Source organism: Pseudomonas sp. NBRC 111130 (assembly GCF_001320485.1).
Classification (GTDB): Bacteria; Pseudomonadota; Gammaproteobacteria; order Pseudomonadales; family Pseudomonadaceae; genus Aquipseudomonas; species Aquipseudomonas vlassakiae.
Window position 1 is genome coordinate 57,502 of sequence record NZ_BCBG01000011.1, and the last position, 57,671, is coordinate 115,172.

Here is a 57,671-nt window from a genome sequence, read left to right on the forward strand (position 1 = left end):
TGAACAGGATGCTCGGGTGCTGGCGCGGGTCCTTCGACTTGACCTGGATGCGGCCACGGCTTGGCGAGCGCATCGAGCCCATGTGTGCCTGGAACCCGTGCTCTTTCACGCCATTGGAGCCGTTGTAGTTAATGGCGACCGGCAGGAAGTGGTACTGGATGTTCGGCCATTCGAACTCCGGACGGGTGCGGATGAAACCACCCGCCTCGAACTGGTTGCTGGCGCCGATACCGGTACCGTTGAACATCCACTCGGCGCCGATGGCCGGCTGGTTCCACCACAGCAGCGACGGGTACAGCGACACCGGCTGGGTGCAAGCGTACTGCAGGTACAGCTCAAGGTGGTCCTGCAGGTTTTCGCCGACGCCCGGCAGGTCGTGTACCACCGGGATGTCGAGGCTTTCCAGCAGGGCGCGCGGGCCAACGCCGGAACGCTGCAGCAACTGCGGCGAAGCAATGGCGCCGGAGCTTACGATCACTTCCTTGCGGGCGCGGGCTTCGACGCGCTCTTCGCTGTCGCCGACCAGGTAAGTCACGCCAATGGCGCGCTTGCCGTCGAACAGTACGCGGTCAGTCAGGGCGTGAGTGACGATGGTCAGGTTCGGGCGCTTCTTGGCCTGGTCCAGGTAGCCACGGGCGGTGCTCGAACGGCGGCCCTGCTTGGTTACGGTGCGGTCCATCGGACCGAAGCCTTCCTGCTGGTAGCCGTTGAGGTCTTCGGTGCGCGGGTAGCCGGCTTGCACGCCGGCTTCGACCATGGCGTGGAACAGCGGGTTGTTACCGGCCTTTGGCGTGGTCACGCTGACCGGGCCTTCGCCGCCGTGATAGTCGTTCGGGCCGATGTCGCGGGTTTCGGCTTTGCGGAAGTACGGGAGGCAGTCGAGGTAGGTCCAGTCTTCCAGGCCTGGCAGTTTCGCCCAGCCGTCGAAGTCCATGGCGTTGCCACGGATGTAGCACATGCCGTTGATCAGCGACGAGCCACCCAGGCCCTTGCCACGGCCACATTCCATGCGGCGGCCGTTCATGTGCGGCTCCGGGTCGGTCTCGTAGGCCCAGTTGTAGCGGCGGCCCTGCAGCGGGAAGGCCAGGGCGGCGGGCATCTGGGTGCGGAAGTCGAAGCGGTAGTCGGGGCCACCGGCTTCCAGCAGCAGTACGGTGACGCCGGCGTCCTCGGTCAGGCGAGTCGCCAGGGTGTTACCGGCGGAGCCTGCTCCGACGATGATGTAATCGAATTCTTGGGACATGAAAGTACCCTCGTGTTGGCGGTGATCAGGGAGCGGAAACGCCCGTGCGGTGGCAACGGGCGTGGCGGGACAGGGCCTTAGAAGACCGAGTTGTAGCCGCCCAGCTCGACCTGGACCGACTTGATGCGCGTGTATTGAGCCAGCGAGCTGACGCCGTTCTCACGGCCGACGCCCGACTGCTTGTAGCCGCCAACCGGCATTTCGGCTGGCGATTCGCCCCAGGCATTGATCCAGCAGATACCGGCTTCCAGCTGGTGGATGATGCGGTGGGCGCGGGAGATGTCGTTGGTGCAGACACCGGCGGCCAGGCCGTAGTCGGTGTCGTTGGCGCGGCGGATGACTTCTTCTTCGGTTTCGTAGGTGAGGATACTCATCACCGGGCCGAAGATCTCTTCCTTGACGATGGTCATGTCGTCGGTGCAATCGGTGAACACGGTCGGGGCCACGAAGGCGCCTTTGGCGAAATCACCGGCAGTCAGACGCTCGCCGCCGCACAGCACGCGGGCACCTTCTTCTTTACCTTTGGCGATGTAGCCAAGCACGCTTTCCATGTGCTGGAAGCTGACCAGCGGGCCGAAGTTGGTGTTCTCGTCTTCCGGGTTGCCAACGCGGATGCGGGCAACGCGCTCGGCGATCTTGGCTTCGAAGGCCGCTTTCATTGCCGCCGGGATGAACACGCGGGTGCCGTTGGTGCAGACCTGACCGGAGCTGTAGAAGTTGGCCATCATGGCGATGTCGGCGGCCTTGTCCAGGTCGGCGTCGGCGCAGATGATCAGTGGCGACTTGCCGCCCAGTTCCATGGTGACTTCCTTGAGCGACGAGCTCGAGGCGCTGGCCATGACCTTCTTGCCGGTGGTGGTGCCGCCGGTGAAGGAGACTTTTTCGATGCGTGGGTGCTCGGTCAGCCAGGTGCCGACTTCGCGGCCGCTGCCGGTCAGGACGTTGAACACGCCATTCGGCAGGCCGGCTTCGGTGTAGATCTCGGCCAGTTTCAGGGTGGTCAGCGAAGTGACTTCCGACGGCTTGAAGATCATCGCGTTGCCAGCGGCCAGGGCCGGGGCGGATTTCCACAGGGCGATCTGGATCGGGTAGTTCCACGCGCCGATGCCGACGGTTACGCCCAGCGGCTCGCGGCGGGTGTAGACGAAGGACGATTCGCGCAGGGGGATCTGCTCGCCTTCGATGGCCGGTACCAGGCCCGCGTAGTACTCCAGCACGTCGGCGCCGGTGACGATGTCGACGTAGCGGGTTTCCGAGTACGACTTGCCGGTGTCCAGGGTTTCCAGCATGGCCAGTTCATCGTTGCGCTCGCGCAGGATGTCGACGGCACGGCGCAGGATGCGCGAACGCTGCATGGCGGTCATCGCGGCCCAGACCTTCTGGCCGCGCTCGGCGCTTTCCACAGCCTTCTCGACGTCGGCCTCGGTGGCACGTTGCACGTGGGCGAGGACTTCGCCGGTAGCCGGGTTGATGGCTTCGAAGGTGGCATCGCTGCCAGCGTCGACGTAAGCACCATCAATGTAGAGTTTTTGCGTTCCGAAACGGGCCATAGTGTCCTCGCAAGTGCAGTGTGTGGTTGGCTGCGCGTCACGCTCCTGCCGGGTGGGCAAGGGTGCGCGCTTGATCAGCGGCCTGGTCGTCTGTGTCCAGGGTGTGCTGTTTAGCCAGTTGTAGATCCATGTATTCGTATGCAATCCGTATCGCCTGGTGGGTGTCGAATGCATCTCCCGACAGGGCACCACGCAGCCACAGGCCGTCGATCAGGGCTGCCAGGCCGCGGGCTGCCTTGCGCGCATGGTAGAGCGGCAGGGCGCGGCGGAACTGGCAGCACAGGTTGGAATACAGGCGGTGATCGTTGATCCGCTGCAACCTGTGCAAATCGGGCTGGTGCATGCTGGAAGCCCAGAAGGCCAACCAGGTTTTCATTGCCGGGCCGTTCACCTGGCTGGCATCGAAGTTGCCCTCGATGATCACTTTCAGGTGGGCGCGCGGGCTGTCGTCCGTCAGGGCCTGGCGACGTGCTCTAACGCCTTCGTTGAGCATGTTCATGATGTAACCCATCGTCGCTGCGATCAGGCCGTTCTTGTCCCGAAAGTAGTGACTGATGATGCCGTTCGACACACCGGCCAAACGGGCAATCAGCGCAATGCTGGCGTCACCCAGTCCGACCTGATCGACCGCCTGCAATGTGGCTTCGATCAACTGCTGGCGGCGGATGGGTTGCATACCGACCTTGGGCATCTTGCTATCTCCTCAGGCCTGCGAGCAGACGACAGGCGGCTGACTCGGCGAAGGCCAGTCTATTTTGTTTTGATTGAACGTTCAATCAATAAAGAATAAGCTCTGCGACAATTTGTGCCATTGACAGTCTTTCAGGCGGTCGAGAAGGCACGGATTGACACCCCAGGAAATCGCGTAACCCCCGGAATACAAGGCGTTGACGGGCATGAGCGAGGCGAAATGCAGATTCTGCCGTACGGTCACTGGCCTGCGACAGGCCCTTGGAGCGGGCGGGGTGATCTGTGACGAATGCGCGCACCCAAGTGGAGGGCGTGGCATTTTCAGCAGGCCACCTGTCTGTTTTTTGCAACGTATCGATTCGGGATCGCGGTTTCCAGGGTGCTTTTATAACACCTGATGCAGTGGCGGAATTCCACCAATTGCTCGGGAAAGACTGATTAGCCTCCAAAGCCGTACTGCCCGGAGCATTCGTGCAATGAGTTCTGCCTCACTTACCAAGCCCCCCGCCGAGAGGGTCCGGGTCAACCGCGTGGTCTTCTTCACCTCCGCGCTGATGATCCTCGTTCTGACTGCCTTGTTGATCGCTGTACCTGAAACTGCCGGCCAGGTGCTGGGCGTAGCCCAGAAATGGCTGACGCGCACCTTCGGCTGGTATTACATGCTGGTGATCGGCGGTTATCTGCTGTTCGTCGTCTACCTGGCCTTCTCCGACTACGGCAAGCTCAAGCTTGGCGGCAAGGACGACCAGCCTGACTTCAGCTACGGTGCCTGGGCCGGCATGCTGTTCTCCTCTGGTATCGGCATTTCGCTGCTGTACTTCGGCGCGTCCGAGCCGCTGGACCACTATTTCAACCCGCCAGAAGGCACCTCTGCCAGCCTTGAGGCCGCGCGCCAGGGCCTGCAACTGACCTTCCTGCACTGGGGCCTGCATGGCTGGGCGATCTACGCCCTGGTCGGCCTGGCCGTGGGTTACTTCGCCTACCGCCACAATCAACCGTTGGCCCTGCGCTCGGCGCTTTACCCGCTGGTGGGTGAGCGCTGGGTCAAAGGCGCTGCGGGCAATGCCGTGGACATCTTCGGCATGTTCGTCACCCTGCTGGGCCTGGTGACCAACTTAGGCATCGGTTCGATGCAGGTGTCCTCCGGCCTGGAATACCTGTTCGGCATGGACCACAGCAAGACCAACCTGCTGGTGGTGATTCTGGTGATGGCCGGCGTGGCCACCGTGGCGGCTGTATCGGGTGTGGAGAACGGCATTCGTCGCCTGTCCAACCTGAACATCATGCTGTTCAGTGGTCTGCTGATCTTCGTGCTGCTGGGCGGCGAAACCCTGCACCTGCTCAATGGCTTCGTGCAGAACATCGGCGACTATCTCAACGGTATCGTGCTCAAGACCTTCGACCTCTACGTGTACGAAGGCGAAGCCGGCAAGTCCGAGCGCTGGCTGGGCCTGTGGACCGTGTTCTACTGGGCCTGGTGGATCTCCTGGGGCCCGTTCGTCGGCATGTTCATTGCCCGTATCTCCAAGGGCCGTACCGTGCGCCAGCTGGTCAGCGGCGTGCTGTTGATCCCGCTGGGCTTCACCCTGGCCTGGCTGTCGATCTTCGGCAACACCGCGCTGGATTTGGTAATCAACCAGGGCGCGGTCGAGCTGGGCAAGACCGCGCTTGAACAGCCGTCTATGTCGATCTACCAGCTGCTGGAATACTTCCCGGCGGCCAAGATCGTGATCGGTGTGGCGGTATTCGTTGGCTTCGTGCTGTTCCTCACCCCGGCCGACTCCGGCGCGGTGATGATGGCCAACCTGTCGTGCAAAGGCGGCAAGGTCGACGAAGACGCCCCGCACTGGATGGTGGTGTTCTGGTCGGTGGTCATCACCCTGGTCACCATCGGCTTGCTGTTCGCCGGTAACTTCGAAGCCATGCAGACCATGGTGGTGCTGGCCGGCCTGCCGTTCTCGGTAGTGCTGGTGCTGTTCATGTTCGGCCTGTACAAGGCCATGAAGCAGGACGTGGCCGTCGAGCAGGAGCGTGCCGAGCTGGCCGCCCGTGGCCGCCGCGGCTTCTCCGAGCGCCTGACCCAGCTGGAACTGCAGCCCACCCAGGCCGTGGTCCAGCGCTTCATGGACAAGCACGTCAGCCCGGCGCTGAAAGATGCCGCCGCGCAGTTGCAGACCTTGGGCTTCGAGGTGGAAACCCGGGTTGGTCAGTCACGCAACACGATGGGCTTGCGGGTGATGATGGACGAGGGCAACCCGTTCGTTTACGAAGTGAGCCTGGACGGCTACATGGCAGCGCCGAGCGAGGCGCCGGTGCAAGGCGAGCCGGAAGTGCGCCAGCGCTTCTACCGTGCCGAGGTGTACCTGCACGATGGCAGCCAGGAGTACGACCTTATGGGCTTTACGCCGGAGCAGATCGTGCGCGATGTGCTGGACCAGTTCGAAAGCCACCGCCAACTGCTGGGGCGTGTCTACAGCTGATGTCAGTACGTTGAAAAGAAGGCCTTGCCCAACGGAGCAAGGCCTTTTTTTTGAAGCAATATGTAGTGCGGGACCCGGGCGTGATTGCCGCAGCCTAGCGCTTTTCAGAGCGGAGGTACCCAGCATGATCCGATCCCAGCTTCCAGTCTTCGATTTCAGGCAGGCCGTTGCCAGCCAGTTTGGCGACAGACCGACCCTGCGCCAGGTTGCCAGTGAACAACTGCTGCGCTTGTTGTTGGCAGAGCTGCCGTGGTTGGCCGCTGTCACCCCCGCTCTGACAACGGCTGACCCGCTGATGCTGGACAGCCCGGACCCTTCGAGCACCTATTGGACCACCGCTCCCCTGGTGGATCGGGTACTGGAAGCCTTGCTCGATCCGCAGCTGCTGAGCATCGAGCCACTGGCTGATGGCCGCTATTACAATCTCGGGCTTACCGGCATTCATCGTTTCGCCGGTTCGACGACAGAATTCGATACTCGCCAGCTGTCAGGCTTGTCTCCCGCACTCAATCAGTTGCTGGAGCAGCTTCCACAGCACTTCTGCGAGGCCCAGGTCGCCTATTGGCGGGCCAAGGGCAGCGCCGGAGTCAGTCGCGACAGTTGGTTGCAGTTGCTGCTCAGGATCGCTCTGCTACGCGGCCTGCCCTGGCAAGGTCTGGCTCCACAGGAGCAAGCGTGTATCCGTGGCCTGCTTCATGGCGGTGATGATCAACCTCCGGTGTACTTCGTCCAGACACATCTGATCAGTGCGTCGCAGCAGCATCATCAGATGCAGTGCCAGATGCTGGTATGTGGCGAATGGGATGAGCGCGAAGTCGTACTGTGGTGCGCCCCTTCGGGCGCAGTGCGCAGCTTCGACTCGTTGAGCGCGTTTGGCCTCGGATTGCGTGACGAACTGGCGCAAGGCTACGCCTTCGAACAGATGACCTGGCAACGCTATCCGGTCAAGGGAAACATATTTTCCCAGCAGGTTTCACTTTTGCTCGAGACGCTGCTGCAAAGGGTTGAGCACGCCCGCTATGGCGACATCAAGGATGTACCGGCCCTTGAGCAGCGTTTTGCCCAGCTAAGCGACCCTTCGTCCTGGTTCGAGGTTTATCAGGATGAAACCCCTGCCGTGAAGGCACCTCCGGGCTGCCTGGCAAGCGCTGCCCAGGACAGCTTTGCCTGTAGCGCCGCATTGCTGCAGATTGCGCTTCATCAGCTCGACTCGGGCGGCATCGCAGCACTGGACGGCATTCAGTCGTTGACCGATTACGCTCGCCAACGGCTAATCACGCAAATTTGCCAGGACCATGGGGCTGACAGCTCTCCGGATGACCTGATGCTTGACCTTTACCTGGCCCGTGGCATGCCGGGAGGATCGGCAACAGGTACTGGTGGCGGCGAACCACTGGTCTTCGCTGGCAGCAAGACGCTTACTGAATTTGCCATCGGTAACCTCGCTTCCCTCAAGGGGGCAAGCATCGAGCGAATCTACCTGCGCAGCGGGGGTGACACGCCATCATGGTTTGATGCCGATACGGCCAGAGCACTCGTTACCAAGGTAGATATCGGAAGGCATTATCCCGCCTATGTCGCCGCGCAACTGGACGACCCGGCCAAACGCGCAGACCGGGTCAGACGGTTGGGTGGTGAATGGCGTGCAGCTCTGCTCGCCGCTGCGATGAATGCAAAGCTTGATGGCAAGATTCGTGAGCCTGGGCTGCAATGTGTTGTGGATTTCTGTGCCGGTCATGTTGACCCGCTCACGCCGCGAATGATGTTGATTCCGTTGGCCTTCAAGCGCAGCGCAACGTCTTTGAAAACGGACCCAGTCCGCTGCATGTACATTCTGTATTGTGCAGAACCTTCACTGGCGCTGCTTTACCGCCCCTTGTTCGCACGCGACACGCTTCGTGAATATGCGAGTTTGTCGGACCTGCTCGAACATGTGCGCGAGTCGAAGCTGCTGCAGGACAGTATTCTCGACTGGATGGAGCCGAGCGTCAGGGCCATATACGACCATGGTGGTTTCAGCGAACCTCACATCAGTAGCATTGGCGTAGATCCCTTCGTTCAGCCTGTTCGACCAGAGCCCGCACAGCTGGCCATCACCTACTGGCATGGCGGCATTGACGAGAAAGTTTACGCGGCGAATCGAGATCTGCTGGTCAGCCTCGCCGATCAACAGACGGTATCCAATGCCGAAAACCGCTGGCAAACCCTGTGCGAGGGCGCATGGCTGTTGTTCGATGTCGTGACGTTGGTGATCCGTGGGCCGGTGGCATCAGTGGGCTGGCTGGTGCAATTGCTGGTGTCCTTGCAGCACGACCTGGAAGCGCTGGAGCGTGGCGATGAGTTTGACCGTGCAGCTGCAACGGCCGACCTGATATTGAACCTGAGCATGGTATTGCTGCATGCCAGGCAACCTGCCCAGAACACTCCCGAGCATGAGTTGCCCGGTGCGGCAGCAGTCGAAGGGCCTGAGGCGCAGCGCGGAGCTTTTGCCGAAATCGCTGTCGCTCCTGCGCAGGAGGCGGTGGTTGCTGGTGAAACGCTGCCTGTTCGCTGGCTCGATTTTTCCTGGCGGGGCCAGAGCGGCTTCAACTGGTTACCGCGCGCGCAGCGGGAAGCACTCCAGGCCATGCGTTCAAGTGTGCTGCTCAACGGCTTGAAACCGTCGAGCAATGCTGCCACGGCGGGATTGTACCGCATCGATGACGACTATTACGTCGCCTTGGCCGGGGATGCCTATCGGGTGGAACGACTGCCAGATGGCGTGCGGGTGGTCGATTCCAACGGTAACCCAGGGCCTTGGCTGGATTTTGTCGATGGCGTCTGGCGGGTGGACACGGCACTGCGCCTGAGCGGCGGTATGAAGCAAAACTCCGCGCGCGTTCGGCTGGCAACCCGTTTTCGCGAATTGCATCAACAGATCAACCAACTGGACCAACAGGTCAATCTCGCAAGAGCGCAATTTGGCAGGATGGCCATGAGTTCACTGGAGGCGAAGAAGAAGCTGCAAGGCCTCAAGGACCTCAGGGCCAAGGCAGCGGAACAACAGTCCGCATTGCCTGAGGGAGAAGAAGCTACGAAGTTGCAAGCCCTGCTTCAGCGCTACGATCAACGCATAACCGAGTTGGAGCGGGATGACTTCAGGCAGAGAGACCAATCCATACAGCAGCTGGAAACCGCAGTCAGCGCCGAAAAGGCAATACTGGCGCTGCTGGCGACCATCAGGGAACCGAAATTTACCAGTGAACGGCTGAAAGGCGGTTGGGATGCGGTGCTCACCCAGCACGAAGTAACTGTGCGGGAGGGGTTTATCCGTAATAGCGACTTCATCGTAAATGAGCTTTGGGGCCTTGCCGACTATCCCGAACTGGTCGCGATTCAAAAAGCGCTGGATGGGCGCCCCATTGCTGAAGTCGCTGGGTTGTATCAGCAGTTGCGTAGCAAACTGGAATACGTTGTCGGCCTGCAGGATCGCATCCTCGCAGGGTACGAAAATCTTGACCAGTTGCTGGCTGACACTGCAGACGAATTCGCGATTACCGGTTCGCCGGGTGAACCGGTGCGTACTGTTGCGCAACTGATTGCCCTGCGCAGATTCAACACGGTCCAGCTGCGTTTCCACCAGGTATTGAACCTGGCTGACCTGGCGTTGCACCTCGACAATGACGGCGGGCAGAGCGCACTTGCCGGCTACCGGGAGGAGCTGACCGGGCTGAGTCTGCGCAATGCCGCTGAAGCTCACGGCGAGCTGGACTTTTCCAATCTGTCGGCAGCGGACAGGATAGTCATCCTGCAGGAAGCCTGGGATGAATACAGTGCTGCGCTGCTCAACAGCGACCGTATTCGCAAGGAAGGCGGGGCATTGATCGAGCCGGCGATGATCGATCGATACCAGGAACATGTCGGCAAGCTCAAACTGGATGCGGGTAGCCGTCTGGTCGGGGCAATTCGCGAGCAGGATGATGCCAGTGTACCTGCCAAGCGTTCGCCGTATCCGGTTTCCGGCGAACCGCAGCGGCTGGTGCGTAATGCTCAGGGCCAGCTATTGATCGGGACCGAGATCGAAGTGCAGGGCCAGCGCTTGCTTGAGGTGCGGGAGGCGGTCAGCGAAGCAGTGCTGGCCACCTTCGAGCAGGTGGATGGCGAATGGCGCCAGCGTGAAGGCAAGCGGCCCTCGTTGTCTGACGAAGCTCCCCCAAGCGATCTTGCCATGTGGATACAGTCCCTGCGGGACGAGAACAACGCGCTGCGGGAAAAAGCCGAGTCCTATGTGCTGCACGATATCAAGGGTGCCTTGCTGGCCCGGTTATTCGACCAGCAATTGGACAAACTGGCTCAGGCGGCGAGCATGGTGCGTGAGGCGGGTGGCAACGACACGCTGCTCAGGGCCTTGGAGCGAGAGGCGGACGCTTTGCGTGCAGAGAAAAAGCTGCAACTCACCACCCTTTACACGGACACCAACTACCCTTCCGCCGAGGCCCTGCGCTTCCTCCATGCAGAGGGCCTGATCACGGTTGAATACAACGAGCGGCGGACCATGCAGGACGGTACTGCTTTTGACGAATACCGGGTACTGCGTCTGCCAGGCAAACGCAACCTTTGGGCTGCGCATTTCCATTTCCAGTCACCTGACGATTTCGCCGAAGACTTTGTCGCCGGTCACCTGAAGACCTGGAGTCAGCGTCGTATGAGTAACCGCCTCGCTGCAGTTGCAGGACAGCGGCTCCACCGCGGCAAGCTGACGCTGGAGCAAGCCAGGGGAATCATCCCGTTCCATTGATCCACCCGGCAACACGGCGGGCGCTAGCCTGCTGTACCTGGCAGTCACGTGCGGGTACAGCAGGCTCGGGCGGCCTGTCACGGTGCAGCGGATTGCAGCAGATCAGTGTGAAATTCAGAACGCTGCCCAATCAGATCGATGGCAACGCTGCATAACTTCAAGGGCAAGGCCGAGACCGGGATATTGCGACTTTGTGCGCGCAGCAGGCGATAGCCGGATGGATCGTCGCAGTCTGTTGTTGCCGGTGCACCACGCTTTACCCGGTAGAAGACAACATCCGGATCTCGCAGCCAATTGATGCGAATGCTGCCGTCGGGCAAGTGTTCTATCGCCACGCGGGCCTGAGGCTTGCCAGGTGGCAGCAGGTCAACTTTGATGCTCAGGCTGTTGGCCATGAGTGCGCGGGAAGGCAGCTGGTCTGGCGACTGTATGCCGATCAGGCACAGGTAGTGGGTACCGGGCTCAGGACCGATCGGGTCGTTGATCAGATTTTCGCTTGAAGCAATGGTGCCGCTGTAGCCAGCCGGGTCTTCGCAAGCAAGCGCGTCGGTGCTGGTTTTGTAGCGGTAGCGCGGCGTATCGATCAGGAACTGAAAGCCCCAACGCGCAGGTTCAGAAGGAGCGTCAGCCAGGCTTCGCGCTTTGGTCAGCTTTTTGAAGCTGCCGCCCTGCGGCTCGAGTTGAAAGCCCGGCAGCAATTGGCAATCTTCCAGATCAAGGTCTGCACGACCTGCACTGAAGCAGCCAACAAGGCGATGGACCGGGATTGCACCGACTTCATTGTCATGCATGCTGTTGGCGAGGCTGACCAGGCGGTTGCTCCCGCTGTCCACGACCGGGCTCCCGGACGCCCCCTCATCCAGGCCTTGGCAATCATTTCGCCTGGCATTGCGCCACACCCAGTTGCCGACACTGGATGTTCCGTGGAAGCGCTCCGTGCAGGTGGACAAGCGCAGGCCTTTGCCGATTGAGCTGGGTTCGCCGATTACCTGAACCGCGCTGCCCGATGCGGCGGAGCGGCCCAGCTTGAGCGGCTTGATGCCTTGTGCCAGCAGCTCCTCAAGGGTGGCATCCACCTCCAGAAGCGCCAGGTCGGCACCTTGCAGGCTGCTCCATACCGTGCGTTTCAAGGGCACGGTGTGGCGCTGGTCTTGTGTATCGACAAAATAGTTGAAGGCAATGCTGCCGGTAATCGGCTGGTCAACAATGACCTTGCCATTGACCCCGCCAGCGCAGTGCCCGGCTGTCAGTATGTAGGCCGGCCCACTTGTACCGTGGGTGTCATCACGGCTGTCCAGCAAGGTGCCGATGCAATGTCGGTTTTTCCAGATCAGCCGGCCAACGCCTGTCCATTGCGAGTTCTGGCCAGCGCTGTTGTACAGGGTAAGTGGTGCCGAGGGAGGAGGCGTGATGTCGTTGGCATTGGCCAGGTGGCTGGAGAGTGTCAGGCCTAGCGTAGCCAGGAGTGAGGGGATATGCATGTCGTACCTCCATGGAATGGAGGACGAAGGGTGAAGGTGCTACCGATGTGCTTGGCGGTACATAGATGAAGGGCCTGCTCAGCGGTTGCTGTAGCGGCCATGCTTGCCATGTGCCGGCATGGCCTGGTTGCTCCGCTCGGCGATCATCTGCGGTAGCTTGATCAGGATGACACCTTGGCCTTTGAGCCGTGGTAGTTCGCGTGCCAGCACTTCGAGTGTTTGTGGGTAAGGGTGGCCGATCAGCACTGCCGAGCCTTGCTTGCGGGCCAGGGCGATGCCTTGCTGAAGCTGACCGGTAATTGCCTCGGTGGTGCGCACATCGTCGAGGAATACATCCCGCGAAACATGCGCCAGCCCCTGTGCCTGGGCTTCGGCAGCCGCCACGGTGGCGGCGCTGGTGCGGCTGTCGACGAAGAACAGGTGACGACGCTGTAATTCGCCCATCAGCCAGGCCATCGGCTCACGCTGGGCGGTCATGCGGCTGCCCATGTGGTTGTTGATACCGGCGGCATACGGCACCTTGGCCAGGGCTGCATCGAGGCGTCGGGCCAGTTCGTCCTGGGGGATGCCGGGGTGCCAGGCATAGGGGCCGGTGGCCGGGTCCATGGGCATGTGCAGGATCACCGTCTTGCCGGCCTTGTGGGCCTGGCGGGCGAAATCGGTGGCGTGTGGGGTGTCGGGCATGATCGCCATGGTCACTGGCCCAGGCAGGGCGAGTGTGCGGCTGTCACGCTCGGCGCTTTGGCCCAGGTCGTCGATTATGATGCTCATATAGGCCTTGCCGGCCGGTGCCGCTTGTGCGACTCCGGCCATCAGGCAGACCAACAGACACAGCAGATAACGCATGGGCTGGGTCAGTCGCCTTTGGTGATGTTCAGGCCCTTGAGCAGGCTCAGGGCCTGGCTCAGCTGGTAGTCGCTGTCCTGCGGGCGTTCCTGGCGCTTGGTGCTGCCGGTCGGGCGGTCGGCGCCACCGTTGCCGTTGCCCAGGTGGCCCTGCAGGTCGGCTTCCTTGAAGGTGTCGTTGTCGTTGGCGTCGGCAGTCAACTTGGCTGGGCGCACTTCAATGTCGGGGACGATGCCCTGGGCCTGGATCGAGCGGCCGTTGGGCGTGTAGTACAACGCAGTGGTGAGCTTCAGGGCGCGGTCATTGGCCAGCGGCAGCACGGTCTGTACCGAGCCCTTGCCAAAGCTGTCGGTACCCATCAGCACGGCGCGTTTCTGGTCCTGCAGGGCGCCGGCGACGATTTCCGAGGCCGAAGCGCTGCCGCCGTTGATCAATACCACCAGTGGCACCCCTTCGCTGGCGTCGGCCGGGTCGGCTGAGAAGCGCAGTTCGGAATTGGCGATGCGGCCCTTGGTGTAGACGATCAGGCCCTTGGTCAGGAAGTGGTCGGCCACTTCCACTGCCGATTGCAGCACGCCGCCGGGGTTGTTGCGCAGGTCAAGGATCACCCCGCGCAGTTTCTTGCCGTTGTCCTTGCGCAGCTTGGCCAGGGCCTTGCCGACCTCGTCACCGGTCTTGACCTGGAACTGGGTGATGCGGATGTAGCCATAGCCGCTTTCCAGAAGCTGGCTCTTCACGCTCTTGACCTGGATTACCGCGCGGGCAAGGGTTACGTCGAACGGGCTGCCCCCGTCGCGCACCAGGGTCAGGGTGATCTTCTCGCCAACCTTGCCACGCATCTTGTCGACCGCTTCGGTCATGGTCTGGCCGCGGGTCGGGGCGCCGTTGATCTTGACGATCAGGTCTCCGGCCTGCACGCCGGCTCGCGATGCCGGGGTGTCATCGATAGGCGATACTACCTTGATATTGCCGTCCTCCTGGCCCACTTCGATGCCGAGGCCACCGAATTCGCCACTGGTGCTTTCCTGCAGCTCCTGGAAGTCCTCAGGCCCGAGGTAGGCCGAGTGGGGGTCAAGGTTGCTGAGCATGCCCTTGATGGCGTTCTCCAGCAGGGTCTTGTCGTCCACAGGTTCGACATAGGCCGCCTTGATACGGTCCATGACCTCGGCAAAGGTGCGCAGCTCTTCCAGCGGCAGCGGTGCCTTGGCGGTCACCTCGGTGGCGGGCACTGCGGCAGTCTTGGCTGGCGAGGCCTTCACCGGCTCCGCGGCGCTGGCCAGGGGCGCACCGATCGCCAGGGCGATGGTCAGGGCCAGCTGGGTGAGGCGAGGCGAGTGCAGCATGTCGAACGAACTCCTGATCCTGTAAGCGCTCCCTGCGGAGCATCGGCGCAGCGCATGGCGCCATGCCGTATGTAATGTGTCAGCCGCGGCACCACTGCGAAGGGTCGGTTGGCCGGCCCTGCTGGCGAATGGCGAAGTACAAGCCTGCGCTGTCCTGGCCACCGCTGTCGCCAACGGTGGAAATGGCTTCGCCGGCCTTGACGATGTCGCCGGCGCTCTTGAGCAGGCTCTGGTTGTGGCCATACAGGCTCAGGTAACCATTACCATGGTCGAGAATGACCAGAAGTCCAGCGCCACGCAACCAGTCGGCAAACACCACGCGCCCGCCGTGCACTGCGTGTACCTGGGTACCTGGGCTGGCGCTGATCATCACGCCGTCCCACTTGGCCCGGGCATCGCTGCCGCGCGCATCACCGAAGCGTGCCAGCAATCGACCATTGACCGGCCAGGGAAGTTTTCCCCGGGCTGCAGAAAATGCGCCGCCGTAGCTGGCGCCGTCACTGGAAACCAGTGGGCCGAGGGTGGTGCGGGCCTTTTTCGGCGGCTCGCTATCTTCCCTGTCCGCACGGGCGGCCAGGGCCTCCTGTTGGCGGCGTTTCTCGGCTTCCTGCTGGGCGAGCAGGGCTTTCTTGCGCGCTTCTTCGGCTTCGCGGGCCTGGCGCGCCAAGGTTTCCTCGATGGTCTTGAGCACCTTGGCCAGGTCCGCCTGGTCCTGTTGGCGCGCCTGCAGCTTCTGGTCGCCATCTTTCACGTCGCTGTTGAGCTTGGCCAGTACCTGCTGGCGTTTGCTGCGTTCGGCATCCAGCGCCTGGCGGCGCGTGTCGAGGTCGGCGCGCTGCGCCAGCAGTTGTTCCTGCTGACGGGAAATGTCCTGCTCGACGTTGGCCAGTTGGCGCAACGTTTCATTGAAGGCCTTGAGCTGGTCGAGGCGCGCCTTGCTCAGGTAGTCGTAATAGGTGAGGGTGCGGGCGAACTTCTCAGGGTTCTGCTGATTGAGCAGCAGCTTGAGGTATTCCTCGCGGCCGTTGTTCTGGTAGGCCGAACGGGCCTGAATGGCAATCAGCCGCTGTTGCTCAACGCGGGCGCTCTGGAGTTTTTTTTTCTCGGTATCAAGGCGCTCCAGCTCGCCCTCGGTCTTTTTTAGTTCTTGTTGCAGGGCCTCCACCTGCTTCTCCAGGTTGCCGATGTCGGTCTCGGTGGCCTTGAGGTCTTTTTGCACACCGGCTTTTTCTTCCTGGAGCTTGCTCAGCGTCTTCTTGAGCTCGGCAATGTCCTGGCGGGTGGCGTCCAGTTGCTGCTGGGTCTGCGCGCGCTCATCGGCGAATGCCGGGCTGAGCAGGCAGGACAGGGCTAATAGGATCAGGGCGCGTAGCATGGGGTTTGGCGTACCGGGGATGGAGACTGGCCTAGTATGCCCGTGCGGGCAGGCAAAAAAAACGCCTCGCTGCCGGGGCAGCGGGGCGTTTGTCCGGAATTCATGTGCAAAGGGGCCGCCAGGCGGCCCCTGGACAGTGAATCAGGCGTCGACCAGGATTGAAGTGCCGGTCATTTCTGCCGGTTTTTCCAGGCCCAGCAGTTTCAGCATGGTCGGCGCCACGTCGGCCAGTACGCCGCCTTCGCGGACCCGCACCTTGCGCTTGCCGACGTAGATGAACGGCACCGGCTCGCTGGTGTGGGCTGTGTGCGCCTGGCCGGTGCACGCGTCCTCCATCTGCTCGACGTTGCCGTGGTCGGCGGTGATCAGGGCCTCGCCTCCGACCTTGTCCAGCGCCTCGACGATGCGCCCGACACAGGTATCCAGGGCCTCGACGGCTTTCACCGCAGCCTCGAACACGCCGGTGTGGCCGACCATGTCGCCGTTGGCGTAGTTGGCCACGATCACGTCAAAGCGCTGCTGCTCGATGGCTTCGACGATGCGGTCGGTCACTTCAGGTGCGTTCATCTCGGGCTGCAGGTCGTAGGTGGCGACCTTCGGCGACGGGATAAGGATGCGCTCTTCGCCTTCGAACGGCTCTTCGCGGCCACCGGAGAAGAAGAAGGTAACGTGTGCATACTTCTCGGTTTCAGCGATGCGCAGCTGGGTCTTGCCGTTCTTTGCCAGGTACTCGCCCAGCACGTTGTCCAGGCTGGACGGCGCATAGGCGGCTGGCGCGGCGATTTTTGCCGAATACTGGGTCAGGCCGATGTAGGCCGCCATTTTCGGCAGGCGTGCACGCGGGAACTCGTTGAAGTCCGGCTCGACGAAGGCACGCGACAGCTCGCGGGCGCGGTCGGCGCGGAAGTTCATGAAGATTACCGCATCGCCGTCTTCAACCTTCACCGCCTCGCCAATGCGCGTGGCCTTGACGAACTCGTCGTTCTCGTCGCGGGCATAGGCTGCTTCCAGGCCCGCCAGCGCGGTATCGGCGGTGTATTCGGCAACGCTGTCGACGATCAGGTTGTAAGCGGCGCTCACGCGGTCCCAGCGGTTGTCGCGGTCCATCGCGAAGTAGCGACCGATCAGGCTCGCGATACGGCCCTTGCCGAGCTTGGCGAAGGTCGCGTCGAGCAGTTCGATCGACGACTGGGCGCTGCGTGGCGGGGTGTCGCGGCCATCGAGGAAGGCGTGCAGGTAGATTTTCTCGGCGCCACGCTGCGCGGCCAGTTCGGCCATGGCGACGAGGTGGTCCTGGTGGCTGTGCACGCCACCGTCGGACAGCAGGCCGAGGATGTGCACGGCCTTGCCGGCGCCAGCAGCCTTGTCCACCGCCCCGGTGAGCACCGGGTTCTCGAAGAACTCGCCATCGCGGATGGCCTTGGTGACCCGAGTGAAGTCCTGGTAGACGACGCGGCCGGCGCCAAGGTTCATGTGCCCGACCTCAGAGTTGCCCATCTGCCCGTCCGGCAGGCCGACATCCATCCCCGACCCGGAAATCAGGCCATGCGGCTGGGTGGCGCGCAGGCGGTCATAGACCGGTGTGTTGGCGGCATAGATGGCGTTGTATTCGGGGCTTTCGCTGTGGCCGAATCCATCCAGGATGATCAGGACCAGAGGTTTGGGCGTGCTCGTCATCAATCAAACTCACGGTTGTTCAAAGATGATAAAGACACGCATTTTAGGGCAAATGCGCCATCAACGGCGAATAATCGTCCTGTCACCCGACCGGCGCGGGCAGCCCGGTAACATGAAGGTACCTTTACCTCCGGCCCATCGGGCTTTGGTGGCACTGGGGGGGTGTGTATACTGGCCGGCATTTTCAATCGCCTGGAACACCGCTGATGGTTGCTCACCTGATTCAATTCGCGACAGATCACTACATCCTGGTGGCGATCTTCGTGGTTCTGCTGGTTGCACTGCTCGTCAATGAACTGCGCCGTGGCGGCCAGAGCCTGAGCAACGGCCAGCTGACCGCGCTGGTCAATGCCGACAAGGCACTGGTCATCGACATCCGCCCGTCCAAGGAATATTCCGCCGGCCACATCGTCGGTGCGTTGAACATCCCGCAGGACAAGCTCGCCAACCGCATGACCGAGCTCGAAAAGCACAAAGAGAAGACCCTGATCGTCGTCGACGCGATGGGCCAGCAGTCCGGCGCGGTCTGCGGCGAGCTGCTCAAGGCTGGTTACACTGCCGCCAAGCTGAGCGGTGGCGTTTCCAGCTGGAAAGCCGATAACCTGCCTTTGGTGAAGTGATATGAAGCCCGTCATCGTCTATTCCAGCGACTACTGCCCCTACTGCATGCGCGCCAAGCACCTGCTCCAGAGCAAAGGCGTTGCCTTCGAAGAGATCAAGGTCGATGGCAAGCCCCAGGTGCGCGCCGAGATGAGCCAGAAGGCTGGCCGTACGTCGGTGCCGCAGATCTGGATCGGCAGCACCCACGTCGGTGGATGCGATGACCTCTACGCCCTGGAGCGCGCCGGCAAGCTCGACGCGCTGCTGGCAGTCTGATTTGCACTGCATTCAAAAACATTAGGATTAAGGATCTGCCATGACTGACCAACAGACCAACGGCGCTGCTGCAGAAGACAACAGCCCTCAGTTCTCCATGCAGCGCATCTACGTGCGCGACCTGTCGTTCGAAGCCCCGAAAAGCCCGCAGATCTTCCGTCAGCAGTGGGAGCCGAGCGTTGCGCTGGACCTGAATACCAAGCAGAAAGCCCTGGAAGGCGACTTCCACGAAGTGGTGCTTACCCTGTCGGTGACCGTCAAGAACGGCGACGAAGTAGCCTTCATCGCTGAAGTTCAGCAGGCTGGCATCTTCCTGATCAAGAACCTCGACGCTTCGTCGATGAGCCACACGCTCGGCGCTTTCTGCCCGAACATTTTGTTCCCGTATGCCCGTGAGACCCTGGACAGCCTGGTGACCCGCGGTTCGTTCCCGGCCCTGATGCTGTCGCCGGTCAACTTCGACGCCCTGTACGCGCAAGAGCTGCAGCGCATGCAGGAAGCTGGTGAAACGCCGACCGTGCAGTAATTCTGCCGGTATCGAAAAAGCGCCTCTCGGGGCGCTTTTTTGTTGCCTGTGCTGCCCTCTTCGCGGGCACGCCCACTCCCACAGGAACTGCACAGTCATCAGGCTTTGTGAGGTCCCTGTGGGAGCGGGCGTGCCCGCAAAGCGCCGGTACAGGCTAAAGATCAGCTCCCGGCAAAGCCGTTCTGCCGCCAGGCTTCATAAACGGTCACTGCCACGGTATTGGACAGGTTCAGGCTGCGGCACCCTGGCCGCATCGGCAGGCGCAGGCGTTGCTCGGCCGGCAGGCTGTCCAGCACTTCGGCCGGCAGGCCGCGGCTCTCTGGCCCGAACAGGAACGCATCACCGGGCTGATAAGCCACTTCATGGAACGGGTGCGAGCCCTTGGTGGTAAAGGCGAACAGCCGTGGATTGCCCAGGCTTTCCAGGCATCCGGCCAGGCTTTCGTGGCGCTTGAGCGTGGCATACTCGTGGTAATCCAGCCCGGCGCGGCGCAGGCGCTTGTCGTCCAGTTCGAAGCTGATCGGCTCGATCAGGTGCAGGGCGCAACCGCTGTTGGCGCAGAGGCGGATGATGTTGCCGGTATTCGGCGGAATTTCTGGTTGAAAAAGGATGACGTGAAACATGCACGGCTCCAAACGTGAAGATGACGAGCATTCTACCCCTGAACCCGACCTGCGTTCGAAGGCCTGGCCGCGCATGCTGCTTTCCCTGGCGCTGTTCGGGTTTTTGCTGGGGCTGATGATTGGCCGTCTGACTGCCCCTGAAGAACGGGTGCTGGAGCAGGTCGAGGTGGTGCAGGATGGCCTGAACCTGTGGTTCAACGAAGCGCCCAAGCTGCATGGCGAAAACGTCGAAGGCACTGTGGCACTGCTGTTCGAGGCCGAGGGCAAGGCACAGCGTGGTCAGCTGGACCTGCAAGGCAAACCGGTCGGCTGGCGGTTGCAGAAGAGCGACAAGGGGTTGTTGCTGACGGTGATCGCCGCGCGTCCCCTGCACGGCGAATGGGCCGGTGCAGAGGACGCTGGGCGCTGGCGGGTGCAAGTGAAACTGCACGAATAAAAGAGGGGATATCTCGGCCTGCCTGTACCAAGGTCCCCAAAAGGGCTTACAGCGAATTAAAGAGGGGATGGCCCGGCCTGCCTGTACCGAGGTCCCCGAAAGCGGCGTTACTGCGAATAAAAGAGGGGTCACCCGGCCTGCCTGTACCAGGGCCCCCGAAACTGGATATGTATTAGCTTTTGCAGGGGGCGTGCCAGTTTTGCAAAGCCCGTCAATACTGGGCTTTCAGGGTGATTTGGCCGGGTTTTGAGGGGATTTGTGCCTTCGTGAGGTGCATCGGGCACAGGATCGGTGCATCGGGGCTGAAATGGCTGGGGCCGCAAAGCGGCCCCAGGGATGTTACAGGTGTACCGCTATATCAGTGGTCCTCACCCTCATCATCATCCCCGCCATCCACATTCATCCCCAGCTCCTTGATCTTGCGGGTCAGGGTATTGCGCCCCCAGCCCAGCAGCACCGCCGCATCACGCCGGCGCCCGGCGGTGTGCTTGAGCGCCGTCTCGATCATGATCCGTTCGAAGCTCGGCACGGCGCTGTCGAGCAGGTTCGACTGCCCGCGCGCCAGGGCCTGGTCAGCCCACTGGCGCAGGGCCTGCTCCCAGTTGGTCACCGGTGCTGCGTCCTGTGGCAGGTTCAGCAGCTCCGGCGGCAGGTCGCCGATCAGCACCTCGCGGCTGGAGGCCATCACCGTGATCCAGCGGCAGGTGTTCTCCAGCTGGCGCACGTTGCCTGGCCACGGCAGGTTGCGGATGAACTCCTCGGTTTCCGGCTTGAGCAGCTTCGGCTCGACGGCCAGCTCCTGGGCGGCACGGCCGAGGAAGTGACGGGCCAGCGCCGGGATGTCCTCGCGGCGGTCGGCCAGGCGTGGAATATGAATGCGGATCACGTTCAGGCGGTGGAACAAGTCCTCACGGAACTTGCCGGCCGTTACCAGCGACTCCAGGTTCTGGTGGGTCGCTGCAATGATGCGCACATCGACCTTCACCGGCACGTGGCCGCCAACTCGATAGAACTCGCCATCGGCCAGAACCCGTAGCAGGCGGGTCTGGGTATCGGCGGGCATGTCACCGATCTCATCGAGGAACAACGTACCGCCGTCGGCCTGTTCGAAGCGACCGCGGCGCAGGTTGGCGGCGCCGGTAAAGGCGCCTTTCTCGTGGCCGAACAGCTCTGATTCCATCAGGTCCTTGGGAATGGCGGCCATGTTCAGGGCGATGAACGGCGATGCAGCGCGCGGGCTGTGACGGTGCAGGGCATGCGCCACCAGCTCTTTACCGGTGCCGGATTCGCCGTTGATCAATACGGTGATGTTGGAGTGGCTCAGGCGGCCGATGGCGCGGAACACTTCCTGCATCGCCGGCGCTTCGCCGATGATTTCCGGAGTGCGGGCCAAGGCCTGGGGAACATCGAGGCCCTGTTGTTCCTGGGCGTGCTGGTTGGCGCGCTTGACCAGCGACACCGCCTCATCGACGTCGAACGGCTTGGGCAGGTATTCGAAAGCACCGCCCTGGTAGGACGCCACGGCGCTGTCCAGGTCGGAATGCGCGGTCATGATGATGACCGGCAGGCGCGGATGCTGTTCGCGAATCTGCGCCAGCAGGTCGAGGCCGCTGGCGCCAGGCATGCGAATATCGGAAATGATCACATCCGGCTGCTGGCGGGCCAGGCGGCCCATGACGCCATCGGCGCTGTCGAAGCTCTGGGTGGTCATGCCTTCCTGTTGCAGGGCTTTTTCCAGGACCCAGCGGATGGAGCGATCATCATCGACGATCCATACGGTTTCACTTCGGCTCATGAGGCGGTGGCTCCTTGTTCCAGGGGCAGGAAGATCGAGAAGGCGGTGTGCCCTGCGTGGCTTTCACACTCGATCAGGCCCTGGTGCTGGCTGATGATGTTCTGGGTGATGGCCAGGCCGAGCCCGGTACCGTCCGGGCGCCCGCTGACCATGGGATAAAAAAGGGTGTCTTGCAGTTCAGTGGGGATGCCCGGGCCGTTGTCGATGATTTCGATACGTGCCGCCAGGCGATGGCGCACATGACCGATGGTGAACTGGCGCACGGCGCGGCTGCGTAGGGTGATGCGGCCCAGGCGCAGCTCGTTCTGCGAGCTGATCGCCTGCATCGCATTGCGCACGATGTTCAGTACGGCCTGGATCATCTGCTCGCGGTCGATCAGCACGTCTGGCAGGCTCGGGTCGTAGTCGCGCACCAGCGTGATGCAGCCCTGGCTTTCGGCCTCGACCAGGCTGCAGACCCGCTCCAGTACTTCGTGGATGTTGGTCATGGCCAGCGACGGCAACTTGTTCGAACCGAGCATGCGGTCGACCAGGTTGCGCAAGCGGTCGGCCTCTTCGATGATCACGTTGGTGTAGTCGCGCAGTCCCTCTTCAGGCAGCTCGCGGGCCAGCAGCTGTGCTGCTCCACGGATACCGCCGAGCGGGTTCTTGATCTCGTGGGCCAGGCCGCGCACCAGCATCTTGGTGGTTTCCTGCTTGCTCAGCTGGGCTTCTTCCTTGGTGATGCGCAGCAGGCGATCACGCGGGTGGACTTCCAACAGCAGCAGGGTATTGCCCTGGTGCAGGATCGGTGTCACCGCATAGTCGACGGTGATGGCCTGCCCGGTCAGCGAGGTCAGTTGCGCTTCACGCTTGGTGAACGGGTGCGCCTGTTCCACCGCCTGGCGCAGCGAGTTGAGCGCCTCGGTCGATTCGGTGAACAGTTCGCTGATGAACTGCCCGTGGCTGCGCTGGCCACTCACGGCCAGGAGCATTTCTGCTGCCGGGTTCATGTACTCCAGCCGCAGCTCGCTGTTGAGCAGGAGTGTGGCGGTGGTCAGGTTGTCCAGAAGCAGACGGTGCTGTGCATCGCTGATGGTCATAAGGCGTCGTTGACCTCTTTTGGCGCTTGTCAGGCAAGGCACGGCCATGGCCGGGCAGGCGGCGGATCCGCGGATGCCAGTCTCTGCACAGGAAAATGCAAGAAACAAACCAAGGCTCCGAAAAGAAGCGGAATTGCCTGATAAAGACCTGGAATTGCGCTTATTCGGATCAGATTGCCCTGATTTATCGTTTCAAGTGACCTGTTTTGGGCTGCAGATAGAAGCGCTCGGTACGTTTATGCACCAATATAGAGCATTGCTGGGGTCAACGTCCTACGCACAATTGTGCGGTTGCGCGGACCAGGGCCATGTGCCGGAGTGGGTCGCCGGCGTGTCTGTTCAATGCTTCGGTCAATTGACGAGGGCAGTCGTTCATCGGCTTGCGGTCCAGGTTGCCCAGCTCGAACAGCAATGTCGCCTGGAGCATGTCCAGGCGCGGGCGCAGTTCATCGGCAAGGTCTCTGGCTTGCTGAGGGGGCCGCTTCCCCAGCGCAGTCCAGCGGTCGATCAGGCCGTACTGGATCATCTTGTTGGCTTCGATCTGGTCGCTGAAAAAGGCCGCTGCCCTTTCGGGAGGCAAGCCGTAGTCATGCGCTGTAGCTTGAACCTGCTGCAGAACCTCTTGTTCTCGCATGGGGGCCTCGACTGGCACGCCATTGTCCCATTTGTGCACGGCCACGGCGTATGCCAAGTCCAGGCGCTGCCCGATTGCCGAAAGCAAAGGGTTGAATTCAGATTGTGGGGGGGCGCTGCAGCCGGCTAGCGTGATGGCGAAGCTAAGCACGAAGGGTAGGGCGCGCATGGCAATCTCCTTATTGTCGGGGATGTGATTGTGCGCTGTCAGGCGTGCCCTGCTTGTAGGAAGCATCTGAAACAGATGGGCATTAAACAAAAAACGGCCTTCAGAAGAAGGCCGTTTTCGGTGATTCAGATCGGCGCCAGGCGCCAATCAGATCAGCAGCTGTAGTACAGCTCGTATTCCAGCGGGTGCACGAAGGTGCGGACCTTGATCTCTTCTTCGCTCTTCAGCTCGATGAAGGCATCGATGAAGTCGTCGGAGAACACGCCGCCCTTGGTCAGGAACGCACGGCCTTTATCCAGCTCTTCCAGAGCTTCTTTCAGGCTGCCGCAAACCTGCGGAATGTCCTTGGCTTCTTCTGGCGGCAGGTCGTACAGGTTCTTGTCGGCAGCGTCGCCAGGGTGGATCTTGTTCTGGATACCGTCCAGGCCAGCCATCAGCAGGGCCGCGAAGGCCAGGTACGGGTTGGCCGATGGGTCCGGGAAGCGGGCTTCGATACGACGGGCTTTCGGGCTGCCGACGTAAGGAATACGGATCGAGGCGGAACGGTTGCGAGCCGAGTAGGCCAGCATTACCGGGGCTTCGAAGCCTGGGACCAGACGCTTGTACGAGTTGGTCGACGGGTTGGTGAAGCCGTTCAGGGCCTTACCATGCTTGATGATACCGCCGATGAAGTACAGGGCGGTGTCGGACAGGCCGGCATAGCCTTCGCCGGCGAAGGTGTTCTTGCCGTCTTTCCAGATCGACATGTGCACGTGCATGCCCGAGCCGTTGTCGCCGTACAGTGGCTTCGGCATGAAGGTGGCGGTACGGCCGTAAGCGTCGGCAACGTTGTGCACGACGTATTTCAGGGCCTGAACTTCGTCGGCCTTCTTCACCAGGGTGTTGAACTTGACGCCGATTTCGTTCTGACCGGCAGTCGCCACTTCGTGGTGGTGAACTTCAACGGTCTGGCCCATTTCTTCCAGAGCGTTGCACATGGCGGTACGGATTTCGTGGTCGTGGTCGAACGGCGGAACCGGGAAGTAGCCGCCTTTCACGCCTGGACGGTGGCCTTTGTTGCCGCCTTCCACGTCAGCGCCAGTCATCCACGAGCCTTGCTCGGAGAAGATCTTGAACATCGAGCCGGAGATGTCCGACTGGAACTTCACTTCGTCGAAGATGAAGAATTCTGGCTCTGGGCCAGCGAATACGGTGTCACCGATGCCGGTGCTCTTCAGGTACTCTTCGGCGCGCTTGGCGATCGCACGTGGGTCGCGATCGTAGCCCTGCATGCTCGACGGGTCGACGATGTCACAGGTGATGATCAGCGTCGGCTCTTCGGTGAACGGGTCCAGAACAGCGGTCTCGTCGACCGGCATCAGGATCATGTCGGAAGCTTCGATGCCTTTCCAGCCAGCAATGGAGGAACCGTCGAACATCTTGCCGACTTCGAAGAAGTCTTCGTCCAGGCCATCACGCGCCGGCATGGTCACGTGATGCTGAGTGCCTTTGGTGTCCGTGAAACGCAGATCAATCCACTTGACGTCATGATCTTTGATGAGTTGAACCGACTTCGACATGTTGTCCTCCGGAGGGTCTAGAGCGCGGTGGGCCGCTGCTCTGGAAAAAGGGTGTTGCCGGGCGCGGATAGTCGGCCAAGCTTACCTGCCTCACAAGGGAGCAAATTGCATGCCAGTGCCCGAAAATGGCGAGGGCTGGATAAAAAGGGGCGTCTGCGGGCATTTGCCGGGCTGGCAGCGGATAAAAGTGCACCCTTAGGAGGCAGGAATTCAGTGTATAGCACCAAGTTGGTGCGCGCCTTGAAAGGTGTGCCTTCTCCGAGGGCCTCTTCGCGGGTCAACCCGCTCCCTCAGGGATTGTGGTGCCTGTGGGAGTGGGTTGACCCGCGAAAGGGCCGGAACAGGCGGCACAAAAACCGGCCTCTGCATTTATCTCGAAGCTTCTGATCAAAAGTTGGTCAAATCCTGAGCAATTTCCGCTATAATTCGCGCCCCTCATTTTCGGCAGGCCTTGCGCGCGCTGTTAACCCAATGAAACTTATCGTCAAAGTCTTCCCAGAAATCACCATCAAGAGCCGGCCGGTGCGCAAGCGTTTCATCCGCCAGCTCGGCAAGAACATCCGCAACGTGCTCAAGGATCTTGATCCAGAGCTCGCGGTCGATGGTGTCTGGGACAATCTCGAAGTGGTCACCCGCGTCGAGGACGAGAAGGTCCAGCGCGAGATGATCGAGCGCCTCACCTGCACGCCAGGCATCACCCACTTCCTGCAGGTCGAGGAGTACCCGCTGGGTGACTTCGACGACATCGTCGCCAAGTGCAAGCACCACTTCGGCCACCTGCTGGCCGGCAAGCGCTTCTCGGTGCGCTGCAAGCGCGGCGGTCATCACGACTTCACTTCGATGGACGTCGACCGCTACGTCGGCAGCCAGCTGCGCCAGCAGTGCGGCGCTGCCGGCATCGACCTGAAGACGCCTGAAGTCGTGGTGCGCATCGAGATTCGCGATCAGCGCCTGTATGTGATCCACAACCAGCACAACGGCATCGGCGGCTATCCGCTGGGCGCGCTGGAGCAGACCCTGGTGCTGATGTCCGGTGGTTTCGACTCCACCGTGGCGGCCTACCAGATGATGCGCCGTGGCCTGATGACCCACTTCTGCTTCTTCAACCTCGGCGGCCGTGCCCACGAGCTGGGCGTGATGGAAGTTGCCCACTACCTGTGGAAGAAGTACGGCAGCAGCCAGCGCGTGCTGTTCATCAGCGTGCCATTCGAAGAAGTGGTCGGCGAGATCCTCAACAAGGTCGACAACAGCTACATGGGCGTGACGCTCAAGCGCATGATGCTGCGTGGTGCCGCGCACATGGCCGACCGTCTGCAGATCGATGCCCTGGTCACCGGCGAGGCGATTTCCCAGGTCTCCAGCCAGACCCTGCCGAACCTGTCGATCATCGACTCGGCCACCGACAAGCTGGTGCTGCGCCCGTTGCTGGCCAGCCACAAGCAGGACATCATCGACCAGGCCACCGAAATCGGCACCGCCGACTTCGCCAAGCACATGCCGGAATACTGCGGCGTGATCTCGGTGAACCCGACCACCCATGCCAAGCGTCACCGCATGGAGCATGAAGAAAAGCAGTTCGACATGGCCGTGCTGGAGCGTGCCCTGGAGCGTGCCAAGTTCATCTCCATCGATCACGTGATCGACGAGCTGGGCAAGGACATCGAGGTCGAGGAAGTGGCCGAGGCGCTGCCTGGCCAGATCGTCATCGACATTCGCCACCCCGATGCCCAGGAAGACGAACCTCTGGCACTGGAAGGTATCGAAATCCAGGCCATGCCGTTCTACGCGATCAACAGCAAGTTCAAGCACCTGGACCCTACGCGCCAGTACCTGCTGTATTGCGACAAAGGTGTGATGAGCCGTTTGCACGCACACCACCTGCTCAGTGAGGGACATGCCAATGTGCGTGTTTATCGTCCGACATAAGACGCCAGGGCTGTATGGCGGCAGTATCCGCCATCGCCCTCCCGACCATCGGGCCCGCTGAGCCTCAAACCGTACATATTCGCCGCCTACACTGGCGGCAACCGAATCCTCTGATCGAGATACAGTTGTGATCGAAAATCTGCGTAACATCGCCATCATCGCCCACGTTGACCATGGTAAAACCACCCTGGTCGACAAACTCCTGCGTCAGTCCGGCACTCTGGAGCGTAACGAGCTCAACGACGAGCGCGTCATGGACTCCAACGACCAGGAGAAAGAGCGCGGTATTACCATTCTGGCGAAAAACACCGCCATCAACTGGAACGGCTACCACATCAACATCGTCGACACCCCCGGCCACGCCGACTTCGGTGGCGAGGTTGAGCGTGTGATGTCGATGGTCGACTCCGTGCTGCTGCTGGTCGACGCCCAGGACGGTCCGATGCCGCAAACCCGCTTCGTGACCAAAAAGGCCTTCGAAGCCGGCCTGAAGCCGATCGTCGTGATCAACAAGGTCGACCGTCCAGGCGCGCGTCCTGACTGGGTTCTGGACCAGATCTTCGACCTGTTCGACAACCTCGGTGCCACCGACGAACAGCTGGACTTCAAAGTCGTCTACGCCTCGGCCCTGAACGGTATCGCCGGCCTGGACCACACCGCCATGGGCGAAGACATGACCGCCCTGTACCAGTCGATCGTCGACAACGTACCGGCGCCTTCCGTTGACCGTGACGGCCCCTTCCAGATGCAGATCTCGGCACTGGACTACAACAGCTTCCTCGGCGTTATCGGTGTTGGCCGAATCGCCCGTGGCCGCATCAAGCCGAACACCCCGGTTGTCGCCATCGACACCAACGGCAAGAAGCGTAACGGCCGTATCCTCAAGCTGATGGGCCACCACGGCCTGCACCGCGTCGATGTCGAAGAAGCTCAGGCTGGCGACATCGTCTGCATCAGCGGTTTCGACGAGCTGTTCATCTCCGACACCCTGTGCGCCCCGGATGCGGTGGAAGCGATGAAGCCGCTGACCGTTGATGAGCCAACCGTTTCGATGACCTTCCAGGTCAACGACTCGCCGTTCTGCGGCAAGGAAGGCAAATTCGTCACCAGCCGTAACATCAAGGACCGTTTGGACAAGGAGCTGCTGTACAACGTTGCTCTGCGCGTTCAGGAAACCGATTCCCCTGACAAGTTCAAGGTATCGGGCCGTGGTGAGCTGCACCTGTCCGTGCTGATCGAAACCATGCGCCGTGAAGGCTTCGAGATGGCCGTGGGCCGTCCTGAAGTGATCATCCGCGAAGTCGACGGCGTCAAGCAGGAGCCGTTCGAGAACGTCACCATCGACATCCCTGAAGAATCCCAGGGCAAGGTCATGGAAGAGATGGGTCTGCGTAAGGGCGACCTGACCAACATGGTGCCGGATGGCAAGGGCCGTGTTCGCCTGGAGTACAACATTCCAGCCCGTGGTCTGATCGGTTTCCGTAACCAGTTCCTGACCCTGACCAACGGTGCAGGCATCCTGACCTCGATCTTCGATCGCTACGACACCATGAAGTCGGGCCAGATGTCCGGCCGTCTGAACGGTGTTCTGGTTTCGGTCGAGACCGGCAAGGCACTGACCTACTCGCTGGAAACCCTGCAGGCTCGCGGCAAGCTGTTCGTTGAACACGGCCAGGAGATCTACAACGGTCAGATCATCGGCCTGAACAGCCGTGACAACGACCTGGGCGTGAACCCGACCAAAGGCAAAAAGCTCGACAACATGCGTGCTTCGGGCAAAGACGAAGTGATTGCCCTGGTTCCGCCGGTTCGCCACACCCTGGAACAGGCTCTGGAATTCATCCAGGACGACGAGCTGTGCGAAGTCACGCCTAAGTCGATCCGTCTGCGCAAGAAGATCCTGGACGAAGGCGAGCGTACCCGCGCTGCCAAGAAAGCCAAGAACTGAGTTAGCTCAGGCTGAATGAAAACGCCCCCGGTCGAAAGGCCGGGGGCGTTTTTGTTTGTCTGGGGATGCAAGTTGTAGTCTGCGTCGCAAGCTGGTGTAGGGCGCTTCTTTAAGCAACCTTCAAGCCTTGTATCCGGTTGCGGGGCTACCTAGCGTGGAATGCTTTCTGTAATAGGAAGCAAGCCCATGAAATACCGATACGCACTGGCCATCCCCTGCCTGATGGCGAGTATCCATGCCAGCGCTCTGCAGGACTGTAGCGAGCTACGTCCGCAGGAAGTTGCCCGTTGCCATATCGAAAATGTCCGCCAGGCACCTCTGGAGGCTCGACTGCTCGAACAAGCCTCCGAACCTGGTTACGAATTCCGTCGCCTGCAGATGGTTTCGCAGGTGTGGGAGCCAGAACCGGTGGTTGAGCCGCGTCGCTGGGAGCACGATGTCGAGCTGCACATGCCGCGCAATGCCGTGCCTGGTAAAGCCCTGCTGGTGGTGAACAACGGCGTGCGGCACGGGCCGGCGCAATCGCCGGATCATGCCCGTGAAGCGTTGCGTGAGGTTGCCCTCAAGGCACAGATGGCCGTGGTCATGATCAGCGATGTGCCCAACCAGTATGTGACCTTCAGCGATGTCGCCAACCCCCTGCGCGAAGATGACGCCGTGGCCCATACCTGGGCGCATTCGCTGCGTGGGGCTGCGCCGGAACTGCCACTGCATGTACCGATGGCTGCGGCGGCAAGCCGGGCGATGGATCTGGCCGAGCGGGAGCTGGGTGCGCAAGGGCTCAAGGTGGACCATTTCATCATCACCGGTGCCTCGAAGCGCGGCTGGAGTGCCTGGCTCACGGCCTTGGCCGATGAGCGGGTGATGGCCATCGTGCCCAGCGTGATCGACGTGGCCGACACCTCGGCCATGCTGGTCGGGTTGCGCAAGCGCTATGGCGGTCACTTGCCTATCGCGCTTTGGCCTTACCAGGAGGCTGGGGTGCTGTACGAACAGGGTACCCCTGCATTCGAGCGGCTGATGGCGATGATGGACCCGATGCAGTATCTGGATGAGGAGGGGCAGCGCCTGGCGATTCCCAAGTACCTGGTGTCTGCCAGCGGTGATGACTTCTTCGCGCCTGACCCGGTTACCGATTATCAGCAGCGCCTGCCGGGCCAGACCAGCCTGAGAGTGTTGCCGAACTCGGACCACGGCGGGGTGCGTCAGCAGGTGGTCAGCACCTTGGTGCCGGTGGTAACGCGCCTGCGCGATGGCAAACCGCTGCCGAGGGTGCAGGTGTCAGAGGGCGAACAGCCCGGGTTGACGGCGGTCGACTTTTCCGAGCCGCCCTTGGAAGTGAAGGTTTGGACGGCAAGCAACAGCCAGGATCGCGACTTCCGCTATGCCTGCGGGGTGCGCTACCAGTCCGAGACGCTGGCGCCCAAGCGACACCTCACCCTGCAACGTACTGCGCCAGCCAAGGGGTGGCAGGCGCAGTTCGTCGAAGCGAAGTTCGCTGATGGCTTCATCGCCACCAGTCCGATCAGTGTGCTGCCGCAGACGTATCCGGAGCATCCGCCGACCGATCACGGTGGTGCTTGCCGCAGCTTCCCGGCGGCAGGCGCGTGAAGCTGGTTCAGTGCCGCATGCCCAGTTCGGCGTCGTCCAGCAGGGCCTTGGCTAATGCACTGAGGTAATGTGCGGCCCAGATCAGTTGCGGGTCGTTGTCCATCACGGCGGTCAGGGTCAGGTCGCGCACGCAGCCCAGCAGTTCGGAGGCTTGATCGCGGGCGTCCTGGCAGGGGATGCCTGGGCAGATCTGGAACAGGGGTTGTTTGTGCTCTTCGCCCTGGTAGAAGCAGGTTTTGCCGGGGGGGCTCGGGTTGTTTTCGGTCATTGGTTTTTCACCCGGAGTGTTGTTGTGGATGGCACCGGCTTCGCCGGTTTCGCGGGCTCGCCCGCTCCCACAGGTACGGCGCAGGTCTCGGGCATTGCACAGTTCCTGTGGGAGCGGGCATGCCCGCGAAAAGGCGGATAACAATGCGTGCTGCCGGCACGCTCCAAGGCGAGCGACAAGGCATCCGCCTGCCCCCAGGCCAGCTGCATGGCCCGCAAGCCATTCACCAGCGTCTCCCGCGTGCGCTCATCCTCAATGCCATCGAGGGCGCGGTGGCTGTGGTTGTAGGCGATCATCAGGTAGTGGGTGATGTTGACCACGACGTGGTCGAGGGGGACGAGGCTTTCGCCGATGGCGTGGGTGAGGGTCGTGCCGTCCGGGAGGTCGAAGTGGTGGGGTGGGTCGGGGAAGATTTTTTTCATGGCTGGTTCTCATGTCATTTACCCACCCGCTCGTTTCCACACGAAAGGGTGGCGGTTGTACACGGAGTGGAAAACCAGGCATGAGAACCCCGGCAGGCCTTGCGGCCTTCCGCGTACAACCGCCATAACGACAGTCGCAGTTCTCATGAATTGCCGGGTTTCCACACCCGATCGCTGAACCATTCAGCGATCTGGACAGCCTAGGGGGACAGGTTTCCAGTAACAATCAGACGCGAGTCGACAGGGTTAGTAGGGTATTTCGCTAGGACTGAAGTCGCCAGCTACTACCTGTAGGAATTATCTGCATCTAGAGCGGGAAAGTTTCTTGATGCATAGAGGAAAAGTTTTTAGTTGCCTTGGCTGGGGCGGTGTATAGCTTAGATTTTGGACAGTCTAGAAGACTGATATTTCCAGTGTCGGTTACAACATATTTCTTTGTACTCAATTACTTACCAAGCTGTCTTTGGCAATAGCCGATTGCCTCAGTACGCTGCCTGCTGGCAATTGGTTGAGGCAGAAAATGAAGGGCAAGGGGTGGAAGGAGCACTTGGCTCGTGGCCACATTGAGGTCGCAGGCAGTACGTGGAGTCTGCTCCATTTGCGCCCACTCTCACATCAATTGAAGATCCCGGGCCAAGGGATGGAGGAAGTAGCGCTGGCGGTCGAATATTCAAGTCATTGCGTCAGCTATGGCCCAAAGCAAGGTACCGAACTGGATTTCGATCATATGGGGCACGATCACTTGCTGATCGATCATCGGGGAATTCGCCGTGCCTTCTGCCCTAACCGTCACAAGCTGTCAGTTCAGTTGCCTTCCATTATTGCTTCTTTGCCTGACCGGCAATGCCTGTTTACTGGACATAGCAACTGGTTGACTATCGAGGGTAATCAGTTCGGGTATCCGGAGGGCAGCCGATATGAGGTGTATTTCAACTTGCGTCGAGACTCGCCCCGTAGCCTGAAGCTCCATGTGGAAAGTGCTTATGTGCGTGACCCTGGCCATCCTTCCAATAGGCCTACTGCGCTGAAGCGGCACGAAAAGATCAAAGGCTGGTTGCTGATACTGAAGAAACTGAGAAATGAACCGATTCGACGGCCTGTAAGGCGATAGCAGTCTGTAAAAATACGAAACCCCCAATGAAGGGGGTCGTATCGCGGATGCCCTTAGGGACCAAACCCATCAACCGGCACGGCCGGAACCAGGTGGCGGCGTCTAGACACTTCCTGACGGAAGCTCCGTGTACATCGAGACAGGTGAAAGTCTATTGAGTCCTGGCGAGACCGTCAACGTCCAACCACCTTCGGCTTGTAAGCACAATACCCCGGCCGCGGCCCGACCTTCGGGTGATTACGGCAAGTATCCGGCCGCTTGTCATAAATGGTGCACAGCCGGCTCTTGCGATCCAGGTACATGCAGTCATCGTTGCTCATCCGGGTCAGGGTGAAGATCCCCGACTTCTGGTTGAAGCGCTCGATAATGCCTTCTTTCTGCAAACGCTTGGCCACGTTCTTCGGCGGTTCGTCTTTCTCGAACTCATCCACCACGCCAATGCGGATCAGATCCTTGATCTTCACCTCCACGGGCAGGGTGCAACAGGTCGAATGGCAGCCATGGCACATGTTGCTGGTGTAGCGCTGCCAGGTCTCCAGGCGGTCGACTTCGGCTGCGGCGATCAGGGTCGTTTTCATCGTTATGGGGGTGTATCACGGTCTCGGGGGGCGCGATCATACCGGAATTGCTCAATTTTTGAACAACCTTTCGAACGAAAGCGCAAAGCTTCATGAAAACCACGAACACTGGCTGTCGCTCTTGGTCGAAGCGTCTAGGCTGATCAATCTGCCTCCGCTTTCGTCAACTTGCCCGAGGATGCCCCATGTCCCAGGAACCTGAAGCTCGTGACGCCGAAGTCGCGGAATTTCGCGCTGCTGTACTGGATAAGCTGACCTACGCGGTCGGCAAGGACCCGGAGCATGCCTTCGACCATGACTGGTTCGAAGCCATTGCCCTGGCCGCGCGCGATCACATGGTCGACCACTGGATGGACCACACCCGCCGCGCCTACCGACGCAGCCAGAAGCGGGTCTACTACCTTTCCCTGGAATTTCTCATCGGCCGCCTGCTCTACGACAGCCTGAGCAACCTCGGCCTGCTGGACATCGCCCGCGATGCGCTCGAAGGCCTGAACGTTGACCTGGAGCGCATTCGCCTGCTCGAGCCGGATGCCGCGCTGGGCAATGGCGGCCTCGGCCGCCTTGCGGCCTGCTTCATGGAGAGCATGTCGACCCTGGGCATCGCCGCCCATGGTTACGGCATTCGCTACGAACATGGGCTGTTCCGCCAGGCGCTGGTCGATGGCTGGCAGCAGGAGCAGACCGAGAACTGGCTGGACTTCGGTAACCCCTGGGAGTTCGAGCGCGCCGAGGTGATTTACCCGATCAGTTTCGGCGGTAGTGTCGAAACCGTGCACGACACCCACGGCCAGCAACGCCAGGTCTGGTGGCCGGGCGAGACGGTGCGGGCAGTCGCCTACGATACGCCCGTGGTCGGCTGGCGCGGAGCCAGTGTCAACACCCTGCGCCTGTGGCGGGCGCGGGCCCTGGAAGAGCTGCACCTGGAGCGCTTCAATGCCGGTGACCACCTCGGCGCGGTCGCTGAAGTCGCGCGGGCCGAGAGCATATCGCGGGTGTTGTACCCGGCCGATAGCACCGAGGCCGGCCAGGAACTGCGCCTGCGCCAGGAGTACTTCTTCGTGTCGGCCTCGCTGCAGGACCTGCTGCGTCGCCACCTCAACATGCATGACAACCTGCTCAACCTGCCCGATGCGGCGGCCATCCAGCTCAATGACACTCACCCGTCGATCGCCGTGGCCGAGCTGATGCGCCTGCTGGTCGACCAGCACGAAATTCCCTGGGATACCGCGTGGGAACTGACGGTCGGCACCCTTGCCTACACTAACCACACGCTGTTGCCCGAAGCCTTGGAAACCTGGCCCGTGGCGTTGGTGGAGCGGATGTTGCCCCGGCATATGCAGATCATCTACCTGATCAATGCCTACCATATCGATAGCCTGCGCGCCAAAGGCCTGCACGATTTCGACGTGCTGCGCGCCGTCTCGCTGATCGAAGAGGACAACGGCCGTCGGGTGCGTATGGGCAACCTGGCATTTCTCGGTTCGCACAGCGTCAACGGCGTATCGGCGTTGCACAGCAAACTGATGAAAAGCACGGTGTTCGCCGATCTGCACAAGCTCTACCCGCAGCGGATCAACAACAAGACCAACGGCATCACCTTCCGCCGCTGGCTGTACCAGTCCAACCCGCAATTGACCGAGATGCTGGTCGAGGCGCTCGGGCCGGAGCTCAAGGACGACCCCGAGGGCCGCCTGGCCGGGCTGGTGCCATTCGCCGACAAGGCGGGCTTCCGCAAACAGTTCGCCGCCCAGCGACTGCACAGCAAGCGTGCCCTGGCCAGCATCATCCAGGACCGGGTCGGCGTCACGGTCAACCCAGAGGCGCTGTTCGATGTTCAGGTCAAGCGCATCCACGAGTACAAGCGCCAGTTGCTCAACCTGCTGCACACCGTGGCGCTGTACCAGGCCATGCGCAACGACCCCGCTACCCACTGGGTACCGCGGGTGAAGATTTTCGCCGGCAAGGCGGCGGCCAGTTACCACCAGGCCAAGCTGATCATCAAGCTGGCCAACGACATCGCCCGGGTGGTCAACAACGACCCGACCGTGCGCGGCCTGCTCAAGGTGGTGTTCCTGCCCAACTACAACGTCAGCCTGGCTGAAAGCATCATCCCGGCGGCAGACCTCTCGGAGCAGATATCCACCGCCGGTTACGAAGCGTCCGGCACCAGCAACATGAAGTTCGGCCTCAACGGCGCATTGACCATCGGTACGCTCGACGGTGCCAACGTCGAGATGTGCGAGCAGGTGGGGGCGGACAACATGTTCATCTTCGGCCTGACCGCGCAGCAGGTGGAGGCGCGGCGCAAGGCGGGGGACTTCGGTGCGAATGCGGCGATTGCCGCGTCCAGTCGCCTTAACGATGTGCTGCAGGCGATTCGCAGCGGGGTGTTCTCGCCGGATGATCCCTCGCGCTATGCCGGGCTGATCGACGGGTTGGTGGCCTATGACCGCTTCCTCGTGTGCGCCGACTTCGATGCCTACTGGGATGCCCAGCGGCGGGTCGAGGAGTTGTGGCACACACCGCAGGAATGGTGGCGCATGGCGGTGCTGAACACGGCGCGGATGGGGTGGTTCTCCTCGGACCGGACCATTCGTGAATACGCCACCGAGATCTGGAAGGCGCTGGATTGAAGGCGAGTGCGGTCTGTGTAGGAGCGGCCTTGTGTCGCGAAAGGGCCGCGAAGCGGCCCCGGCAATATTCGTTGCGAAGCTGAAATCCTGGGGGTGCTTCGCACCCCTTTCGCGACACAAGGCCGCTCCTGCAAAGCCCGCGCAATACGCCGGGCAGCCGACCATTGGCCAGGCACTTGCTGAACTCAACGCCGGAAGGCGAGTCTCTTTGCTCGCTAGGCCGCAACTCTCCCTGTAAACTGCGGGGGTTTTTCACCCCCTATCCTTTCGGAGCCATACATGTCCCGCGTTACCCTGAGTCGCTATCTGATTGAGCAGACCCGCAGCAACAATACCCCTGCCGATCTGCGCTTCCTGATCGAAGTGGTGGCGCGTGCGTGCAAGGAAATCAGCCATCACGTGTCCAAGGGCGCCCTCGGCGGCGTGCTGGGCAGCATGGGCACGGAAAACGTGCAGGGCGAAGTCCAGAAGAAACTGGACGTGATCTCCAACGACATCCTGCTCGAAGCCAACGAGTGGGGCGGCCACCTGGCCGGCATGGCGTCCGAGGAAATGGACAACGCCTACCAGATCCCTGGCAAGTACCCGAAAGGCGCCTACCTGCTGGTCTTCGACCCGCTGGACGGTTCGTCCAACATCGATGTCAACGTGTCGGTCGGCACCATCTTCTCGGTCCTGCGTTGCCCTAACGAGTACCTGAGCCAGAACGAAACCCTGAACGAGAACGCCTTCCTGCAGCCAGGCACCCAGCAGGTCGCCGCCGGTTACGCCATCTATGGCCCGCAGACCATGCTGATCCTGACCCTGGGCAATGGCGTCAAGGGCTTCACCCTGGACCGCGAGCTGGGCAGCTTCGTCCTGACCCACGAGAACATCCGCGTGCCGGAAAGCACCGCCGAGTTCGCCATCAACATGTCCAACCAGCGTCACTGGGAAGCTCCGGTGCAGCGCTACGTAGGTGAACTGCTGGCTGGCGAGACCGGCCCGCTGAAGAAGAACTACAACATGCGCTGGATCGCCTCGATGGTGGCCGACGTGCACCGTATCCTGACCCGTGGCGGTCTGTTCATGTACCCGCGCGATGCCCGTGAGCCGAGCAAGCCGGGCAAGCTGCGCCTGATGTACGAAGCCAACCCGATGTCGTTCATCATCGAGCAGGCCGGCGGCGCCTCCACCAACGGTTACGATCGCATCCTCGACATCAAGCCGGAGAGCCTGCACCAGCGCGTGTCGGTGATCCTCGGCTCGAAGGAAGAGGTCGAGCGCGTCACCGCCTACCACAAGGAGTAAGTCATGCTCGCACCTTGGCAGCCGTTGCTGGAGTGGTGGTTCGGTTGGGGCACCAGTCCCCAGGCCGTGGCTGACGAGAAGAGCACGCTGTGGTTCGGCAAGCATCACGATGCCGAAGCCCAGGCGCTGTTTGGTGACCTGGTCGAGCAGGCCCTGGCGGGTGGGCTCGACGAGTGGCAGCAGAGCCCACAGGGCTGGCTCGGCCTGCTGATCCTGCTGGATCAGCTGCCACGCATGCTCTACCGCGACACGCCGCGCGCCTTCGAAGGCGACCGGCGAGCGCAGGTAGTGGCCATGCAGGGCCTGCAGAAAAACTGGGATTACCAGTTGCTGCCGATCCAGCGTGTGTTCGTGCTGCTGGTGCTGGAGCATGCCGAAGTGCTGGACTGGCAGAACCTGTGCGTCGAGCGTTACCAGGTGCTGCTGGAAGAGCAGCCCGAGGATCACCGGCGCTTGTTCGAAGGCTTCCTCGATTATGCCGAGCAGCATCAGCGGGTGATTGCCCGCTTCGGCCGCTTCCCGCACCGCAATCTGGTGCTGGGGCGGCCGAGTACCAGCGAAGAGATGGACTTTTTGCTGGAGCCTGGGTCCAGGTTCTAGGCCCTTGGGGCCGCACAGCGGCCCCAGCGGTTTCAGATCCGGAAGCTGCCTACCAGATGCTTCAACCGCTCGACCTGATGCTCAAGGTCGGTGCAGGCACGCAAGGTGCTCTGCAGGTTCTGCACCCCTTCCTGGTTCAACGCATTGATCTCGTTGATGTCGACATTGATCGACTCGACCACGGCCGTCTGCTCTTCGGTGGCGGTGGCCACCGACTGGTTCATGCCATCGATTTCGCCAATGCGCTGGGTCACGCTGCCCAGCCGCTCGCCAGCCTGGTTGGCAATGCCCACGCTGTGATCGCTGTGCGCGCGGCTCTGGTTCATGGTGCTGACCGCCACTTGCGCGCCGGCCTGCAGTTCTTCGATCAGGCGCTGTACCTGCTGTGCCGACTCCTGGGTACGGTGCGCGAGGTTGCGAACTTCATCGGCAACCACGGCAAAGCCACGCCCGGCCTCGCCGGCACGGGCCGCTTCGATCGCGGCATTGAGCGCCAGCAGGTTGGTCTGCTGGGAAATACCGCTGATCACATCGAGGATCTGACCGATGTTGGCGGTGTGGGCGTTGAGCGTCTCGATGTTGCCACACGAGTCGCTGATCCGTGCCGACAATTGGTTCATCACGTCGATGGTGCGCCCGACCACCTGCTGGCCATCCTCGGCCAGGCCACGGGCTTCGCTGGAGTGTTGCGAGGCCAGCGCGGCGTTCTGGGCGATTTCCTGGGCGGCGGCGCCTAGCTGATTGATGGCTGCCGCCACGCTGTTGGTGCGGCTGGACTGCTGGTCGGCGTTGTTGATCGAGGCATTCGAAGCGCTCACCACCTGGGCAGCCACGGCGTTGACCTGGCCGGTGGCCGAGGCCACTTCGCGGATCGATTCGTGAATACGCTCGACGAAGCGGTTGAACGATTGGCCAAGGCTGCCGAATTCGTCCTGGGCGTGGATGGTCAGGCGCCGGGTCAGGTCGCCTTCGCCTTCGGCGATGTCATGCATGGCGCGGCCCATCAGGTGCAATGGCGCCATCAGCACGCGGATCAGCAGGCCGAGCAGGGCGATGATCGCCACAACCGCGATCAAGGTGGCGATGATGGCGGAGGTGCGCAGTTCACCCAGCATGGCGAACGCTGCATCCTGGTCGAGTACCAGGGCCACGTACCAGTCTGCCGACGGCACGCCGTCGACGTGGGTGAAGCTGATGAACTGCTTGTGGCCGTCGACTTCGACTTCCTTGAGCCCGCTGCCGATTCGCGGCGTGTCCTGCGGGTAGACATCGGCCAGGGTCTTCAGGGCCAGGTCGGCTTTCGGGTGGATGAGGATCTTGCCATCGCCATTGACGATGAAAGCATGGCCCTGGCCGTCGAAGTTCAGGGCATTGATCAGGTTGCTGATGGTCTGCAGGTCGGTGTCGGCGCCGCTGACGCCGATCAGCCTGCCGGCTTGCTGCACCGGGGTGGCCAGGGTGATCACCAGCTTGCCGGCCGACACTGAGATGTACGGCTCGGTGACGATGGTCTGGCCGCTGGCAGTGGCCGCCTTGTACCAGCCCCGCACCCGCGGGTCGTAGTCGGCGGCGCGGTTACCCACCGGTACCGACTGCATGCTGCCGTCCTGGCCGCCGAAATAGGTGAGCTGGAAATTCTTGCCGTAGACCGGCAAGGCCAGGCTGCGGTCCAGGCTGGCTTTGCCCGGCCCATCGACCGCAACTTGCTGGGCCAGCGAGTCGAGCAACTGGATCCGGCTGTCGAGCCAGTTGCGGATGTTGCCGGCGGTGAGGCTGCCCAGGTCCTGCAGCGTGGTCTGCGTGTCGCTGCGCAGGGACTGGCGTTGTCGGTAGTCGTTGAACAGTACGAAACAGGTGAAGGCAACGGCCACCACGAGGGCGGCGGCCAGCAGGATCTTGTGGCTGAACTTGAGGTTCTTGGTCATTTTTCTGGTCTGCACAAGGCAAGGCGTAGGAGGGGACTGTGGCAATGCGCCACAGCGTGCTCGCTGTGTCGTCGCGGTGAGCTGAAACATTAATCGTTTGCGCAGGGCCAGCCGACCAACGGTGTACGACGAAAGCGGTGTTGTCAGGGAACCAGGGAGGGATTTTCACGTCGAAGGTCACTGCAGGCCACTCGCCTGTGTCTATTTCCCAGGAGTGTCCCTTCATGTCGTTGCGTTCCCTCGCCCTGTTGTCCTTGTGCGTCGTCCTGACCGCGTGCAGCAAGATCAATCAGGAAAACTATTCCAAGCTCAAGGCCGGTATGAACAAGGCCGAGGTCGAGCAACTGCTCGGCACGCCCACCGAGTGCTCTGGCGCACTGGGCATGAGCAGCTGTACCTGGGGGGACGAGAAGAGCTTCATCAGCGTGCAATACGCGGCCGACAAGGTGCTGATCTACTCCGGGCAGGGCCTCAAATGAGGCGTTTGCACGTTCTGCTGGGGCTGTGCCTGGTGATGCTGCTGGGTGGTTGTGCCACTTCCGCCAACGATCCGCTGGCGCCGAAGACGGCGGGTGATGTCGACCTCAAGCGCTATCAGGGCAAATGGTATGAGCTGGCGCGCCTGCCGATGAAGTACCAGGCCGACTGTGCGCAGTCCGAAGCGCACTACAACCTCAAGCCCGATGGCTCCTACGGTGTGCTCAACCGCTGCCGCACGATGGGCGATGAGTGGCTGCGCGCCGAGGGGCACGCATACATCCAGGAGCCGGGGCATACCGACAGGCTGTGGGTGGAGTTCGACAACTGGTTTACCCGCCTGGTCCCGGGCGTGGCCAAGGGCGAGTACTGGATCCTGTACGTGGACGACCGCTACCGTACCGCGATCGTCGGCAGCCCGGACCGCAAGTACCTGTGGATTTTGTCGCGCACACCGACTCTGCCGGTGTGGGAGCGCGAGAGCCTGATGTCCAAGGCCCGCCAGCAGGGCTATGACACCAGCCGGCTGATCTGGCGTACATCCGACAAGCAGATCGTGCAGATGCATTAAAGAAACTGGGGCTGCTTTGCAGCCCTTCGCGGGCTTGCCCGCTCCCACAGGGATTCGCGCCATCCTGTGGGAGCGGGCAAGCCCGCGAAGGGCCGCAAAGCGGCCCCAGTTAGCCCAGGAGTTGCCGCAGTACTTCAGCAAACGCCTGCCTGCTCTCCTCTTCATGGGCATGCTGCCCCTGACGCACCACCCACTGCCCATTGACCATCACATCCCGCACCTGACGGTCGCCGCCAGCGAACAGCCAGCGGTTGAGAATCCCGTCGCCTTCGGCCATGGCGATGTACGGGTCCTGCCCATCCAGCACCAGCCAGTCGGCCCGCTTGCCTACCGCCAGCTCGCCAACGGCTTGCCCCAGCGCCTGCGCCCCGCCAACCAGTGCCGCGTCGTAGAGCGTACGCCCGACCATTGGTTGGTCGCCACGGTACAGCCGGTTACGCCGCTGGTCCCGCAGGCGCTGGCCATATTCCAGCCAGCGCAGCTCCTCGACCACGCTCAGCGACACATGGCTGTCCGAGCCAATGCCCATGCGCCCGCCCTGGGCCAGGAAGTCCACCGCCGGGAAGATACCGTCGCCGAGGTTGGCTTCGGTGGTCAGGCACAAGCCGGCCACTGCACCACTGCGCGCCATGGCCGTGACTTCGTCGGCTTCGGCATGGGTGGCGTGCACCAGGCACCAGCGACGGTCCACATCGACGTGTTCATACAACCACTGCAGCGGCCGCAACCCGCTCCAGGCCAGGCAGTCGTCGACTTCCTTCTGCTGTTCGGCGATGTGGATATGAACCGGGCACTGCGGGTTACCGGCGGCCAGTACCTCGGCGATCTGGCCGGGCGTGACCGCGCGCAAGGAGTGGAAGCACAGGCCCAGCTGCTGCGCAGGTTGCGCTGCCAATATTGGCGCCAGTTGCGCCTGCAGGTGCAGGTACTGGTCGGTGGAGTTGATGAAGCGCCGCTGCCCTTCGTTCGGCGCCTGGCCGCCAAAACCGGCGTGGCTGTACAGCACTGGCAGCAAGGTCAGGCCGATGCCGCTGCTGGCCGCAGCTGCACTGATGCGTCGGGACAGCTCGGCCGGGTCGGCGTAGGCTTTGCCTGCCTGGTCATGATGCACGTAGTGGAACTCGGCCACCGAGGTGTAGCCGGCCTTGAGCATCTCGATGTACAGCTGGCGGGCAATGACCTGCAGCTGCTCCGGGGTGATCTTGCCGACCAGGCGATACATCAGCTCGCGCCAGGTCCAGAAGCTGTCGTTGGGGTTGCCTGCGACTTCCGCCAGCCCAGCCATGGCCCTTTGGAACGCATGCGAGTGCAGGTTGGGCATGCCGGGCAGCAACGGCCCGGTCAGGCGTTCGGCGCCTTCGGCCGAAGCGTCGGCTTCGATGCGGCTGAGCAGGCCGTCACTGGACACTTCGAGGCGGACGTTACTGGCCCAACCCGTAGGCAGCAGGGCGCGTTCGGCAAAATAGGCGGACATCGGAGAGAATCCTGTTATTGTTTGACTTGTATATACATATACAGGCGTTTGCCTGCCGGGTAAACTGCGGCAAGCTACCGCTCATTCCATTGCCTAAGGACTCAACGCCGTGCCGACACCTCCTGTCTCCGCGCTGGTTGCCCAGATGGGCGAGGGCCCGGCGCCGCTGTATGCCCGGGTCAAGCAAATGATCATCCAGCAGATCGAAAACGGCAGCTGGCCGCCGCATCACCGGGTGCCCTCAGAGAGCGAACTGGTCAGCGAGCTGGGCTTCAGCCGCATGACCATCAACCGCGCCTTGCGTGAACTCACCGCTGAAGGCCTGCTGGTGCGGATGCAGGGGGTAGGCACCTTCGTCGCCGAGCCCAAGACCCGCTCGGCGCTGTTCGAAGTCAACAACATTGCCGACGAGATCGCCGGCCGTGGTCACCAGCATAGCTGCCAGGTGATCAAGCTGGCCGAAGAGGCCGCTGGTTCCGAACGCGCCTTGGCCCTGGACATGCGCGAAGGGCAGCGGGTGTTTCACTCGTTGATCGTGCATTGCGAAAACGGCGTGCCGGTGCAGATCGAGGACCGCTACGTCAACGCCGCCATCGCCCCCGACTACCTCAAGCAGGACTTCACCCGGCAGACGCCTTACGCCTACCTGTCCCAGGTGGCGCCGCTGACCGAGGGTGAGCACGTGGTCGAGGCGATTCTCGCCGAGCCCGAAGAGTGTCGCCTGTTGCAGATCGAGCGCGGCGAGCCCTGCCTGCTGATCCGTCGTCGCACCTGGTCGGGGCGTCAGCCCGTGACTGCAGCGCGGCTGATCCACCCCGGTTCCCGTCACCGCCTTGAAGGACGTTTCAGTAAATGACCCAGTTGCAGTTGCTGCGTGCGCAGAATTACCCGCGCATGCCGTGGAAGAACGGTGGCGGTTTCACCGAAGAGATTACCCGTGATAATGGCGAGGGGCTCGATGGCTTCGGTTGGCGCCTGTCGATTGCCGATATCGAGGAATCGGGTGGGTTTTCCGTGTTTGCCGGCTACCAGCGGATCATCACCGTGCTGCAGGGAGACGGCATGCGCTTGCTGGTCGACGAGCAGGCCACCCGGCCATTGTTGCCGTTCGATGCGTTCGCCTTCAGTGGCGAGAGCCAGGTCAGCTGCAAATTGCTCGGTGGGCCGATCCGCGACTTCAACCTGATCTATGCGCCGCAGCGCTATCGGGCGCGCTTGCAGTGGTTCGACGGTACCAGCCGCTTGTACAGCTCGGCGTCGACGGTGTTGCTGTTTGCCGCGAGCAATCAGGTGGAAGTGGCGATGGCTGGGCATGAAGTGCAGCGTTTGGGGCTGTATGACTGCCTGCGGTTGGAGGGCAATGACGAGTTGTTGGGGCTGGAGGTACAGGGTCGGTTCTGCCTGATCGAACTCATTCCAGTTTGAGATAGCCGGGGCCGCTTCGCGCCCCTTTCGCGACACAAGGCCGCTCCTACAGGGATATGCGTTCCCCTGCAGGAGCGGCCTTGTGTCGCGAAAGGGGCGCGAAGCGGCCCCAGTTCTTTCATGAATTCGGAGGAGCGGTCCGATTATTTTGCTTGTCCATGCTTGTACATACAAGTAAAGATGTGTTTGTATATTGACCACGACACATCTGCCCGCGGACAACCGCCGAGGACCTTCCCGTGACCGACAACAACAAATACCGTGACGTTGAAATCCGTGCCCCCCGTGGCAACAAGCTGACCGCCAAGAGCTGGCTGACCGAAGCGCCATTGCGCATGCTGATGAACAACCTCGACCCGCAGGTCGCGGAAAATCCGAAAGAGCTGGTGGTGTATGGCGGCATCGGCCGCGCCGCGCGCAACTGGGCCTGCTACGACAAGATCGTCGAGACCCTGACCCGACTGGAAGACGACGAAACCCTGCTGGTGCAGTCGGGCAAGCCGGTCGGCGTGTTCAAGACCCACAGCAACGCGCCGCGTGTACTGATCGCCAACTCCAACCTGGTACCGCACTGGGCCAACTGGGAGCACTTCAACGAACTGGACGCCAAGGGCCTGGCCATGTACGGCCAGATGACCGCCGGCAGCTGGATCTACATCGGCAGCCAGGGCATCGTCCAGGGCACCTACGAAACCTTCGTCGAAGCCGGTCGCCAGCACTACGGCGGCAGCCTGAAAGGCAAGTGGGTGCTGACTGCCGGCCTCGGCGGCATGGGCGGTGCCCAGCCACTGGCGGCAACCCTGGCCGGTGCCTGCTCGCTGAACATCGAATGCCAGCAGAGCCGCATCGACTTCCGCCTGGAAACCCGCTATGTCGACGAGCAGGCAACTGACCTCGACGACGCCCTGGCCCGCATCGCCAGGTACACCGCCGAAGGCAAGGCGATCTCCATCGCCCTGCATGGCAACGCCGCCGAAATCCTGCCAGAGCTGGTCAAGCGTGGCGTGCGCCCGGACATGGTCACCGACCAGACCAGCGCCCATGACCCACTGAACGGCTACCTGCCAGCCGGCTGGACCTGGGAGCAGTACCGCGACCGCGCGCAGACCGAGCCGGCTGCTGTGGTCAAGGCCGCCAAACAGTCGATGGCCGTGCACGTACAGGCCATGCTCGACTTCCAGAAGCAAGGCATCCCGACCTTCGACTACGGCAACAACATTCGCCAGATGGCCAAGGAAGAGGGCGTAGCCAACGCCTTCGATTTCCCAGGCTTCGTCCCGGCCTACATCCGTCCGCTGTTCTGCCGTGGCATCGGCCCGTTCCGCTGGGCGGCGCTGTCCGGCGACGCTGAAGACATCTACAAGACCGACGCCAAGGTCAAGGAACTGATCCCGGACGACGCCCACCTGCACCGCTGGCTGGACATGGCCCGCGAGCGCATCAGCTTCCAGGGCCTGCCGGCACGTATCTGCTGGGTTGGCCTGGGCCTGCGCGCCAAGCTGGGCCTGGCCTTCAACGAAATGGTCCGCAGCGGCGAGCTGTCGGCACCGGTGGTCATCGGCCGTGACCACCTGGACTCCGGCTCGGTGTCCAGTCCCAACCGCGAAACCGAAGCCATGCGCGATGGCTCCGATGCCGTCTCCGACTGGCCGCTGCTCAACGCCCTGCTCAACACCGCAGGCGGCGCCACCTGGGTATCGCTGCACCACGGCGGTGGCGTAGGCATGGGCTTCTCCCAGCACTCGGGCATGGTCATCGTCTGCGATGGCACCGATGAAGCCGCCGAACGTATCGCTCGGGTGCTGACCAACGACCCGGGGACTGGCGTGATGCGCCACGCCGATGCCGGTTACGACATCGCCATCGACTGCGCCAAGGAGCAGGGCCTCGACCTGCCAATGATCACGGGCTGATCGCTGCGCTTTGAGTGATACTGAATAGAAGAGGGGCCTGCGGGCCCCTGACAGAATTGGAGTAGCGAAGTGACCGTACTGACCCTCAAGCCCGGTACCCTGACCCTGGCCCAGCTGCGTGCCATCCACGCCGCGCCTGTGCGCCTGCAGCTGGACGCCAGCGCCGCGCCGGCCATCGACGCCAGCGTCGCCTGTGTCGAGCAGATCATTGCCCAAGACCGTACCGCCTACGGCATCAACACCGGTTTTGGCCTGCTGGCTTCGACCCGCATCGCCAGCCACGACCTGGAAAACCTGCAGCGCTCGCTGGTGCTGTCCCACGCCGCCGGTATTGGCGCGCCGCTGGATGACGCCCTGGTACGGCTGATCATGGTCCTCAAGATCAACAGCCTCAGCCGTGGCTTCTCCGGTATCCGCCGCAAGGTCATCGATGCACTGGTCGCCCTGGTCAACGCCGAAGTCTACCCGCACATCCCGCTCAAAGGCTCGGTTGGCGCTTCTGGCGACCTGGCACCGCTGGCGCATATGTCGCTGGTGCTGCTGGGCGAAGGCAAGGCCCGTCACCAGGGCCAGTGGCTGTCGGCTACCGAAGCCCTGGCTGTTGCCGGCCTTGAGCCGCTGACCCTCGCCGCCAAAGAAGGCCTGGCCCTGCTCAACGGCACCCAGGCGTCCACCGCGTATGCCCTGCGCGGCCTGTTCCAGGCTGAAGACCTGTATGCCGCCGCCATCGCCTGTGGTGGGTTGAGCGTCGAAGCTGCGCTGGGTTCGCGTTCGCCATTCGATGCGCGTATCCACGAAGTGCGTGGCCAGCGTGGGCAGATCGATACCGCTGCCTGCTTCCGCGACCTGCTCGGCGACTCCAGCGAAGTGTCGCTGTCGCACAAGAACTGTGACAAGGTCCAGGACCCGTACTCGCTGCGCTGCCAGCCACAGGTCATGGGCGCCTGCCTGACCCAGATCCGCCAGGCTGCCGAGGTGCTGGGCATCGAAGCCAACGCAGTGTCGGACAACCCGTTGGTATTCGCCGCCGAAGGCGATGTGATTTCCGGTGGCAACTTCCACGCTGAGCCGGTCGCCATGGCCGCCGACAACATCGCCTTGGCGATTGCCGAAATCGGTTCGCTGAGCGAACGCCGCATCTCGCTGATGATGGACAAGCACATGTCCCAGCTGCCGCCGTTCCTGGTGGAAAATGGCGGGGTCAACTCCGGCTTCATGATCGCTCAGGTTACCGCTGCCGCCCTGGCCAGCGAGAACAAAGCCTTGTCGCACCCGCATAGTGTCGATAGCCTGCCGACCTCGGCCAACCAGGAAGACCACGTGTCGATGGCCCCGGCCGCTGGCAAGCGCCTATGGGAAATGGCCGAGAACACCCGTGGCGTGCTGGCCATCGAATGGCTGGGTGCGTGTCAGGGGCTGGACCTGCGCAAAGGCCTGAAGACTTCGGCGAAGCTTGAGCAGGCGCGTCAGGCGCTGCGCCGGGAAGTGCCGCACTATGACCGTGACCGCTTCTTTGCACCGGACATCGAGGCAGCTGTCGAGCTGCTGGCCAAGGGCTGCCTGACCGGGCTGCTGCCTGCGGGTGTGCTGCCTAGCCTGTGATGCCACCCGGGGCCGCCATGCGGCCCTTTCGCGGGCACGCCCGCTTCCACAGGAGTACCGAAGCCCTCACGGCTGGCACTGTACTGGTGGGAGCGGGCACGCCCGCGAAGAGCTGCAAGGCAGCCCCCTTCGATCTCACGACCACAAAAACAATTTAAGGACGTGACATGCAACAAGCTCAAGGTCTCAAGCGCGGGCTAACGGCCCGCCACATCCGTTTCATGGCCCTTGGCTCTGCCATCGGTACCGGCCTGTTCTACGGCTCCGCCTCGGCGATCCAGATGGCCGGCCCGGCTGTACTGCTGGCCTACCTGATTGGCGGCGCTGCGGTATTCATGGTCATGCGCGCCCTCGGCGAAATGGCCGTGCACAACCCGGTAGCCGGTTCTTTCGGCCATTACGCCACCACCTACCTCGGCCCCATGGCCGGCTTCATCCTCGGTTGGACCTACGCCTTCGAAATGGTCATTGTGGCCATCGCCGACATCACCGCCTTCGGTATCTACATGGGCTTCTGGTTCCCGGAAGTGGCCCGCTGGATCTGGGTGCTGGGCATCGTCTTCGTGATCGGCGGACTCAACCTGTGCAACGTCAAGGTGTTCGGCGAAATGGAATTCTGGCTGTCGCTGCTCAAGGTCGGCGCCATCGTGGCGATGATCCTCGCCGGTCTCGGCATCATGGCCTTCGGCTTCAGCCAGGTGAGTGGCGAACATGCTGCCGGCATCAGCAACCTGTTCGAACATGGCGGCTTCATGCCCAATGGCATCGGTGGCCTGATCGCCTCGTTCGCCGTAGTGATGTTCGCCTTCGGTGGCATCGAAATCATCGGCGTCACCGCTGGTGAAGCCAAGGACCCGCAGCGCGTCATCCCCAAGGCGATCAATGCCGTGCCGCTGCGCATCCTGCTGTTCTATGTACTGACCCTGTTCGTGCTGATGTGCCTGTACCCGTGGCCGCAGATCGGCAGCGAAGGCAGCCCGTTCGTGCAGATCTTCAGCCACCTGGGCATCGGCTCGGCCGCTGCAGTGCTGAACATCGTGGTGATCTCGGCCGCGATCTCGGCGATCAACAGCGACATCTTCGGCGCCGGTCGCATGATGTATGGCCTGGCCCAGCAAGGCCACGCGCCGCGCAGCTTTGGCAAGTTGTCGAAGCACGGCGTGCCATGGATGACCGTGGTGGTGATGGGCGCGGCGCTGCTGGTCGGCGTGCTGCTCAACTACCTGATCCCGGAAAACGTGTTCCTGCTTATCGCCTCTATCGCCACCTTCGCTACTGTGTGGGTATGGCTGATGATCCTGGTCACCCAGGTGGCCATGCGTCGCAGCATGAGCCGTGAAGAGGCGGCCCAACTGAAGTTCCCGGTACCGTTCTGGCCTTACGGCCCAGCCATGGCCATTGCCTTCATGGTGTTCATTTTCGGTGTGCTCGGTTACTTCCCGGATACCCAGGCGGCCTTGTTGGTCGGTGTGGTCTGGGTGGTGTTCCTGGTGGCGTCCTACCTGTTGTGGTGCAAGCCGCGCGCAGGCAAGCACGTGCCGGTCGAGCTGCACCGCTAGTCAAGGAGATCGCACATGAGAACCCTCTGGCAGCACTGCCACGCGGCAACCCTGGCCGAGGGCCGTTACTCGATCATCGAGGACGCGGCCATCGTCACCAGTGCTGGGCTCATCGAGTGGATTGGCCCTCGCGCCGAGCTGCAGCCTTTGGAGGTTGACCGAACGGTGGACCTGGGCGGCGCCTGGGTCACCCCGGGTCTGATCGATTGCCACACCCATGCGGTGTTCGGTGGCAACCGTAGCGGCGAGTTCGAGCAGCGCCTGCAGGGCGTCAGCTATGCCGAGATCGCTGCCCAGGGCGGTGGTATCGCCAGCACTGTGCGGGCCACCCGCGCGGCCAGCGAGGATGAGCTGTTCGCCAGTGCTCGCCAGCGGGTTCAGGCGTTGATGCGCGATGGCGTGACCACCCTCGAGGTCAAGTCCGGTTACGGCCTGGACCTGGCCAACGAGCGCAAGATGCTGCGCGTGGCCCGGCGCCTGGCCGACGAGCTGCCGCTGGCGGTGCGCGCCACCTGCCTGGCTGCCCACGCCTTGCCGCCGGAGTATGCCGGCAGGGCAGATGATTACATCGCGCACATCTGTGACGAGATGCTGCCGGCTTTGGCCGCTGAAGGCCTGGTGGATGCGGTGGATGCCTTTTGCGAACACCTGGCGTTTTCCCCGGCGCAAGTCGAAAAGGTGTTCATCAAGGCGCATGAGCTGGGCCTGCCGGTGAAGCTGCATGCCGAGCAGCTGTCTTCGCTGCACGGCTCCAGCCTGGCGGCGCGTTATCAGGCGCTGTCGGCGGACCACCTGGAATTCATGACCGAGGAGGATGCGATCGCCATGGCCGCCGCTGGCACGGTCGCTGTGTTGCTGCCGGGGGCGTTCTACTTCCTGCGCGAAACCCAGCTGCCGCCGATGGATGCCTTGCGCCGTCACGGCGTGAAGATTGCCTTGGCCAGCGACCTCAACCCAGGCACCTCGCCGGGGTTGTCGCTGCGCCTGATGCTGAACATGGGCTGCACGCTGTTCCGCATGACGCCGGAAGAAGCCCTGGCTGGCGTCACCCTGCACGCTGCCACGGCACTGGGTTTGGGTGACAGCCACGGTTCGCTGGAGGTCGGCAAGGTCGCCGACTTCGTCGCCTGGCAGATTGCCCGTCCTGCCGACCTGGCCTACTGGCTCGGCGGCGACCTGCCCAAGCGCGTGGTGCGCAAGGGCCACGAATTACTTGACTGAGCGAGGCACGATGGACAAGGTACTGAGTTTTCACCAAGGCCGCCTGCCGCTGCTGATCAGCATGCCCCATGCCGGCCTCAAGCTGACCCCGGCCGTGGACAAGGGCCTGGTCGAGCAGGCCCGCAGCCTGCCCGACACCGACTGGCACATCCCGCGCCTGTATGACTTCGCCCGCGAATTGGGGGCGAGCGTGGTCGCAGCGGAGTATTCGCGTTTCGTCATCGATCTGAACCGTCCGGACGATGACAAACCACTGTACGCGGGCGCTACTACCGGTTTGTACCCGTCGACCCTTTTCGACGGCGAACCACTTTTCAAGGAAGGGCTGGCGCCGACAGCCGAAGAGCGCAGCCGTTACCTGGAAGGTGTCTGGCGCCCCTATCACGACACGATCCAGAGCGAGCTGGCTCGCCTGCGTGACGTGCACGGTTACGCGCTGCTGTGGGACGCCCACTCGATTCGTTCGCTGATCCCGCACCTGTTCGACGGCAAGCTGCCAGACTTCAACCTGGGTACCTTCAATGGCGCCAGTTGCGACCCGCAACTGGCCGAGCGCCTGCAAGGTGTGTGCGCCGAGGCCCAGGGCTACAGCCATGTGTTGAACGGGCGTTTCAAGGGCGGGCACATCACCCGCCACTATGGAGACCCGGCCAGGCACATCCATGCGGTGCAGCTGGAGCTGGCACAGTCCACCTATATGGATGAAACAGCGCCGTTTGCTTATCGCCAGGACCTCGCCGCCCCGACTCAGGATGTATTGCGCGCACTGCTGGCGGCCATGCTGGCGTGGGGCCAGTCGCACTACGGACGGTAGCTCGCAGCCGGCTGGCCACCGCCAGCCGTCAAGCGCGCTGGTCTGTCGTGCCGGATGTATAGACGGGTCAGCTCCTGAAGCAGGTCGATCTCCTGTTGCTGTTTGTCATCGTGCAGCCCCTGTTGCAGGGCCAGTTCCTCCTGCAGGGGAAGGTCCAGGGCGCTCAGTTCCTGAACACGTTCACCGAAACGTTCAGTAATTGCGTCGAAACGGCTTGCGTATTCGGCACGCAGGCGGTCCGTCCAATAGTCGTTCGCCAACAGGTAAGTAACGAACGCATCGCTGCCTTCTCGCTCCCGGACCTGCTCCAGGACGCTGGCCAGTTCGCCGGGGGCCAGCATGGCAGCCCCGCGGAAACGCATGCCATCGGCAATCGGCAGGTCCAGTTCGGCGGCGAGTTCGCGGCGGTAGGCCAGGCGTACCGAGACATGATCGCCTTGGGCAGTACGCTGATTGGCCAGCAGCTCCAGTTGCCCCATGCGGTACAGCTGGCGCAGGCGTCGATACATGTCCTCCAGCGAGTCGCCGGCATCGGTCAAAACCCGGCTGCTCATCATCAGAAGCTCGATGTTGTTGAATGTCTGGAGCGCACCATCGTGGCAGGTCTGCGCGCCGGTCAGCGGGTCAGGCAGCGCCTCCGCTGCAATGGCGCTCATGGTTGGGCGCAGCTCGTCATGGGTGGCTGCGGTAACCAGCATCAGGCGTACCCGTTCGCCAAAGGCGGCTTGTGAGGTTGGGTCGACATAGGGCGCGGCGTTGCGCAAGCGGCCGGCCAGCCGCAACAGATTGTCGCCGTCCGTCTGCTGCTGCAGGGTTTGCCAGGAATCGAGCAGGGCTTCGTTCTGGGCTTCATTGCCCAAGCTCCACAATTCGACCCGTGGGGTATCGTCACTGGCGAGCGGGAAGTGGGGGTGGTCCAGCAACGAGTCGTCATCTGAGGTATCGGTCAGTAGCAGGCTGTTGGTGTCCAGAGCGAAGGTGAAGCTGTGCTGGCTTTCCGAATACACCCGAAGACGCACGATGGTGTCCAATGCCAGAGGGTTGTCGAACAGGGCGATCGATGAAATCGGCATTTGGTTTTCCATGTTCTGCAGAATGTAGTCAGGCAATTGAGCGATGTTGTTCGTGCTCAAGTCCAGCAGCTCCAGTGGCAGCAACCCTTCGCACCAGGCGGGCCAGGCTTGCAGCCCCATATTGCTGAGGCTCAGCGACGTCAGGCTCGAGGCCAGCCCCGCTGGTGCCTGGGTAATGGCCCCAACCCGGTTGCCAGACAAATCCAGCGAGGTGAGGCGAGGCAGGTCGCCGAAGGTGTCGAGCATGACTTGGTCGATCTCCAGGCCCATGTTGCGAAATTCCAGATGAGCCAGCTGCGGCAGGCGTCTCAGGGCAGATGCCAGCGACGGCGTGGCATCCATGTGCGCGTCAATGGTCAGGCGGGTGATGTTGGGGAAGCGCTCAAGCAGTTGGCCGAGCTGTGCGGTGGAGCCGCTGACGCCGCTCAGCGTCAACGCATTCACGCGTTCGAGGAAGAATGCCGGTAATCGGCTGGGGAAGTGCTGCAGCGCTATATCCTCCAGTTGCAGCCGCAGGTAAGGCAGGCCGCGTTCCTGGTTCTCCCAGAACCGGTTGAGCGCCGCCTCGATGCGTTCACGATCCTCCAGCATGCCCTGCGTCAACGGCGTGGTGGACGTCGAAGCCTGCGCCCAACCGTCGATGGCCTCGCGCAGTTGTTGCCGCTCACGACGGATACGCGCCAGCCGTTCGGAAACCGCCGGCGAATGATCCACAGTCACGTGCGACGCCAACCGGGTTTCGTTGAGCAACAGACGCTGCAGGTGGTCTTGGTTGATGTCGTTGCCCTCCAGCGAGAGCAGGCTGTGGCGCAGTGCACTGTCCGGGTCGTTGATCAGGAAGGTGGGCAGTGACCGGAGGTTGTTGTTGCGCATCGATACATGCGCAATGCGGCCTAGCGCATCGGCGCCGAGCCCGATGGGCCATTGGCTCAGTTGCATGTTGTCCAGGCCCAGGTACTCCAGTGAGAGTTCGTGGAGGCTCGGGGTATTGTGCTGGGCAAATCGGTTGCCGCGCAGCTCCAGGCGCCTGAGCTGGGGCATCCCGGCCAGGAGGTCGAGGTCGGTCGCGGTGAGTGCGATGTTCTGGTTGGTCAAGGCCAGCGCGCGCAGGCCAGGCAGGTGCTGGCTGATGGTGGCGATGCTGAACAGCAACGGCGAAGGCGTGGCCCGAGGGTTGTACGGGCGGCTGATCTCCAGCTCCTCAAGGTGAGGCAATTGTCGCAGCAGGCGCTGCAGCATACGGTCATGCTGCGACCAACCGGCCAGGTTGCCCGATGCCGGGTCGAGCAGGTGCAGCCGGCGAACCTGGGCGGTGAAGTGCTGTGGCAGGTTCATCGGCACATCCACCCAGGGCACTCGTTGCAGGGTCAGTTGCGCCGTATGCTCGCCGTTCTCGTCGAGTGCGGTCTCGTACCAGTGCTGCATGATGGCATTGCGCAGGTTCTCATGGTCGGCTGTGGACTGTTCGGAGTTTGGGGCGATGCCTTCGCGCCACTCGTCCAGCCGGCTTTGCAGTTCGTTGCGCTGCTCCAGTAGCTGTTGCAGGCGCTCGAATACTTGCAACCGGGTACGGCCGGGGCTGGTGAGGGTCAGCAGAATCTGCTCCGCCGACCTGCGGGTGTGCTCGGGCAATCCGGTCGCGGCCACTGCGTCGAGCAAGGTCTGACGGCTGATGTCGGCGGTGGACGGCAGGCCGCCGCTCAACGGGTAGCCTACGCGCCCATCGGCAAGCCGCATGGGGGAGCGATAACCTGGGCGCACGGGGCGCATGCCCAGCACCGCACGCAACTCCGCTCGGGGTAGTAGCGGGCTGCGTTGCAGCAGGTGCTGCAAGTCGATCGACCCGGAGACGCCCAGTTGCGTCATGGCTTCAGGCAATGCCGTGAAGAGCGCGGCCGGCAGGTTTGGGTAAAGGGGCGCGGGCGTGTCCGTCGGGCCATCGACATGGACGATGTAACCCGCTTCGGCGCTGCTGATGGTTTTCTGCAGGCGCGCATCGAGGGGGCCAATGCTGGCACTTTGGCTGGGCCAGAAGCGTCGTTGGCGCAGTTCCAGGCGCGTATCTGCCGGCCAGTGGGGCAAGCGCTGCAGGGTGTGGAGGATCAGGCAGTCGCTATCCCAATTGCGCACGCTCGCCAGGAACAAACCCTCGTAGGCGCGGGCCAGGCGGGTCTGCTGTAGGTAGATGCGGGCTTCCTCAGCCAGGCGCAGGGGCATTTTTCCGCTGCCCAGTTCCTGCTGTTCACGGGCATCGGCACTGCGTGCCAGCTCGTCGATGACCGGGCTCGGTAGGCCGGGATAGACACGCCGGATGAGTTCACCGTTAGGTGCCTGGACAATGGGTAGGCTTTCATAGGCCCGTGCGAATGCGGCAGGCCAGGCTCTGCTATCTGGTATCTGGCGGATGCTTTGGTCGAGCTTGAAGCGCTGCAAGGCATCTTCCAGCAAGGCAGGCAGTCGCCCGTTTTCCGCCAGGGTTCGGCGGATTACGTCTTCGTGGGTAGCACTGATGTCGAGAATCCGCTGCAGCGTCGTTTCGTCGAAGTGTGCGCTCAAGTGACCGAGCCGGCGCAGTAACGCCGTGCCTGCCCATTGCTGCGGCTGCTCCCCGGGCAGCAGCCAGGCACCGGCGCCATTGTGCCTGAGGAGGGGCTGGTAGCGATGCGGGGTAGAGGGATGCCGCAGGCGGTATTCGCCCGTCGCCGGCGTTTGCTCGACCTGGTATTGCTGGCCTTCGACGACCAGCCATTGCTTGCCTTGGTGCTGGCGCAGGCCACGTTCATCCGGTTCGAGGCCATTGGGTAGCGCTTGGTTGCTTCGGTAGGGCGTCAGGTCGGGTTTCCACAAGCGGGTCTGGCCGTCGGGCATCTCGACTTCTTCCAGTTCTTCGATGAAGGAAGGTGTCTCCAGCGGAATGCGCTCTACCTCGAGCTCTTCTGCCGGGCCGCTGGTTTCGCCCTTGATGCCTTTCAATGCCTGATGCGCAGCGGTGAGGGCAGCCATGATCGCAACGTTCTCGATCACGTCGACCAGGTAATTGAGCGCAGTGTCGCGCTCGTCGTTGTGCCAGGCTTCGATGCCGTCATAAACCTCGAAGGCCAGTTGGGTCACGCACACTGCAAGCATGAGCTGGCCTAGGCCAGGCACGAAGAAACCAGCGATGTTCAAGCCGGTCAACACACGGCCAAAGATCAGTTCGCGGTGGGCCTGGGCGGTACGGCGGTCAACGATTTCGGTAGGGACCGCATGGTACAGCGCATCCTTCTCATGGCGTTCGGCCTTCTTGAACGCCATCATGCCCTGGAACGCATGGCTGAACGGTCGGCTGACCGGGTACAGGCTGGTGTGTGGGTCAGGCACGCGCTCGTGCAGGCCGCGTGTGCTCCATTGGATGGGTGTCAGGCGTTCCGCCAGGCGGTATTGCACCGAGGCTTTGTCGCGGTCGGCAATGTGCGGGTCTAGGTAGTCGATATTCGCTCGTAGCCGGTCGCTCAGCTCTTTTTCCAGCATGTCGATGGAGCTGAAGGTCTTGATCGGTGTCTCGTCGTCCTGCGCATTGTAGAGGGCTTGGGTCTTTTGCCCATTTGCTTCCCGCGTGACGAGGACGATGCCGCTCAACTCGGCTTCCCAGAGGCTGAGTGTGCTGAAGGTGATGGTGGTATTCGCCGTCGGTGCCTTGTCCAAGGGCACGGCAAGGGCCGCTTCATAGAAGTCCTTGTCGATATCGCCCTTCAGCCGAGCGAAGTGCAAGGACTGCCTGAATGCCGAAACTTCGGCCCTGCCCAACGTCAGGTAAACATCCAGTGCCGCGTCGTCGGCGCTGCGCCCGGCCGTCGCGGCTGGGTAGTAGATGGCATGCACGAGGTCGTGGTATCTGGCGCCAATATCCAGGTTGCGGCACAGGTCGGCGAAGGCCTCGGCGGTGATGTCGACCCTGTTGATGATGGGTACGGTGCCCATGAATCGCCGGTAATCGACGATGACTGACTTTTTCAGCAGCGTTTCGGGCGCGTCCATGCCATGTTCGGCCGCCGCGTCGGCATCGAAGTTGTGCAAGGCACAGTGCAGCAGCGAGCGCGTCGCCCGGTCCACGGCCTGGCGGCTGTGGATGGCATTGTTGATGTCAATCAGGCGAGCATCGATGAGGTAGGTATTGTCCACATCGATGGGGGACTCAGGCTTGAACCGTTCATTGATGGCGTCGGTCAGTGCTTTTCTGGCGTAGGTCTCAAGGTCGGGCAAATGGGCGAACAGCTTCTGCACGTCTGCCTGATGCTCACGATGCCGAGCATGTTCTTCGCTCCAGGCCCGAGCGACGTCTGGCTGTCGCTCGATGGCTGCTGCCAGCCAGGCCGGGGCCTGTTGCCAATTGCGTAGTTCGCGATGCAGGGGCTCGGAGCTTCGTTTGAGCCAGGCAGGGATGTTCTTTTCGATGGTGGCGTAGTGCACATTGGGCGGGATGGGCATGGCCGGCTCCTTTGCTTGATGAGAGCAGCGGAATTTGCCTGTTCTGCCTGCCGTGCAAGTGGTAGATATCTGCACTTCAGAGACGGCCCTGCACCGGGAGCGGGTCGTCTCTGCCAAGCGTGTGCTGTTACCGCATGTTGGTTGCTTGCATCATGTCGGCGACTCCTGGCTCTGGCTCGCGAGGTGCGTCAGTTCGCGAATCAGCCCTTGCTCACGGTTGTTCTTTTCAGCTTCCAGGGTCGCGAACATGGGGCCCAACTGCTCGAGGGTCTGGTCGGGGAAGCGATCGGTCAGGCCGTTGACCTGCTGTTGGTATTCGCTTTCGATTTGTTCGAATCGCACGGCGTAGGCGCGGCGCAGGTGGTTCACCCAAGCCTCGTTATTGGCCGCATAGGTCAGAAATGCAGTGCCATGTTCGCCTTGTTGCACTTCGGACAGGACTTGGCTCAGCTCGAGCGCACTGACCGCGGCCGTGGCTTCGTACAGCATTCCGCCGGGCGGAACCGGCAGGTCCAGCTCCGCCGCCAAGCGCATGCGGTAGGCCAGGCGTACCTCCGCCTCGTCGCGCCCATTGCGCCGGGCAAGGGCGATGTCGTCCAAGGCCTGCATCCGGTACAGCCGGCGCGTGAGCCGATACAGCGCCGGCCCTTGATCTGCTTGTGGGATATCACGTAGCGCTTGCTGGTTGAACAGGCGCAGTTCGATCTGGTTGAACACCAGGTGGGCGCCGTCGTGACAGGTCTGGCTGCCGTCATCTTGCAGCAGAGCCTCTTCGGCGATCGCGCTGTAAAGCGCGCGTTCGTCGGCGTCGCTGGCGGCGTTTTGCAGCACGGCCCAGACCCGCCTGGCGAAAGCCGGGCGCAGGCGGCTGTCGCGAAACGGTGCGCTCTGGCGCAGGCGTTCGACCAGTCGCAGCAGCCTGTCGCCCTGTTCGTCTTGTTCCAACGCTTGCCACGCCTGTTCGTGAAGCTGATTTTCCTCGGGCGTGTCGAGCAACCAGGGGTGCATCCCCAACACCTCGTCTTCCCCTTCCTCTTCGCCACTGGAGCCATGACTGGAACTTGGCGAATGCTCGCTCAGGGTGTCGGATGCGTCATCCTGCAGGTGCGCCTGCAGGTCGTCTGGCAAGTCCATGACAAAGGCGTAGCGGCGGCCGTTGCCCTCGCTATGATAGGCCTGCCGCAGGCTGGCGTCGGTCAGTGGGTTGTCGCGTAGCGACACTTCCAGCAGCGGACGGGCGCTGACTGGGTTTTCGAGCACATGCTGGGGCAGCTCGCTGATCAGGTTGTGGTCCAGCCCCAGCAAGCGCAGTTCGCTGAACGCCTCCACCCAGGCTGGCCATTGCTGCAGGTTGCTGTTGCCCAGGTACAGTCGCTCGATCCGCGATGCCAGCGGGGCGGGCACCTGTGCAATGACGTCGAAGCGGTTGCCGGACAGGTCGAGCATGCGCAGGCTTTCTATCCGCGCCAGCAGATCCAGGCTCTGTTGCCCCACCAGCAGGCCTTGATCATGCAGGGTAAGGCCCTGCAGGTAGGTCAGCCCGGTGAGCGCCTCAGGGAGCATGGTCAAAGGCTGGACATGGCCCTCCAGATGCAACTG

General features: G+C 62.2%; 41 protein-coding genes and 2 pseudogenes (2 of these 43 only partly in view). 22 read left to right on the forward strand and 21 right to left on the reverse strand.

All coding sequences use genetic code 11. The features are described from left to right. From betA to betI, 3 genes are all read right to left on the reverse strand, one after another. Nucleotides 1-1,243, reverse strand: the 5' portion of a protein-coding gene (betA, locus tag APH33_RS05805) for a choline dehydrogenase (RefSeq protein ID WP_054884241.1). 455 nt of this gene lie to the left of the window's left edge; 1,243 of the gene's 1,698 nt are visible here — the first part of the coding sequence; the start codon lies at nucleotides 1,241-1,243; the stop codon falls past the left edge of the window. 77 nt (nucleotides 1,244-1,320) lie between these two features. Beyond that, nucleotides 1,321-2,793: a betaine-aldehyde dehydrogenase gene (gene betB, locus APH33_RS05810; protein WP_054884242.1), complete on the reverse strand. Its 1,473-nt coding sequence runs from the start codon at nucleotides 2,791-2,793 to the stop codon at nucleotides 1,321-1,323. Nucleotides 2,794-2,830: 37 nt separating this feature from the next. Beyond that, nucleotides 2,831-3,484 (reverse strand): transcriptional regulator BetI, encoded by a 654-nt coding sequence (betI, locus tag APH33_RS05815; protein ID WP_054884243.1) that lies wholly within the window; start codon nucleotides 3,482-3,484, stop codon nucleotides 2,831-2,833. A 475-nt stretch (nucleotides 3,485-3,959) separates the two neighbouring features. Between betI and APH33_RS05820 the strand changes: the two genes are divergently transcribed. Continuing rightward, the gene (locus APH33_RS05820) at nucleotides 3,960-5,963 is read left to right on the forward strand and encodes a BCCT family transporter (protein ID WP_054884244.1); all 2,004 of its coding nucleotides are present in this window, start codon (nucleotides 3,960-3,962) and stop codon (nucleotides 5,961-5,963) included. A 124-nt stretch (nucleotides 5,964-6,087) separates the two neighbouring features. Further along, a complete protein-coding gene (locus APH33_RS05825) occupies nucleotides 6,088-10,740 on the forward strand; it encodes a dermonecrotic toxin domain-containing protein (RefSeq protein ID WP_054884245.1) in 4,653 nt (1,550 codons plus the stop codon). A 77-nt stretch (nucleotides 10,741-10,817) separates the two neighbouring features. On the opposite strand, the gene APH33_RS05830 is transcribed toward APH33_RS05825, so the two are convergent. From APH33_RS05830 to gpmI, 5 genes are all read right to left on the reverse strand, one after another. Then, on the reverse strand, nucleotides 10,818-12,221 hold the full coding sequence (locus APH33_RS05830) for a serine protease (RefSeq protein WP_054884246.1): 1,404 nt from the start codon (nucleotides 12,219-12,221) through the stop codon (nucleotides 10,818-10,820). 78 nt (nucleotides 12,222-12,299) lie between these two features. After that, complete coding sequence (locus APH33_RS05835; RefSeq protein WP_054884247.1) at nucleotides 12,300-13,067, reverse strand: divergent polysaccharide deacetylase family protein; 768 nt, start codon at nucleotides 13,065-13,067, stop codon at nucleotides 12,300-12,302. Nucleotides 13,068-13,075: 8 nt separating this feature from the next. Then, nucleotides 13,076-14,410: a S41 family peptidase gene (locus APH33_RS05840; protein ID WP_054884248.1), complete on the reverse strand. Its 1,335-nt coding sequence runs from the start codon at nucleotides 14,408-14,410 to the stop codon at nucleotides 13,076-13,078. A gap of 79 nt (nucleotides 14,411-14,489) precedes the next feature. Beyond that, the gene (locus tag APH33_RS05845) at nucleotides 14,490-15,785 is read right to left on the reverse strand and encodes a murein hydrolase activator EnvC (RefSeq protein ID WP_054884249.1); all 1,296 of its coding nucleotides are present in this window, start codon (nucleotides 15,783-15,785) and stop codon (nucleotides 14,490-14,492) included. A 141-nt stretch (nucleotides 15,786-15,926) separates the two neighbouring features. After that, nucleotides 15,927-17,462, reverse strand: a complete 1,536-nt coding sequence (gene gpmI, locus APH33_RS05850; RefSeq protein ID WP_054884250.1) for a 2,3-bisphosphoglycerate-independent phosphoglycerate mutase — start codon at nucleotides 17,460-17,462, stop codon at nucleotides 15,927-15,929. Between the two features lie 206 nt (nucleotides 17,463-17,668). On the opposite strand from gpmI, the gene APH33_RS05855 reads away from it, so the two are divergent. From APH33_RS05855 to secB, 3 genes are read left to right on the forward strand one after another with little or no spacing between them, the layout of a single operon-like run. Then, the gene (locus APH33_RS05855) at nucleotides 17,669-18,082 is read left to right on the forward strand and encodes a rhodanese-like domain-containing protein (protein ID WP_054884251.1); all 414 of its coding nucleotides are present in this window, start codon (nucleotides 17,669-17,671) and stop codon (nucleotides 18,080-18,082) included. 1 nt (nucleotide 18,083) lies between these two features. Continuing rightward, nucleotides 18,084-18,338, forward strand: coding sequence for a glutaredoxin 3 (gene grxC / locus APH33_RS05860; RefSeq protein WP_054884252.1), 255 nt, complete (start codon nucleotides 18,084-18,086; stop codon nucleotides 18,336-18,338). 40 nt (nucleotides 18,339-18,378) lie between these two features. Further along, a complete protein-coding gene (gene secB, locus APH33_RS05865) occupies nucleotides 18,379-18,864 on the forward strand; it encodes a protein-export chaperone SecB (protein WP_054884253.1) in 486 nt (161 codons plus the stop codon). 161 nt (nucleotides 18,865-19,025) lie between these two features. Here the strand turns inward: secB and trmL are convergent, their stop codons facing one another. Next, nucleotides 19,026-19,487: a tRNA (uridine(34)/cytosine(34)/5-carboxymethylaminomethyluridine(34)-2'-O)-methyltransferase TrmL gene (gene trmL / locus APH33_RS05870; protein WP_054884254.1), complete on the reverse strand. Its 462-nt coding sequence runs from the start codon at nucleotides 19,485-19,487 to the stop codon at nucleotides 19,026-19,028. On the opposite strand from trmL, the gene APH33_RS05875 reads away from it, so the two are divergent. Further along, nucleotides 19,486-19,923, forward strand: a complete 438-nt coding sequence (locus tag APH33_RS05875; RefSeq protein ID WP_054884255.1) for a hypothetical protein — start codon at nucleotides 19,486-19,488, stop codon at nucleotides 19,921-19,923. The two genes, trmL and APH33_RS05875, sit on opposite strands and share 2 nt — an antisense overlap. Nucleotides 19,924-20,281: 358 nt before the next feature. On the opposite strand, the gene ntrC is transcribed toward APH33_RS05875, so the two are convergent. The 4 genes from ntrC to glnA form a co-directional block, all read right to left on the reverse strand. Further along, nucleotides 20,282-21,718: a nitrogen regulation protein NR(I) gene (gene ntrC / locus APH33_RS05880; protein ID WP_054884256.1), complete on the reverse strand. Its 1,437-nt coding sequence runs from the start codon at nucleotides 21,716-21,718 to the stop codon at nucleotides 20,282-20,284. Continuing rightward, entirely contained in the window at nucleotides 21,715-22,800 is a 1,086-nt protein-coding gene (gene glnL / locus APH33_RS05885) for a nitrogen regulation protein NR(II) (RefSeq protein WP_054884257.1), read from the reverse strand. The genes ntrC and glnL overlap by 4 nt, the downstream gene beginning before the upstream one ends. Nucleotides 22,801-23,065: 265 nt before the next feature. Beyond that, nucleotides 23,066-23,602, reverse strand: a complete 537-nt coding sequence (locus tag APH33_RS05890; RefSeq protein WP_054884258.1) for a chorismate mutase — start codon at nucleotides 23,600-23,602, stop codon at nucleotides 23,066-23,068. Between the two features lie 152 nt (nucleotides 23,603-23,754). After that, nucleotides 23,755-25,161: a type I glutamate--ammonia ligase gene (gene glnA / locus APH33_RS05895; RefSeq protein ID WP_054884259.1), complete on the reverse strand. Its 1,407-nt coding sequence runs from the start codon at nucleotides 25,159-25,161 to the stop codon at nucleotides 23,755-23,757. A 471-nt stretch (nucleotides 25,162-25,632) separates the two neighbouring features. On the opposite strand from glnA, the gene thiI reads away from it, so the two are divergent. The 3 genes from thiI (at nucleotide 25,633) to APH33_RS05910 (ending at nucleotide 30,646) form a co-directional block, all read left to right on the forward strand. After that, nucleotides 25,633-27,087: a tRNA uracil 4-sulfurtransferase ThiI gene (thiI, locus tag APH33_RS05900; protein ID WP_054884260.1), complete on the forward strand. Its 1,455-nt coding sequence runs from the start codon at nucleotides 25,633-25,635 to the stop codon at nucleotides 27,085-27,087. A 127-nt stretch (nucleotides 27,088-27,214) separates the two neighbouring features. Beyond that, nucleotides 27,215-29,035 carry a translational GTPase TypA gene (gene typA, locus APH33_RS05905; RefSeq protein WP_054884261.1) on the forward strand — a complete coding sequence of 607 codons (1,821 nt, stop codon included), beginning with the start codon at nucleotides 27,215-27,217 and terminating at the stop codon, nucleotides 29,033-29,035. Nucleotides 29,036-29,221: 186 nt separating this feature from the next. Next, nucleotides 29,222-30,646, forward strand: a complete 1,425-nt coding sequence (locus APH33_RS05910; RefSeq protein ID WP_054884262.1) for a PhoPQ-activated pathogenicity-related family protein — start codon at nucleotides 29,222-29,224, stop codon at nucleotides 30,644-30,646. Nucleotides 30,647-30,653: 7 nt separating this feature from the next. Here APH33_RS05910 and APH33_RS05915 read toward each other — a convergent pair whose 3' ends face one another. Together APH33_RS05915 and APH33_RS05920 are read right to left on the reverse strand one after the other, a co-directional pair. After that, complete coding sequence (locus tag APH33_RS05915) at nucleotides 30,654-30,914, reverse strand: DUF3077 domain-containing protein (protein ID WP_054884263.1); 261 nt, start codon at nucleotides 30,912-30,914, stop codon at nucleotides 30,654-30,656. 143 nt (nucleotides 30,915-31,057) lie between these two features. After that, nucleotides 31,058-31,336 (reverse strand): annotated as a pseudogene (locus tag APH33_RS05920) (hypothetical protein); the annotation flags it as partial. A gap of 640 nt (nucleotides 31,337-31,976) precedes the next feature. Between APH33_RS05920 and APH33_RS27170 the strand changes: the two are divergent. Beyond that, on the forward strand, nucleotides 31,977-32,447 hold the full coding sequence (locus APH33_RS27170; RefSeq protein WP_156351896.1) for a hypothetical protein: 471 nt from the start codon (nucleotides 31,977-31,979) through the stop codon (nucleotides 32,445-32,447). 173 nt (nucleotides 32,448-32,620) lie between these two features. Here APH33_RS27170 and APH33_RS05925 read toward each other — a convergent pair whose 3' ends face one another. After that, complete coding sequence (locus APH33_RS05925) at nucleotides 32,621-33,025, reverse strand: YkgJ family cysteine cluster protein (protein WP_003249225.1); 405 nt, start codon at nucleotides 33,023-33,025, stop codon at nucleotides 32,621-32,623. Between the two features lie 185 nt (nucleotides 33,026-33,210). On the opposite strand from APH33_RS05925, the gene APH33_RS05930 reads away from it, so the two are divergent. The 3 genes from APH33_RS05930 (at nucleotide 33,211) to APH33_RS05940 (ending at nucleotide 37,551) form a co-directional block, all read left to right on the forward strand. Then, nucleotides 33,211-35,661 carry a glycogen/starch/alpha-glucan phosphorylase gene (locus APH33_RS05930; RefSeq protein ID WP_054884264.1) on the forward strand — a complete coding sequence of 817 codons (2,451 nt, stop codon included), beginning with the start codon at nucleotides 33,211-33,213 and terminating at the stop codon, nucleotides 35,659-35,661. Nucleotides 35,662-35,940: 279 nt separating this feature from the next. Next, complete coding sequence (locus tag APH33_RS05935; protein WP_016712457.1) at nucleotides 35,941-36,951, forward strand: class 1 fructose-bisphosphatase; 1,011 nt, start codon at nucleotides 35,941-35,943, stop codon at nucleotides 36,949-36,951. Between the two features lie 3 nt (nucleotides 36,952-36,954). Then, on the forward strand, nucleotides 36,955-37,551 hold the full coding sequence (locus APH33_RS05940) for a DUF924 family protein (protein ID WP_054884265.1): 597 nt from the start codon (nucleotides 36,955-36,957) through the stop codon (nucleotides 37,549-37,551). A gap of 32 nt (nucleotides 37,552-37,583) precedes the next feature. On the opposite strand, the gene APH33_RS27900 is transcribed toward APH33_RS05940, so the two are convergent. After that, a complete protein-coding gene (locus APH33_RS27900) occupies nucleotides 37,584-38,414 on the reverse strand; it encodes a methyl-accepting chemotaxis protein (protein ID WP_371263235.1) in 831 nt (276 codons plus the stop codon). Between the two features lie 24 nt (nucleotides 38,415-38,438). Continuing rightward, a pseudogene (locus APH33_RS27905) lies at nucleotides 38,439-39,566 on the reverse strand (cache and HAMP domain-containing protein); the annotation flags it as partial. 134 nt (nucleotides 39,567-39,700) lie between these two features. Here APH33_RS27905 and bamE point away from each other — a divergent pair. Together bamE and APH33_RS05955 are read left to right on the forward strand one after the other, a co-directional pair. After that, nucleotides 39,701-39,955: an outer membrane protein assembly factor BamE gene (gene bamE / locus APH33_RS05950; protein WP_027921036.1), complete on the forward strand. Its 255-nt coding sequence runs from the start codon at nucleotides 39,701-39,703 to the stop codon at nucleotides 39,953-39,955. Next, a complete protein-coding gene (locus tag APH33_RS05955) occupies nucleotides 39,952-40,524 on the forward strand; it encodes a lipocalin family protein (protein ID WP_054884267.1) in 573 nt (190 codons plus the stop codon). Before bamE ends, APH33_RS05955 begins: the two co-directional genes overlap by 4 nt. A 109-nt stretch (nucleotides 40,525-40,633) precedes the next feature. Here APH33_RS05955 and APH33_RS05960 read toward each other — a convergent pair whose 3' ends face one another. Further along, nucleotides 40,634-41,998 (reverse strand): formimidoylglutamate deiminase, encoded by a 1,365-nt coding sequence (locus tag APH33_RS05960; protein ID WP_054884268.1) that lies wholly within the window; start codon nucleotides 41,996-41,998, stop codon nucleotides 40,634-40,636. A gap of 145 nt (nucleotides 41,999-42,143) precedes the next feature. Between APH33_RS05960 and hutC the strand changes: the two genes are divergently transcribed. From hutC to hutG, 7 genes are all read left to right on the forward strand, one after another. Beyond that, on the forward strand, nucleotides 42,144-42,854 hold the full coding sequence (gene hutC / locus APH33_RS05965) for a histidine utilization repressor (protein WP_177332355.1): 711 nt from the start codon (nucleotides 42,144-42,146) through the stop codon (nucleotides 42,852-42,854). After that, entirely contained in the window at nucleotides 42,851-43,423 is a 573-nt protein-coding gene (locus APH33_RS05970) for a HutD family protein (RefSeq protein ID WP_054884270.1), read from the forward strand. Before hutC ends, APH33_RS05970 begins: the two co-directional genes overlap by 4 nt. Nucleotides 43,424-43,662: 239 nt before the next feature. Further along, the gene (hutU, locus tag APH33_RS05975; protein WP_054884271.1) at nucleotides 43,663-45,336 is read left to right on the forward strand and encodes a urocanate hydratase; all 1,674 of its coding nucleotides are present in this window, start codon (nucleotides 43,663-43,665) and stop codon (nucleotides 45,334-45,336) included. A gap of 69 nt (nucleotides 45,337-45,405) precedes the next feature. After that, nucleotides 45,406-46,938 carry a histidine ammonia-lyase gene (hutH, locus tag APH33_RS05980; RefSeq protein ID WP_054884272.1) on the forward strand — a complete coding sequence of 511 codons (1,533 nt, stop codon included), beginning with the start codon at nucleotides 45,406-45,408 and terminating at the stop codon, nucleotides 46,936-46,938. Between the two features lie 167 nt (nucleotides 46,939-47,105). Then, nucleotides 47,106-48,497 carry an amino acid permease gene (locus APH33_RS05985; RefSeq protein WP_054884273.1) on the forward strand — a complete coding sequence of 464 codons (1,392 nt, stop codon included), beginning with the start codon at nucleotides 47,106-47,108 and terminating at the stop codon, nucleotides 48,495-48,497. 15 nt (nucleotides 48,498-48,512) lie between these two features. Further along, nucleotides 48,513-49,718, forward strand: coding sequence for an imidazolonepropionase (gene hutI, locus APH33_RS05990; protein WP_054884274.1), 1,206 nt, complete (start codon nucleotides 48,513-48,515; stop codon nucleotides 49,716-49,718). Nucleotides 49,719-49,728: 10 nt separating this feature from the next. Then, entirely contained in the window at nucleotides 49,729-50,532 is an 804-nt protein-coding gene (gene hutG, locus APH33_RS05995) for an N-formylglutamate deformylase (RefSeq protein ID WP_054884275.1), read from the forward strand. On the opposite strand, the gene APH33_RS06000 is transcribed toward hutG, so the two are convergent. Together APH33_RS06000 and APH33_RS06005 are read right to left on the reverse strand one after the other, a co-directional pair. Then, entirely contained in the window at nucleotides 50,520-56,072 is a 5,553-nt protein-coding gene (locus tag APH33_RS06000; protein WP_054884276.1) for an NEL-type E3 ubiquitin ligase domain-containing protein, read from the reverse strand. The two genes, hutG and APH33_RS06000, sit on opposite strands and share 13 nt — an antisense overlap. Nucleotides 56,073-56,222: 150 nt before the next feature. Next, nucleotides 56,223-57,671 carry the final stretch of an NEL-type E3 ubiquitin ligase domain-containing protein gene (locus tag APH33_RS06005; protein ID WP_054884277.1) on the reverse strand. The gene runs 4,095 nt beyond the window's last position, so the window shows 1,449 of its 5,544 coding nt (coding positions 4,096-5,544); its start codon lies beyond the right edge, outside the window — the gene reads right to left on this strand; it ends in the stop codon at nucleotides 56,223-56,225.

What these genes read in the sequence shown, in the direction of transcription:
- betB (WP_054884242.1), bottom strand. Translation starts at nt 2,793, where the DNA reads ATGGCCCGTTTCGGAACGCAAAAACTCTACATTGATGGTGCTTACGTC.
- secB (WP_054884253.1), top strand. Translation starts at nt 18,379, where the DNA reads ATGACTGACCAACAGACCAACGGCGCTGCTGCAGAAGACAACAGCCCT.
- trmL (WP_054884254.1), bottom strand. Translation starts at nt 19,487, where the DNA reads ATGTTTCACGTCATCCTTTTTCAACCAGAAATTCCGCCGAATACCGGC.
- grxC (WP_054884252.1), top strand. Translation starts at nt 18,084, where the DNA reads ATGAAGCCCGTCATCGTCTATTCCAGCGACTACTGCCCCTACTGCATG.
- APH33_RS05925 (WP_003249225.1), bottom strand. Translation starts at nt 33,025, where the DNA reads ATGAAAACGACCCTGATCGCCGCAGCCGAAGTCGACCGCCTGGAGACC.
- APH33_RS05875 (WP_054884255.1), top strand. Translation starts at nt 19,486, where the DNA reads ATGCACGGCTCCAAACGTGAAGATGACGAGCATTCTACCCCTGAACCC.
- APH33_RS05930 (WP_054884264.1), top strand. Translation starts at nt 33,211, where the DNA reads ATGTCCCAGGAACCTGAAGCTCGTGACGCCGAAGTCGCGGAATTTCGC.
- APH33_RS05835 (WP_054884247.1), bottom strand. Translation starts at nt 13,067, where the DNA reads ATGCGTTATCTGCTGTGTCTGTTGGTCTGCCTGATGGCCGGAGTCGCA.
- APH33_RS05840 (WP_054884248.1), bottom strand. Translation starts at nt 14,410, where the DNA reads ATGCTGCACTCGCCTCGCCTCACCCAGCTGGCCCTGACCATCGCCCTG.
- APH33_RS05890 (WP_054884258.1), bottom strand. Translation starts at nt 23,602, where the DNA reads ATGCGCGCCCTACCCTTCGTGCTTAGCTTCGCCATCACGCTAGCCGGC.
- hutG (WP_054884275.1), top strand. Translation starts at nt 49,729, where the DNA reads ATGGACAAGGTACTGAGTTTTCACCAAGGCCGCCTGCCGCTGCTGATC.
- APH33_RS05825 (WP_054884245.1), top strand. Translation starts at nt 6,088, where the DNA reads ATGATCCGATCCCAGCTTCCAGTCTTCGATTTCAGGCAGGCCGTTGCC.
- APH33_RS05985 (WP_054884273.1), top strand. Translation starts at nt 47,106, where the DNA reads ATGCAACAAGCTCAAGGTCTCAAGCGCGGGCTAACGGCCCGCCACATC.
- APH33_RS05970 (WP_054884270.1), top strand. Translation starts at nt 42,851, where the DNA reads ATGACCCAGTTGCAGTTGCTGCGTGCGCAGAATTACCCGCGCATGCCG.
- APH33_RS05915 (WP_054884263.1), bottom strand. Translation starts at nt 30,914, where the DNA reads ATGACCGAAAACAACCCGAGCCCCCCCGGCAAAACCTGCTTCTACCAG.
- APH33_RS05940 (WP_054884265.1), top strand. Translation starts at nt 36,955, where the DNA reads ATGCTCGCACCTTGGCAGCCGTTGCTGGAGTGGTGGTTCGGTTGGGGC.
- APH33_RS05955 (WP_054884267.1), top strand. Translation starts at nt 39,952, where the DNA reads ATGAGGCGTTTGCACGTTCTGCTGGGGCTGTGCCTGGTGATGCTGCTG.
- gpmI (WP_054884250.1), bottom strand. Translation starts at nt 17,462, where the DNA reads ATGACGAGCACGCCCAAACCTCTGGTCCTGATCATCCTGGATGGATTC.
- APH33_RS06000 (WP_054884276.1), bottom strand. Translation starts at nt 56,072, where the DNA reads ATGCCCATCCCGCCCAATGTGCACTACGCCACCATCGAAAAGAACATC.
- hutI (WP_054884274.1), top strand. Translation starts at nt 48,513, where the DNA reads ATGAGAACCCTCTGGCAGCACTGCCACGCGGCAACCCTGGCCGAGGGC.
- APH33_RS05830 (WP_054884246.1), bottom strand. Translation starts at nt 12,221, where the DNA reads ATGCATATCCCCTCACTCCTGGCTACGCTAGGCCTGACACTCTCCAGC.
- glnA (WP_054884259.1), bottom strand. Translation starts at nt 25,161, where the DNA reads ATGTCGAAGTCGGTTCAACTCATCAAAGATCATGACGTCAAGTGGATT.
- hutC (WP_177332355.1), top strand. Translation starts at nt 42,144, where the DNA reads ATGGGCGAGGGCCCGGCGCCGCTGTATGCCCGGGTCAAGCAAATGATC.
- glnL (WP_054884257.1), bottom strand. Translation starts at nt 22,800, where the DNA reads ATGACCATCAGCGATGCACAGCACCGTCTGCTTCTGGACAACCTGACC.
- APH33_RS27170 (WP_156351896.1), top strand. Translation starts at nt 31,977, where the DNA reads ATGGAGGAAGTAGCGCTGGCGGTCGAATATTCAAGTCATTGCGTCAGC.
- APH33_RS05820 (WP_054884244.1), top strand. Translation starts at nt 3,960, where the DNA reads ATGAGTTCTGCCTCACTTACCAAGCCCCCCGCCGAGAGGGTCCGGGTC.
- APH33_RS05960 (WP_054884268.1), bottom strand. Translation starts at nt 41,998, where the DNA reads ATGTCCGCCTATTTTGCCGAACGCGCCCTGCTGCCTACGGGTTGGGCC.
- APH33_RS05845 (WP_054884249.1), bottom strand. Translation starts at nt 15,785, where the DNA reads ATGCTACGCGCCCTGATCCTATTAGCCCTGTCCTGCCTGCTCAGCCCG.
- betI (WP_054884243.1), bottom strand. Translation starts at nt 3,484, where the DNA reads ATGCCCAAGGTCGGTATGCAACCCATCCGCCGCCAGCAGTTGATCGAA.
- thiI (WP_054884260.1), top strand. Translation starts at nt 25,633, where the DNA reads ATGAAACTTATCGTCAAAGTCTTCCCAGAAATCACCATCAAGAGCCGG.
- APH33_RS05935 (WP_016712457.1), top strand. Translation starts at nt 35,941, where the DNA reads ATGTCCCGCGTTACCCTGAGTCGCTATCTGATTGAGCAGACCCGCAGC.
- bamE (WP_027921036.1), top strand. Translation starts at nt 39,701, where the DNA reads ATGTCGTTGCGTTCCCTCGCCCTGTTGTCCTTGTGCGTCGTCCTGACC.
- ntrC (WP_054884256.1), bottom strand. Translation starts at nt 21,718, where the DNA reads ATGAGCCGAAGTGAAACCGTATGGATCGTCGATGATGATCGCTCCATC.
- APH33_RS05855 (WP_054884251.1), top strand. Translation starts at nt 17,669, where the DNA reads ATGGTTGCTCACCTGATTCAATTCGCGACAGATCACTACATCCTGGTG.
- APH33_RS05910 (WP_054884262.1), top strand. Translation starts at nt 29,222, where the DNA reads ATGAAATACCGATACGCACTGGCCATCCCCTGCCTGATGGCGAGTATC.